Origin of the sequence: Acinetobacter modestus (assembly GCF_014636095.1) — a bacterium.
Taxonomy (GTDB): Bacteria; Pseudomonadota; Gammaproteobacteria; order Pseudomonadales; family Moraxellaceae; genus Acinetobacter; species Acinetobacter modestus.
The window spans coordinates 1-57,671 of record NZ_BMDV01000010.1; the positions used below are offsets into that span (position 1 = coordinate 1).

Here is a 57,671-nt window from a genome sequence, read left to right on the forward strand (position 1 = left end):
TTATCAATCAATCCAAGAACCTAACTAATCTAGCCAAATCCTTGTTTCTCAACAAGTTTTTATCTGCATCACCGCCGATGGATGTGCATTCTACAGCATTTCAGTGGGGATACAACCCCCTTTTTTATTATTTCTTTTTGAACGATTGTTTTTCAGGCTAAATCTGCTTTTTTAGTGATAGATCGTATATTTTCCACACTAAATCAGCAGTTTTAGACTTTTTGGTCGCTCATCTTTTCAGCATTAAGCTGATGCTGAAAAGCCTATCGTTTGAGAAACTTGATATTTCACAGCCATTTCATCATTTAAATGCTGCAATATTTCATCGGCATGTTGAAATGGATGAAAACGGGCTTGTCTAATAATCACAGCAAAATCTCCTGCGCATAGGCGGTTAAGCTGTTTTAGTTTGACTGAGATCTGCTGTTCATTGATTTCAATATTCAACTGCTGGCATACTTGCTTAAATAACTGCAAGCGTTGTGTATAAGTTAAATAGTCAAAATGGATTTTGAAATCAAAGCGGCGCAAGGCAGCTTGATCAAGATCATCAAAACGATTGGTCGTCGTAATCATAATCCCACTAAAGCTTTCCATTTGTACAAGGAACTCATTCACCTGAGCAATTTCCCAAGACCGAACTGCATTGCGCCGATCCTGAAGCAAACTATCAACTTCATCTAGCAGTAAGACCGCTTTTTGCTCTTCAGCTTCAGTAAATGCTTTTGCTAGATTTTGCTCCATCTCGCCAATATAGGGTGACTGTAGGTCTGAACCTCGCTTAATCAGTAAAGGTTGCCCAATATAATCCGCTAACCAACGCGCAAATGCTGTTTTGCCCGTACCTGATGCACCATATAAACATAGTCGCCCAAAGCCATGTTGTTTAATCCCTGCTGCAATCTGCATCATGTTGGCTTTGGTATTGATATAGTCCAAATCATAGAATTTGGGTAAACCCGCACTATCATAGAACTTCACTCGCTGATGCCCTTGAGCCACCAATGTATTGGAAACCAGTTGCAGCATGGTATTTTGAACGTGCAGGCTTTGATTGGCACGTTTTGCTGTCTTAGCCACACGATAGGCACGGCGCAATAATGCTGGTGATAAATGAGCGGCATTTGCCAAAGCTTGCTGATGCTGATCACTGAGATGATCACCACAGTATTGCTCAATCATCTTCATTCTTTGTTGTTTAGGTGGAATCGTGACCTCAAGGATCAGATCAAAACGGCGTAAAAATGCTGCGTCAATCTGATCAGAATTGGAGACCCAAATGGCTGGGGTACGATTCTGCTCTAGTATGCGATTGACCCAAGCCTTTCGGCTTTGTGCCGTGCTTTTCATACCCGCGCCTTTTTCTGTGTCATTAAATACATCTTCAACTTCATCAAATAACAATAAAGCGGTCTGACTATCGAACACACTTTGTGCAGCACGATATGCACATAACCGCCCTGTTGCAGTAATGGCATCACCATTCTCATCTTCACAGGCTATTTCAAATAGTTGTACTTTTAATGCCTGAGCAAGTACTTTACACAACTGCGTTTTACCTGTGCCTGAGCTGCCATAGATAAAAATATTGACACCCAATTGTGCCTGTTGTTTCACCTGTTGAAGATAGGCAAGTAATACATCCAATTGTGATTGGAGATGAGGATAATCCTCCAGCGCTAATTCAGCCGCTGCGCTTTTATTAATCGTACCAACAAATAAGTCCATCACATCATTGGCTTTGACCAATAATTTATCCACCAACTGAGCAGAAACCAAATCCAATTTACTACGCAAATAACTGCTATATTCACGCTGTAAATGAATGAGTCCGCTTCGATGTAAGCATCCCTGTACTGCCAATGCCTGACGTACATCTTCATAAGGAACTGCCAAAATAATCGCTAAAGCTTTCATACTTTTTGCGGCGGTTAACGTACCCAAATGATCTGCAATATCATCGAGTAATTGTTCACTATGTACCAATACCACAAAACCGAGAATTAAACATTCAACATCATTTAAGCCCAACAGTTTTTGCAGCAGTTTCAGGTTATATGACAATTCCGCACTAAATTGAGCAGGATTTTGTACCTGTACAATTTCAGCTCTCTGATGCAATTGAACCAATTCCTGATGTGCCAGTTGTGAATTAAATTGTTCACCCAATAAAGCTTCAGAAAAGCCTAAATGTTTAGCAATCCATTGATGACTAAAACAATTATCATTGATAAATTCTTTCGCACCACCGAGCTCAACCAAAATACGTAATGCCCATAATTTTGCTAAAGGGTGTACTTCAGTTAAATATCGGTCTTCCTCTTGCTGAATATTTTGCATAAAAGGGTTATTCATAAAATCATTCATATTGTTTTGATATTATTTCTAAATGTCGTGCAGATTTAATCCTTGCCATTTTTATTTAAAGGCAATAATCATCTACAAGAACATATTAATTCTTGGGAAATAAGATTTAAATTTTTTACTTCAATTAAATTTAGATAATAGAAAATATTATCCTGTGTTTAAATAAAGCCGATAAAGTATGTTATTAGACGCATGATTTCTCTCCCGAAGATGGCATACAGCCAAACATTCTTAAAACCAACAATCCGTAATTGCTGTGTATTGGGTTAATCAAGATATTATGGTCATCCTGCAACCAGTCATTGTTTTTGGACAATCTTGTCAAAGGCAACGGTACAAGATCAATATTGAAGTGAGTGGAGTTAAATAAAAGTCATTTTAATATTTAAGCGATTGACGCTTGATTTTGGCGTTATTCTAAAATGCTTATTATAAGATCGCAAGAGGTTTTATTGGGTATTTATAAAAAAATAATGCCCATTTTAACAAATGAGCATTATATAAAGATCATTTAAAAGTTAAATTAATCGGTAAATGTCACACGAGCAATCGCTTTTTTACCCGATTGGATGATTAAAGTGACATTCTCTTTTACAGAGAAGCTCATATCAACCACATTCCAGTCAACTTTAACCGCACCACGACCCACGGCATCTTTTGCAGCAGCTGCATTCGGATTTAAGCCTGCCACTCGAAGAATGGTTGCAATAAATAACTCACCACCAAACTCACCACGAGAAATCGTCACTTCTGGTGTATCTTCAGGTACTTCGCCTTCTGTGACACGGTTACCTGCACTCTTATGTGCATTTTCAGCAGCTTCGGCATCATGAAAACGTTCAACTAGCTCAAGTGCTAAAATACGTTTGATTTCTTGCGGGTTACGACCCGCAGCCATTTCATCTAGCAAGACTTTGATTTCATCCAATGACTTAAAGCTCAATAGATCAAAGTAACGTTCAATCAAGCTATCTGGCATCGACAGGATTTTTTGATACATCGCACCTGGGGTGTCAAATACACCAATATAGTTGCCTAAAGATTTAGACATCTTATTGACACCATCTAAACCTTCAAGGATTGGTACAGTGATGCAGACTTGTGATTCTTGACCATAACGACCTTGTAAAGTACGTCCCATGAGCAAGTTAAAGGTTTGGTCTGTACCACCTAACTCAACATCCGCTTCAAGCGCAATCGAGTCATAACCTTGTACCAATGGATAGAGGAACTCATGAATCGCAATCGGTTGATGGTTATTATAGCGCTTAGTAAAGTCATCACGCTCTAACATACGTGATACGGTTTGCTGACTTGCCAATTGAATTAAATCAGCCGCAGTTTTTTGGCTAAACCATTCTGAGTTAAAACGAACTTTGGTTTTCTTTGGATCTAAAATTTTAAAAACTTGTTCTTGATAAGTCTTGGCATTGGCAAGTACTTGCTCTTGCGACAACGGCGGACGTGTTGCGCTTTTGCCTGTTGGATCACCGATCATGGCGGTATAATCACCAATCAAGAAAGTGACTTCATGTCCCAAATCTTGGAAGGTTTTTAATTTATTGATTAGAACCGTATGTCCTAAGTGTAAATCAGGAGCCGTTGGGTCAAAGCCTGCTTTTACACGGAGTGGACGATTCTCTTTCAGTTTTTTCAATAAATCTTCATCAGAGATAATCTCGTGCGTGCCTCGTTGAATGAGAGCAAGCTGTTCTTCGGCTGGCAAGAAATTTGACATCACAAAACCTAAACACATCAGTTATTCAATTTGTGCGATATACTAACATTTTTTCAGCATCTTGCAGGATAAGTTGTATATGAGCGCGATCTATATTGGTGTAATGACAGGCACGAGCATGGATGGTGTTGATATTGTTGCAAGTTCATTTGACCCTTTAACGCTGCATGCCACGCTGACTGTGCCTTTTGAGCCTGAATTACGTGATGAATTAATGGCTTTAACGCTTCCTGACGACAATGAAATTGATCGTATGGGTAAAGCCGATGTCGCTTTGGCGCAAATGATTGGACATGGCATTAATACGCTGATTGAAAAGAATAATTTAGATTGTAATCAAATCAAGGCGATTGGTTCTCATGGGCAAACTATTCGTCATCGCCCTGAGCATGGCTTTACCTTACAAATTGGTGATCCAAATATCATCACTGAAATTACTCAACTCCCTGTCGTTTCTGATTTTCGTCGTCGTGATATGGCCGCAGGAGGGCAAGGTGCTCCTTTAGTACCAGCTTTCCACCAAGCATTGTTTCAGCATGAGAGTATCCATCGTGTCATTTTGAATTTAGGCGGTATTGCCAATGTCAGTATGTTGCCTGCAAACAATGCGGACGGCGTATATGGATTTGATACAGGTCCAGCCAATATTTTGATGGATGCATGGTGTCATCGTCATACAGGTCATCCATATGACGAGAATGGTGACTGGGCTGCATACGGCAATCCAATTCGCTCATTGCTAGATCGTTTACAGACACACGAATTTTTTGCCAAAGAACCTCCGAAAAGTACGGGTCGTGAAGACTTTAATTTAGAGTGGTTGGATGAGCAGCTCAGCGATTGGCGAAGTGATTTAGAGTACGATGAACTTGAAGATACGCCAGAGAATGTTCAAGCAACCTTAATGAAACTGACAACTCGTGCAATTAAGAAAGCAATTTATCGCAGTAAAGATGCTATGCCGACAGGTGAAATTTATGTCTGTGGTGGTGGCGCATATAATTCATATTTACTTGAACAACTACGCTGGCGTTTGCGCAAGCATAATTGGTCTGTGCAAACCACAGATGCGCTGGGTCTTGCTCCAACGTGGGTTGAAGCCACAGCATTTGCATGGTTAGCGATGCGTTTTGTAGAGCAACTGAGTGGCAATTTGCCCGCTGTAACAGGTGCATCAGGTGGACGCATTCTCGGCACAATTACAATCGTATAGTACATAAAAAACCTCTCAAACTATTGAGAGGTTAATTCTCTAAATTCATCCAATTTTCTTATAACAATATCTTCTTCAAATATTCAGGCAATTCATATAATTCACTTTTTTCTGCATTATCAAATTCTTGCTGGAATTTATCTCCATTTTTTGTCGTTATACAAATTTTTTTCACCAATAATCCATTACACTCTATATCTTGTATCAAGTCCAAAGGAATTTTAACAGCATCTAAAGTAGAGACATCCTTTCTTAAATATAAGTTTTCTTTGGTAACCAATAAAGAAATATGTGAAGATTTAAAGAAAGAATCATCATAACAAAGTAACACCTGACTTTCATCAAGATTAAATTCTTCTTTTATATCCTTTATAAAGCAAGACTGAATAAATGGTTTAATGGATAACCGTTTACTCTCTTTAAAAATAGAATTTTTATGTCGATTTGCTTTTTCAAGCAATGATTTTTCAGCATCATTTGATTGTTTACTCAGAAAACCAAATAGATTATTTCCAGTATGTTTTTGTTCTTGATCTTTTTTATTCTTAAGATTTGTTTCTAAAGTAGTTAAAATACTTTTTTTAAATAAAAGTAAAATTTTTTCCACATAATTTGCTCTATCATCTAACTCTTCTGCACTTGTTTCTTTAGTTGCCTTCCGTAGACGCATAATATCTACTAAACTATCCCCCAACCCCTCGAAAACAAGCAACTGTCTACCATTGGAAACATCAATTTCATTTAAATACAAAATTGAATTTATAATTTCCATAGAATATAAATCATTATAATCTATAATAACTTTTCTCTCATCTTTCCAGATATAAATCGCATATCGAGTAAAAATTATATTATGAACAATAAATAATATATCACTAATAGAATTCTCTAATCCAAATTTTAATAATAGACTGTGAACTTTTTCATTATTAGGAACAGGATGTACAAAAAAACTGTAACTTCTTTCGTTTATGAGACTTGTAGAGTAATTCATCTCTAATTGTAATAAAAAAATCTTCCATCTTTCAGCTTGACCATCGACAACCAATTATCATAATATAGCTAAATTTAAAATTAGTATCTACTTTTATTTTTCATAACTTTATTATGCGGCACGGGGACCAATAAATATGATTATAGCTATTATCATTGCATTAATTATAACCTATTTCTTATTTTTTACTGATGAAAATGTAAATCCCCCAAATCAACCACTATAGAAGATATACAAAAAGATCCTATTAAACAAGAACCAACATTAATTGAAATTCTATATCCACTGATTGATATATTATGTCACTATTCGACAATTATAGATAAAGAATGGACATCTGAAAAGGTTAGAAATATTAAAACAATATTTGAAAAAGATTGTTCAACAGAAAACCAAATGTCTCTACTCAGAGATCGAATTAAACTAAATGCGAATGCAGGTGTTAAACCACCTGTTAATTTATCAATTTCAAAGTATTTAGCACTTAACCCTGACAATGATTCTAAAATAAGTTTGTTTCAGCTTTTAATTAATATTCTAGGCAGTCAAAGTCATGATCAGCAATTAGTTATTAAAATTAGCCTTGATTTTTCAGAAAAAATAAATATTCCTTATTACTATGCTACAGAAATATTAAAAGAATTTGGCTATTTTATGGAGGATGACCACAAAAAACATTCTAATAATACCAATTACCATGAGCCCGAAGATAACAAAGACATAACATGGGCATTTAAAGTTTTTAATTTAGAAGGAGATACATCGAATTTAACAAGAGAAATGATTAGCAAAAAATTCCAACAAAAAATTAAGGAATTTCATCCTGATAAAAATGGTTCAGTTACAGATGCTGTTCGAGAAATACTCAATCAAAAAACATCTGATTTATATGATGCTAGAGAAATTTTATTAAATTATATCTCAGAGGTTTGAGATTTCGAGATGACACTTAGAACCGCTCAAACCACAAACGAAGGGCGAATACCATTCGTATTCACCCCTCCTATATCATTTTTAAATTGAAAATGAAGAACCACAGCCACAAGTAGTCGTTGCATTCGGGTTTTGAATAATAAAACGTGAACCGTCGAGACCTTCGGTATAGTCTACAACTGAACCCACTAAATACTGATAGCTCAGCGAGTCCACCAACATTTTAACGTCACCATTGGTAAATTCAGCATCATCTTCATTAACACTTTCAGCGAAATTAAAACCATAAGAAAAGCCTGAGCATCCACCACCCGTTACATAAACACGTAACATCAAGTCGTTATTCCCTTCACTTTCGCGTAATTGGCGAACTTTGTTGGCAGCATTATCTGACAATTCAAGAGCTTGGGCATTCATGGTAGATATTCCTCAGACTTCAATACGTCTTTCATAAATAAAAGACCCGATATTCAGTATAGCATACTCAATATCGGGTCTGTATTTGAAGTTTAAAGTGCGATTAAGGATTTTTTAACAGATTATTTATAATTCTCTTCCTGTAAAGCACATTCAAAATTTTTGGCATCTTCGCGACAACGGAATTGCCATAACAACTTCATCATACGCTTATCGTAAATTCCTTTTGCTGTAAGGTTAATACGTGCCTCACGCATTAGCTTTTGATAGCCAGGTTTATCAGCAGGAGGTACTTCCATCCAGTATTTTTGTGGAATATCCGCTTTCATTTTACCCAAGATACCAAAAGCACGTGGCAATTGTGCCTTCACCCATTCTCTTGATTTTTGACCAAAACCTTCTGGGAATTTATCAGGATGAATAATTAAGTTACCAGTTACCTGTAAAATTGGATAATTGACAATCGCCCCTTTAGTACCTAAACCTTTGTAAAGTTCTAATGGTTTAAACGCGGCAGCAGGTGCACCAATGATGTCAACCTGACCATTATTAAATTTAGCACCAAAATTAGTGATATCTGAACTTACAGCTTGAGCACCCACTTGTGAAGCCATAATTTTTTGTGCTTCATCATAGTCTAAAACCGCAATTTTTTTACCTGCAGCTTTTGCAACGGTATTGATATTACGGTCATTTACTAATAAATATGCATCACCAATCGGAATCACACCAGCCACTTCATATTTGCCATTGACCATCGCTTTAGCAAAAGTTGGACTGGCTAAACCTTGCATCACTTTTACAGCAAGCTTAAGGTCGGTAATAGCACCAATTGCATCTAATGAGCCTGTAAATGGATTGAATTGGCGGCCTCGCATACCTGTAATACTGACACCATCACATTTTCCTGCTTTAAAATCTTCAGCAATTACAGCTTCATTCGTCGCTACTTTGAGTTCAATATCTGCACCCCAAGTTTTAGCTGCAAGCTGATAATCTTTCATTAATGCATATACATCGCCGCTTTTACCTACGATGTCAAATACACACATTGTTTGTTTTGCTTGAGCTGCAACAGAGACAGCTGCTATGCCTGTCGCAAGCAGTAAAGGCTTAAACCATTGCATATTATTTTTCCTTTGCATCTATATTGTTTTGTTGCGAAACATTTACGTATATGAAGGGCAACGTTCTATCCTAATAAGGTCTTCAAATGAATATATGTTTAAATACGGTCGTTTTTAATCTTCCTGATTAAAACATATTTTAAATCTTCTCGATTTCATTTGGTTTTTTTATATGGGTATGATTGCGATATTTCTATATAAAGACAATGACTTAAATGACAAGCACTTAAAAACAAAAAGCCTAGAAAAATCTAGGCTTTAAGTTACTTTTATAGCATTTGATGATTATTCACCAGGCAATGCACATTCAAAGTTAGCTTTGTCTACTGAACAACGTGCTTTCTTCAATACTGACATCATACTAGCATCATAAATACCACGTTTAGTCATTTCTAAACGACCATCACGCATTAGTTTTTGATATTTTAACTTGTCTTCAGCAGTTAAGTTCATTTTGTATTTTGCTGGAATTTCAGCTTCATAACGCTTGATCATTGCGAAAGCTTTTGGAAGTTGCTTCACAAAATAATCACGAGATTTTTGGCCAAAACCAGCTGGGAATTTTTCTGGGCGTAACACAAGATCCGCAGTAACTTGTAATACTGGGAAGTTAAACATCGCACCGTTAGCACCTAAGCCTTTGCTTAACTCTAATGGCTTATATGCATAAGCAGGAGCGCCTACCATATCTACTTGGCCATTGTTAAATTTAGCAGCAAAGTTAGAAATATCGGAAAGTACAGCTTGTGCACCTACGCGTTGTACCATAATTTTTTGCGCGTCGTCATAACCCAATACTGCGAATTTTTTACCCGCTGCTTTTTCGATTGAGTTAATGCTCTTATCACGCACGAAAATGTAAGCCGCGCCTAATGGAGCAATACCACCAACTTCGTATTTATTACCACCAAGGTTAGTTACCATTTTTGCAGCATTACGTTCATCTAGAACATAAGTAATCGCGCGTTGAGCGATCTCATTACTTGGCGCACCGCCTAAAGAGTCAATAGAACCCGCAAACTTGTTATATGGACGAGCACGCATTGCTGTCATTGCTACAGCAGCACATTTACCCGCTTTAAAGTTATTATCAGCGACTTGTTCATCTGTGATTGCAAGAAGGTTTACATCAGCGCCCCAGCCTTTTGCTGCAAGTGCCCAGTCCTGCATCATTTTGTATGATTCACCTGACTTTCCTAATAAGTCGAATACACACACATCAATTGCTGCTTGAGTAGAAGCAGATACACCTAAGATTGAAGTTGCTGCAATAGCTAACGCAATTTTTTTCATATTTTTCATCCTTCCACAAACTTTATGTTTGTCTCCTTGTTCGAAGCAAATATTAATCATGTTTTTCAAAAAAAAATAGAGCTTGTGCTCTATTTTTATGTCAATAATGTTTATTTTTTGTCCTGTTTTATCTCATTCACTTATTTTCATAAACATATTTGTTATAAGTGATGACTTTCGTTAATCAATTTATAAATTCAGGAACAAAAACTATAACTATTCGCCACTCAAAGAACATTCAAAGTTAGTGCGTTCAACCGTACAACGTGCTCGTTTTAGGACGTTCATCATGCTGGCATCGTAGACCCCTTGTCTGGTCAAATTCATTCGTCCATCACGCAACATTTTTTGATAGCGAATTTTATCTTCACTAGACAATGTAATTCTTTTTGCATTCATACCTGCTTCTAAGCGCTGTACCATTGCGAAGTTACTTGGCAATTTGTTCACAAACCATTGTCGAGATTGGGTACCAAAACCATTTGGGAATTGTCCAGGGCGAATAATTAAATCTCCCGTGATATTCACAACTGGAAAATTAAATAATGCACCATTTGCTAAACCTTTACTAATTTCTAAAGGTTTATATGCATATGCTGGCGCAGCAATTACATCAACCTGACCACTATTAAACTTCTTCACAAAATCTGAAATATCAGAGGGTACAGCAACAAGATTTATGCTTTCAACGATAGTTTTTTGCGCTTGATCATAATGTAAATACGCAAATTTTTTGCCTTTGGCCTTTTCAATCGTATCTAAATTTTTATCACGTACGAAAATATAAGCTAAGCCAACTTGAATAATACCAACAACTTCGTATTTTTCACCATTGGTTGTTGCAGTTAAACGGTGTTGATTACGCTTATCAAGCACATAAGTAATTGCTTTTTGTGCAATCGCATTGCTAGTCACCGCGCCTACAGCATCAACAGATCCTGCAAATTTATTATATTTACGAGCACGCATCGACGTCATATAAACCCCGTCACATTTACCCGCATCGAAATCTTTCTCCGCTTTTTCTTCATCTTGATAAGGGGTCAGCTCAACATCAGCTTGCCATGTTTTTGAGGCAAGCTTCCACTCTTCAACAAGTTTGTAAGACTCGCCAGCTTTTCCCAATAGATCAAATACACAAATTTCTTGTTTTGCCTGTACAGGAGTGGTCATGACAAATAGAGTCGCAGCACTCAATGCCCAAATTCCTTTTTTCATCTTGTTTTCCCTTATTTGCTGTTTTTGCATATTTTTCCACCAAATTGAGACAAATATAGTCAAATTCTGCCCAAAAACCTAGTGTATTTATCGACATACGTCGATTTTTTATGTTTTTTTTACAAACTACATCACATTTTCACAAATGTTTTGATGAATATTTTTTATGGAGTGATCATTTATCAAAAATAATCACTCTATTTAACTTATATTACAAAAGCGAATTATTCGCCTCCTAAAGAACACTCAAAACTTGTTCTTTCTACTGTACAACGAGCACGTTTTAATACACTCATCATAATTGGATCGTAGACTCCTTGTTTGGTTAAACGAATACGGCCTTCTCGTAAAATTTTCTGGTAACGCACTTCGTCTTCCTTCGGAAGATTCAACTTATATTTATTTGGAATCCCATTTTCGAGACGTTTCACTAATGCAAAACTTCTTGGTAATTGATCAACATACCACTCTCTTGATTGTGCAGCAAAATTCGCTGGGAATTTCTCTGGACGAATAATCAAATCACCCGTAATGTTGACCACAGGAAACGAAAACATTGCACCACCTTTTGAAATTCCTCGCTCAATTTCTAAGGGCTTATATGCATAAGCTGGCGAAGCAATCACATCCACCTGATAGCTATTAAATTTTTTAACAAAATCTGAGATTTCAGAAGGTACGGAAACCATTTCCAAACTATCAACAATCTCTTTTTGTGCAATATCGTATTGCAAGTAGGCAAACTTTTTACCCTTTGCCTTTTCGATAGTATTTAAATTGCGGTCGTGTACAAATACATATGCCAAACCAAATTGTAAAATACCAGCAACTTCATAATTCTGATTATCGACATTAGCCAATAAACGACGCTTATTTCTCTTGTCCAAAGCAAAACTAATCGCTTTTTGCGCGACATGATTACTGGTTACTCCACCAATCGCATCAATCGACCCTGCGAAACGATTATATTTACGAGCACGCATCGAGGTCATATAAACAGCATCACATTTGCCAGCCTCAAAATCATTTTGCGCTTTTGCTTCATCTTGATAAGAGAGCAAACGAATATCTGCTTGCCATCCTTTAGCTGCAATTGCCCATTCTTCAGTAATTTTAAATGTTTCACCTGCTTTACCAAGTAAATCAAATACACATACATTTTGTTTAGCCTGAACTTGACCAGTTGCACTCATACCCATAAGTGCTAAGCCAGCCAAAACAAACAACCCCTTTTTCATTTCGTTTCCCTGCAAAAAAATCAAATTATCAAACACACAAAAAACTAAAAAATTATTCTCCACCAAGGGTACATTCAAAATTGGTACGTTCCACAGTACAACGCGCACGCTTTAAAACGCTCATCATACTGGCGTCGTAAATCCCCTTTTTAGTTAAACCAATTCGAGCTTCACGCAAAATTTGCTGATAACGCATTTTGTCTTCATTGCTCAGATTAATTTTATATTTCGCTGGTAGTTCAGCCTCAATTCTTTGGATTAATGCAAAATTATTATTCAAACGATTCAAGAACCAAGTTCTCGAGTTTTGACCAAAGTTGCTTGAGAATTTTTCAGGACGAATAATCAAATCCATCGTCATGTTGACAGCTGGAAAAGTAATAATTGCCCCCTCATTTCCCAAACCTTTAAAGAGTTCTAATGGTTTATAGGCATAAGCTGGTGCGGCCATAATATCTGCTTGGCCATTGTTAAATTTTTTAGCGATATCAGAAATGTCAGAAAGAACCGCTTGCCCACCAAGGCTTTTAACAACGATTTTCTGGGCTTCGTCATAGGCGAGAACAGCAAATTTTTTACCTTTGATTTGCTCAATGGTATCCATTTTTTTATCTTTAACGAAAATATAAGCCAAACCAATTTGTGAAATGCCGACAACTTCGTAGACCTGATTACCTATACTACTGGTCAGACGACGTTGATTACGCTTATCTAAGGCAAAACTAATGGCTTTTTGTGCAATCGCATAACTCGGCACAGCACCAATCGCATCGACAGAACCTGCAAATTTGTTATAACTACGCGCACGCATAGACGTCATGTATACGCCATCGCATTTGCCTTGTTCAAAATCATTCTCAGCTTGTGCTTCACTTTGATAGCTAATTAAATGAATGTCAGCGCGCCATGTTTTTGCAGCCAGTGCCCACTCTTCCATGGCTTTGTAGGCTTCACCAGACTTACCCAATAAATCGAAAACACAAATTGTGGTTGAGGCATTTACCTGAGTATTTAAACCCAAAAGTAGCATCGCCCCTAATGCAAGAATTCCATTCTTCATTCATAATCCTGTTTCTATATTTCTAGTCTTGTTACTTATTTTTTCATATAAACTAAATAATAATCTGATTTGCATGACAAAAGTAGAGCTTTTGCTCTATTTTTTTATTGGTAGAATGATTTAATTCGATCAGTTTGATCTGTAATATAAAAATTTGCATTCATGGGCGATCACCTTAAAATGCAGCTATCTCTTCGCTATTTTGCATACTCATGATTCAATTTGACCAAGTTTCATTACGCCGTGGTGGGCGAGTTCTATTTCAAAAAGCATCGATGCAGCTTCACCCTGGCTGGAAAATTGGTCTTACTGGCGTGAATGGCGCAGGCAAATCAACACTATTTGCTGCTTTCTTAGGTGACTTGGTTGCAGATGAAGGGAATCTAACTCGTCCAGCAGTTTGGACTGTGGCACACATGGCTCAGGAAATTAAAGCCTTAGAAATGCCAGCAATTGATTTTGTTTTGTCTGGTGACGAAGAATATTGGGATATTCAAGAAAAATTAGCTCATCCAGATCACCTGAGTAATGATGATTTAGCCAAATTACATGGTCGATTTGATGAAATTCATGGTTATGCAGCACCGGCTAAAGCAGCGCAATTAATGGCAGGTTTAGGATTTCTTGATCATCAAATCCGTTTAAATGTCGAAAGCTTCTCTGGCGGCTGGCGGATGCGCTTAAATCTTGCGCGTACTTTAATGAGTCGTTCAGACTTACTGCTATTAGATGAACCAACGAACCATTTGGACTTAGACGCCATCTTATGGCTAGAAGATTGGCTTAAAGCCTATGAAGGAACACTGGTCCTGATTTCGCATGACCGTGATTTTCTCGATGCAATTACGGATCATATTCTTCATATTGAAAATCAAGAATTAACATTATATACAGGCAACTACTCTACCTTTGAAACGACACGTAGCGAACGCTTAGCACAACAACAACAAGCTTTTGAAAAGCAACAAGAAACGCGTGCCCATCTGCAAAAATTTATTGATCGCTTTAAAGCCAAAGCAACTAAGGCTCGCCAAGCGCAAAGCCGTATTAAACAATTGGAACGCATGCAACAACTTGCGCCTGCTCATGTCGATACGCCATTTACCTTTAGTTTCCGCGAACCCACGAAAATGAGTTCACCCTTGCTGAGTTTAGATGCAGCGACTATTGGTTATGGCGATAAAATGATTGCTGAAAAAATTCGTCTGCAAATTACTCCAAGTTCTCGTATTGGTTTACTAGGGATGAACGGCGCGGGTAAATCAACGCTGATCAAAACTTTGGTGGGTGATTTACCATTACTTGCTGGCGACCGTAAAGCCTCAGAATTACTCAATATTGGATATTTTGCTCAGCACCAGATGGATGCTTTAGATGCCAATGCCAGTCCAATGCTGCAATTGGCTCGTATAGCTGACAAAAAGATCAGTGAAGCCGCATTGCGTGCTTTTTTAGGTGGATTTGGCTTTAGTGGCGAACGTATGGATACGCCGTGTGAAAGTTTTTCAGGTGGCGAACGTGCTCGCTTAGCTTTGGCACTGATCGTATGGCAGCGCCCAAATGTTTTAATTCTAGATGAACCAACCAACCATTTAGACTTAGATATGCGTCATGCTTTAAGTATGGCTCTACAAGACTTCGATGGTGCCGTGGTCCTAGTTTCACATGAACGTCAACTGATCGCCAGTGTCTGTGATGATCTACTTTTAGTACATGCAGGAAAATGTACGGAGTTTGAGGGTGATTTACAAGACTATGCCAAGTGGTTACGTGAAGCGCGCCAACAGCTCATTAATTCACAGAATGCAGTACAGCAACAAACAGTAGCGTCTCAAAATACAGCAGCTAAAGTTGATAAAGAAGCTCAACGTAAAGAAGCCGCTCGTCGTCGTGAAATAACTCGTCCTATTCGAAAAAATATTGAGAAAGCTGAAACTCAAATTGAAAAGATTCAGCCACGCTTAGCTGAAATTGAAAATGCATTAGCAGACAGCACTCTGTACGAAGCTAATCATAAAGATGATTTGATTAAGCTAATGAATGAACAAACTGAGCTAAAATCTAAGCTGGAACAGTACGAAGAACAACTGTTAGAGTTGATGATGGAGCTTGAAGAGTTAGAAAGTTCTTTTGAAGTTTAAAAAATAAAAGCCTAATTCTCTTTTTGAGAATTAGGCTTTTTCTAATCATAGAAGAATAGATAACGACATTACGATTTGCTTAGATACTAAAAAATAATAAGAATACAGATAAAAGTGTCATGATTCTGCCAATCATTTCAGATAAGGTCTAAATTGGAATTTTCTCATAAAATTGAGCTTTAGGTTCAGGCTAGATATACTCAACCCTATCATTTTAAAGTTATTACTTTTAAATGCGCATCGAGAACTAAGTTCATTTTATATTTTTGTACCTCAATTTGGTGAGTACTCTATTTTGGATCATACAAACTGAATGAATTCTTTAGATTTTATTTTTAACTTTGAACATATTCTTCCCATTTTAATTCAAGAATATGGCTTATGGATTTATGCGATCCTATTTTTGATTATCTTTTCAGAAACCGCCTTTGTGTTTATGTTCTTTTTACCAGGCGATAGTCTTTTACTCACCGTAGGAGCTTTATGTTCAGTCATTGAGTTTATGCATCTCGGTTATATGATTAGCTTACTTTTTATAGCTGCGGCTTTAGGCTACATGGTGAATTATCACATTGGTCGTCATTTTGGTGACCGAATTTTTAATATGGAATCTCGATTTATCAAACAAGAATATCTAAAGAAAACTAATACATTTTTCTTAAAACATGGTGGGAAAACTATTCTATTGGCTCGTTTTATCCCATTTGCACGTTCTTTTGCACCTTTAGCCGCTGGCTCTAGTGCTATGAATTATACTCATTTCGTAATTTATAATATCTTAGGCGCGCTATTATGGATTAGTGTGCTTGTTACTGCTGGTTATTTATTTGGGCATGCACTCATTCAAGTCAGCGATTTAGTTGAAACCTAATCAACGGAATGTTCCACGTGGAACATTCATATAAGAAAAAGGCGATGCATCAAGCATCGCCTTTTTCTTATATACGAGAGAAATAATACAAACTAAATCTCCCATCAATTTAATTAAGCATCAATATCCGCATTCAGTGCATTTTCTTCGATGAAGGCACGACGTGGTTCTACATCATCACCCATCAAACAAGAGAACATACGATCTGCTTCAATTGCATCATCAATGGTCACTTGCAACATATTTCGGTTTTCAGGATCCATCGTCGTTTCCCAAAGCTGCTCGGCATTCATCTCACCCAAACCTTTATAGCGTTGGATCATCATGCCACGGCGCGAGTCTTGTAAAATATGTTGCCATACTTGATGGAAATTACTTACCTGAATACGACGCTCGCCTTTTTGCAGATAAGCTCCTTCTTCAAGTAACTTAAACCAGCTCTTCGAATTCTTCAATAAACGCGCATATTCAGCAGAATTTAACAGACCAGCATCGAGTAAATACGAATGCGGTAAGTTATGTACATAAACAGTGACACGTGGCCAATAATGTGCTGATTTCTCACCTTGTGCATTTTCACGTTCAAACGCTTCTAATGTAATCTCAGGGCGTAAGCTTGGTTGTAACTTTTCAATTGCAACACGTAATTGCTCAGCCCATGATTCAACATAGTCACGTTCATGATTGTGATCTGTTTTAAATGCATCAAGCTCAAGTAAACCATCCAACAAACTTGCGGGATAACGTTGAGTGAGGCGTTGTAAGCTCTTTTGCGACACTTGATAGTCAGCAATAACGCTCGCTAATGCTGCACCATTAATCGCTGGTGCTTCAGCGCTGACATGTAATGCAAGCTCATCAATCGCATTCGAAATCAAGTATGTTTCAAGTGCATCATTATCTTTGATGTATTGCTCTTGCTTACCTTTCTTCAACTTATACAATGGTGGCTGTGCAATATAAATATATCCACGCTCAACCAATTCTGGCATTTGACGGAAGAAGAAGGTCAATAACAAGGTACGAATATGTGAACCATCCACGTCCGCATCGGTCATGATAATGATTTTGTGATAACGCAATTTGTCTGGATTGTATTCTTCACGTCCAATCCCACAACCTAAAGCAGTGATGAGCGTACCAACTTCTTGACTTGAAATCATCTTGTCGAAACGCGCACGTTCAACGTTCAAGATTTTACCTTTTAACGGCAAAATCGCCTGCATTTTACGGTTACGACCTTGTTTAGCACTACCGCCCGCAGAGTCACCCTCGACTAGATACAATTCAGACAATGCTGGGTCTTTTTCCTGACAGTCTGCCAATTTACCCGGTAAACCAGCAATATCTAATGCACTCTTACGACGGGTCATTTCTCGTGCTTTACGCGCTGCATCACGTGCACGCGCCGCATCAATGATCTTACCTGCAATCGATTTCGCTGCTTGCGGATTTTCCAGTAAATAAGCAGAAAACTCTTTGTTCATGGCCTGCTCTACCGCAGGTTTTACTTCGCTCGAAACCAATTTTTCTTTGGTTTGTGAAGAGAATTTAGGATCAGGTACTTTCACTGAAATAATTGCAGTTAAACCTTCACGTGCATCATCACCAGTGACAGCAACCTTTTCTTTTTTCAATAAACTTTCATTTTCCATGTAGCTATTTAAGCCACGAGTCAATGCCGCACGGAAGCCTGCAAGGTGAGTACCACCATCTTTTTGCGGAATGTTATTGGTAAAGCAACGTACATTTTCCTGATAACTATCATTCCACTGCAACGCAACTTCAACCCCAATACCATTGTCAGCATCAACGGTAAAATGAAAAATATCATTCAAATGATGTTTGCCTTCGTTAATATATTTAACGAATTCAGATAAACCGCCTTCATAGTCATAAACATGCTCAAGATTGACACGCTCATCACGCAAAACGATTCGAACACCTGCATTCAAGAAAGATAGCTCTCTTAAACGACGTGCCAAAATATCGACACTAAAAATAGTTTGGCTAAACGTTAGCTCACTTGGCCAAAAACGAACCGTTGTACCCGATTTATCTGTTTCACCAATCACACGTAATGGATATTGTGAATCACCATGCTGATATTCTTGCTCGTGAATTTGTCCAGCACGATAAATTGTAAGTTGTAATTTTTTTGATAAAGCATTTACAACTGAAACGCCTACGCCGTGTAAACCGCCTGACACCTTATAGCTATTATCATCAAACTTACCACCCGCATGCAGAATGGTCAAAATCACTTCTGCCGCAGATATCCCCTCTTCTGGGTGAATATCTGTTGGAATACCACGACCATTATCGGATACGCTGACCGACTCATCCTCATGGATCGTGACTAAAATTTCATCACAATGCCCTGCTAAAGCTTCATCGATGGCATTATCCACCACCTCGAACACCATATGGTGTAAACCTGTACCGTCATCAGTGTCACCGATATACATACCAGGACGTTTACGAACCGCGTCTAATCCACGTAAAACTTTGATACTAGAGGAATCATAAGCTTTTTCATTTGATTGTTCTGTTTGAGAGACTGATTGAGACTCTGAACTCATGGTTACTCCCTAGTAAATATTAATCTATCCAAAAATGAGGAAATAAAATTATGGTGCAGCAAGACTGATTTGACCGTGAACAACGTGGAATAATTGAAAAGAAATCGACAAATCCTGTAAGTGTTTTAATACCGACGCATGGTCTAAGGTGGTCATAAAAACTTGACTTCCTAACTGACTCAATCGCTCAATTAACCGTTGTTGTGCGGTCTCATCTAACTCTGCTGTCAGATCATCTAATAATACCACAGTTTCCTTATTACTCGCATGTAGCATTGCAATTTGTGACAGTTTTAATGCCATGATTAACAACTTTTTTTGCCCACGAGAGAGCACATCATCCGCATTGCCAAAAGGTGTTTTTAAACGCAAATCAGCACGATGCGGACCATACTCAGTATAACGCCGATCCAGATCTTTTTGATGCTGCTGAACCAAGTCTTGCAATAGACCTTGCTCAGTATGAAAACCAGGATTGTATTCCAGTTCTATTTCAAGATTAGGTAGCAGTATTTTTAAATCTTCATGGAAAAATTGGTTCCATTGCTCAACAATACTAACCCGCTGTGAATGCAACATTTCACCATAATCACTCAGCATTTTATTCCAAGGCTCTAAATCAGCCAAAGTCAGATTACGCCGTGTTTTGAGTAAACTATTACGTTGTTTGAGTGCCCGAGAATAATACTGCCATGCAAAATAGAATTCAGGTTCCACGTGGAACATTAACCAGTCTAATAACTGTCGTCTTGGCTTTGCACCATGATCAATAATATCGGTACTTTGTGGATCGATATGCTGTAAAGGCAATAATTTTGCCAGTTGACCTTGAGTCGCAATGGTGTCGCCATTGACCTTAATCACCTGTTCGCCCGAAGCCAACTTCTGCATACCAATACGTTCAGTGGCAGATTGCGCAAAAACAATCGCATCCCCTGCTTCATATTGAATGTAATGTTTTGGAATATGGGTGCGAAATGAACGCCCTGTTGCCAGTAAATGAATAGCCTCTAGAACTGAAGTTTTTCCAGAACCATTTGCGCCGTAAAAAATATTAAACGGTTGCAACTCATGGAGTGCAACCGTCTTTAAATTACGTACACGTTCGATATTTAAACGCGTGATTTGCATGCTTTAAAACTCAAACATCAATCATCATTAAACTCGCATTGGCATCACGACATAGGTTTGATCAGGATGCGCTGGATCTTGAACAAGCACCGACTGATTGGCTTCACTCATGCTCATTTTCACGTCATCACCATCCAGCACACCAAGTACTTCAAGGATATATTGCGCATTAAATGACATTTCTAAAGGTGCATCTTGATATTGAATTGCAATATCTTCGACCGCCTCATCTTGTTCTGGGTTATTGGCACGCAACTGCAATGAATCTTGATTAAAATTCAAGAAAACACCACGAAGTTTTTCATTACTTAAAATGGCAACACGTTGTAAAGATTGCTTAAAGACATCATGAGCAATAGAGACATGCTTATCACCATTTTTAGGAATCACACGGCGATAATCAGGGAACTTTCCATCGATTAACTTAGTGGTGAAACGCACGGTAATATCGCCCTGCTCTTTATCACGGCTTGGCGTATTGATGGTGACATTCAACAATTCACGTCCAATCAACAGGGTCAACTGTTCATCTTCAATACTCAGTAAACGTTGTAACTCTCCAACTGCTTTACGAGGTACGATCGCTTGAATCGGTGCAGATGCAGTTGATGAAGCAGCAACTTCACACAAAGCTAAACGATGACCATCTGTTGTTACTGTACGCAATTGATTTTGATCAATTTCCAACAAAGTACCGGTTAAGTAAAAACGTACATCTTGAACTGCCATCGCAAAGGCTGTTTTTTCAAATAAACGTTTTAATTCACGCTGAGTAACTTGAACCTGAGTACCTTGACTATTGTCAGTCGTGAGTAATGGATAATCTTCTGCTGGAAGGGTACCCAATACGAAACGGCTATTTCCCGATTTTAAAATACAGCGCTGGTCTTCTGTAATTTGTAAGTCAATCAAGGCTGCTGTCGGAAGGGATTTACAAATTTCGACGAGTTTACGTGCAGGAACTGTTGTTTCACCTGCTTCTAAACAAGCACCTTCAGATAAAGTCGTGCTTGCGACTAATTCAACTTCTAAATCAGAACCCGTAATCGTTAAGGCCTGTTGAGTGGTTTGAATTTTGACATTTGAAAGAATATTCAAGGTATGGCGACGTTCAACCGCTCCCACCACATGTGATAAAACATTGACTAAACTTTCTTTAGCGATTTTCAAACGCACGATTTTATTCCTCTTACAACAGAAGCTGATATGAATGTTAGCAGTGTACTATGCTGCACTTAAAAGTAGTTTGCAACTCTGAAAAATAGATTAACTTTGTAACAGTCGAAGTAAGTTTTTATAATCTTCATTAAAAATTGGATCTTGTTCTCGCAAGCTGACCACTTTTTCGCAGGCATGCATCACGGTACTATGATCACGGCCACCAAATGCCATTCCAATCTCAGGAAAACTATCCCCTGTCAGCTCTCGGGCTAGCCCCATCGCTAATTGGCGTGGACGTGCATAAATACGGGTACGCTTAGGTCCAATTAATTCTTTTAATGGGATACGGAAATATTCACTGACGACACGCTGAATATTTTCCACACTAATGGTGCGTGCACGAATCGCTAAAACATCTTTTAATGACTCACGCACCACATCCAAATCAATCGCAGTGCCTTTAAAACGTGAAATAGCCACCACCTTATTGAGGGCACCTTCAAGTTCACGAACGTTTGCGACCACTTGTTGTGCAATGAATAAAGCACAATTTCGTGGCAAATCTACCCCACTATTTTCAGCTTTTTTTAGCAAAATTTCGATACGGGTTTCAATATCTGGTGGCTCAACACCAACAGATAATCCCCAAGAGAATCGGGAAACCAAACGCGGATCCAGTTCCGTGAGTTCTTTTGGATAACGATCTGAAGTTAAAATAATTTGTTTAGATTCGTCTAATAAGGCGTTGAATGTATAAAAGAATTCAACAAGACTTGCTTCTTTACCAGCAAGCAAATGAATATCATCAACCAACAATAAATCTAAAGAACGACAATTTTTCTTAAACTCTTCAACCTTACCTTTCTGCAATGAACTGACAAAGTCTTGTACAAAACTTTCCGAGGTCATATACATGACACGCGCATTGGGTTTGGCTTGTAAAAGTGCGTTCCCTACGGCTTGCATCAAGTGTGTTTTACCCAAACCTGTTGGACCATATAAAAATAGAGGATTATGCTGAGATGCGCCTAATTGGGTTAATACCTTACGGCAAGTCTCAGCAGCCATTTGGTTAGAACGGCCTTCAACAAATAAAGAGAATGTAAATAATGGGTTGAGTTGTCTTTTCTTTGGTATTTTCGTGACATTTTGACTTGGTTGCACCAAATCAGTTTCTTTCTTAGCTTTAATAGGAACAGTTGGAATGGTTGGGGTGTTACTTAAAGCAGCAGTCGTGGTTGCAGGTTGCTCATGAGAAGACAAAATAGTACCTGGACGCGAATCAACCAAGATTTCAACCTGACGTACTCGACCTTCCGATAATTGCTCAGCAAGAATTGAAATTAGCTCTAAATGGTTGTCTTGAATATAACGTGTCCAATATGGATTAGGTGCATATAAACGCATCACCCCGTCAACTTCTTCAGCAACCAAAGGACGAATCCACATCGCAAAGACGTTGTCAGAGAGCTCTTGTCGCAAGCGAGTTAAGCAGTCTGTCCAGAGCATGTGCATCCCCTAATATCCATTTTAAATTCAAAAATAAAGAAACCACCAATCCCATCTTTCGAAGGGGTCGCCATTCTAACCAAGTTATCCACATCTGTCAGGCAAATTTATGAGACTTTTGCCGAAAAAGAAAGCATTTGATTATAAATTTAAATTTAAAACCACTTGTGCATAACTTTTTGCACAAGCTGTGGATAGTTTTAGTGTTAAAGTTATCCACAAATAATAAAAGTGATAAAAACATGGTTATCCACAAATCAACAACATGTTTTTTATATAAAAATGATCACTTTCCACAGAATAAATCCACACTAATAAGAATAAATTTAAATTTTAAAATTTGAATTTATTTATAAATCGGCACTTCTATGTGGATAACTGAGCATATCGAAATTTAAATTCAAAATCTAAGAATTAAATTTAAATTATTTATGAAGTTGTAGATAAGCCTGTCTATAAGATGTGAATATAGATGAATTGATAGTAATTTTAAAGAGATAGCTTGTGTATAGTTTTCGTTTTCAATTTTAACTGAGTAATCATCTAAGTTTTAGTTGCTCAAATTAGAGAAACAAAATGTAAAGTTTTTGATTTTCCATTGACAGCGTAAACATTGCGCAATAAAATCGCGGACCTTTATAGAAAGATCATTTTGGAGTTTCGAAATGAAACGTACTTTCCAACCATCTGAATTAAAGCGTAAACGCGTTCATGGTTTCCGCGCTCGTATGGCTACTAAAGCAGGTCGTCAAGTTTTAGCTCGTCGTCGTGCAAAAGGTCGTCACAGCTTAACTGTTTAATACTGTTAAGCCGACCAGACTTGGGTGATGGCACTTTACAGTTTCGGCACTGAATCTCGTATTCGATGTGCTGCTGATTATAAAAGTGTATTTGATGGTGCGCTTTTTAAAGTGCATCAGCCCCATTTCCTTTTTTTAGCAAAATTAACCGAACAGCCGAATAGCCGTTTGGGTATTGTCGTTGCTAAAAAGAAAGTGCGTCGTGCACATGAGCGAAATCGAATAAAACGTCTTGCTCGAGAGAGTTTCCGTTTACATCAAGCGCAATTTAATGCTGATATCGATATTGTGGTGATGCCTAAAGTGGGTATAGAAGCAATCGCAAATCAAGAATTACATCAACAATTAGATTTTGCTTGGCAAAAATTACAACGTTTAGCAAAGAAGCATTCCAAAGTCGTTGTGACATCCCTCCAAAATTAGAGATCTCCAATGGTACGTTTACTGCATTGGTTGATAAGATGTTACCAAATCGCAATTAGTCCATTATTGGGTCCTCGTTGTCGTTATATTCCTACATGCTCACAATATGCAATTGAAGCATTGCAGACACATGGTGCAGTAAAGGGCGTATGGCTTTCGACTAAGCGAATTTGCCGTTGTCATCCTTGGGGTGGTTCGGGCTATGATCCAGTCCCACGCAAAGCACTTCGTTTTATTTCGTTTCATCAAATAGATTCTCAAATGCATCACGTTGCTGTACCCTTTCGTGATCGTTTATTCAAGCAAAATCTCTCTAACCATTTGGGATAATAGATATGCAACAATGGGCCAGATTTGCAATTCTTGGAGCCATGTTTGTTACCGCATATTTGCTTATTTTGGCTTGGCAAAAAGATTATGGTCATGCTGCACCAGCGCCGCAACAACAAGCGGCTGTTGTAAGTACGCATGAAGTATCTGCAGATTTGCCAAACGCTCAAAATGCAACAGCGGCTTCAGACTTGCCACAAGCAAATGTGACTGCATCACAAGCCACAGAACATAATACATCTGTGAGTCAGCAACTGATTTCAGTACAAACTGATCTTTATCATCTGTGGATCAATCCAAAAGGTGGTGATATTGTCCGTATTGAATTGTTAAGCCATGATGAAAGCAAAGACAGCGATAAACCATTTGTCATGCTGGAAAGTGATGCGAAACGTACCTACGTCGCTCAATCGGGGTTAATTGGTTTAAATGGACCAGATAGCAGCCGTGGCGGCCGTCCAATGTATGATGTTGAGAAAACAGCATATACCTTGGCAGATGCGAAAAGTGTAGCGTCGAAAGATGGTAAAACACATCAAGTGTTGACTGTGCCGTTGGTATTTAAAACACCTGAAGGTGTGGAAGTGATCAAATCTTTCACCTTCACGCAAGGCGATTACCCAATTACCGTTAAACATCAAGTCATTAACCGTAGTCAGCAAAACTGGCAAGGTCAAATGTTTGGTCAGTTAAAGCGTGATAATTCGGATGATCCAGGCAAGTCTTCACAAGGTATTTTCACCTTAGGTACTTATCTTGGTGGCGCTTGGGGTACACCAGAAGCGCATTATAACAAATTAAAATTTGCCAATTTTAATGACGAAAAATTAAATGTTGAAGCCAAAGGCGGCTGGGTTGCCATGGTTCAGCATTATTTTGTCAGTGCTTGGATTCCTGGGAATTTAAAACTGACTCAGGCTGATGGTCAGCCTTATGCTGCGAAATTAGAATCACGTCAGTCTAATGATAAAATGAATATCATGGGCTTTACTTCTCCTGTGATCAATGTCCCTGCGGGTACTTCAATGGAAGTAGACGCAAAATTGTATGCTGGTCCAAAAGTTCAATCTGAACTTAAAGATTTAGCTGCTGGTCTAAACCAAACGGTAGACTATGGTTGGTTATGGCCGATCGCTAAATTATTGTTCCTCGGTCTACAATTCTTCCATAATCTTGTTGGTAACTGGGGATGGTCAATTATTTTATTGACGATCATGGTAAAAGCGATTTTATGGCCACTTTCTTCAAAAAGTTATCGTTCGATGGCGAAAATGCGTGTAATTGCACCAGAAATGCAACGCATGAAAGAAGAATTTGGTGAAGACCGCATGCGTTTCTCACAAGAAATGATGGCCTTATACAAGCGCGAACAAGTTAATCCATTGTCTGGTTGCTTGCCATTGTTGTTGCAAATGCCGATTTTCTTAGCCTTGTATTGGGTATTGATGGAATCCGTTGAACTTCGTCATGCACCGTGGTTAGGTTGGATTCAAGATTTATCTGCGATGGATCCATGGTTTATCTTGCCGTTGATCATGGGTGTGACCATGTTCGTTCAGCAAATGTTGAATCCTCAACCAACTGATCCAATGCAAGCTAAAGTATTCCGTATCATGCCAATCATGTTTACGGTATTCATGTTGTTCTTCCCTGCTGGCCTCGTGCTTTACTGGATCGTCAACAATAGTATTACCATTTTACAACAATGGTTTATTAACAAAGGTGTCGAAAAAGACCGTCTCAACAAGGTTGAGCCGAACGCTTAAGTTCGAACTTTTACTGAATAAATCCGCTTAAGATGGTAATCTTAGGCGGATTTTTCTTTGTCTGTATTTAGGGTTCCTGTTTCATAACCCTCGTGTTTTTTAGGTGAATTTAACATGCAACATCAAACCACAATTGCTGCGATTGCTACCCCATTAGGTCGTGGTGGTGTGGGCGTGATTCGACTTTCTGGCCCTAAAGCTTATGCCATTGCTGAACAGTTGACCCAGAAAAGTCTTCCTGCTGCGCGTATGGCAGGTTTCCGTCAGTTTTGTGATGCTGATGGCTCAGTGATGGATGAAGGGATTGTATTATGTTTTCCAAACCCTCATTCGTTTACGGGTGAAGATGTGGTGGAGCTACAAGGTCATGGTGGCCCAGTCATTCAAAATGCTTTGCTGGCACGTTTGCTCGATTTGGGTGCGACTGCTGCAAAAGCGGGTGAATTTTCCATGCGTGCCTTTGAAAATGGCAAAATGGATTTAGTACAAGCGGAAGCGATTGCCGATTTGATTGATGCCACTTCACAGGCGGCAGCACGTTCTGCCGTTCGCTCTTTGCAAGGTGTATTTTCAACCAAAATTAATACAGTTTTAGAAAAACTAATTCACTTGCGTTTGCATGTTGAAGCGGCGATTGATTTCCCTGAAGAAGAAATTGATTTCCTTGCTGATGGCAAGATTCTGGCTTTGTTGGATGAGGTACAGGACTCGGTTCAAGCGGTACAGCAGTCTGCTCGTCAAGGACAGCTATTACGTGAAGGTTTACAGGTGGTGATTGCGGGTAAACCCAATGCGGGTAAATCGAGCCTGTTAAACGCACTGGCTGGGCATGAACGTGCGATTGTGACGGATATTGCAGGAACCACCCGAGATGTGCTGCATGAAAAGATTAGTTTAAATGGTTTGCCGATTACCCTAACCGATACCGCTGGCCTACGTGAAACAGGCGATATCGTCGAGCAAGAAGGGATTCGTCGTGCAATCAAGGAAATCGAACAAGCCGATTTATTGCTGTTGGTGTATGACTTGAATCAAGGTGATGAGCCATTGCAATTGGCGCATGAATATTTTTCAGAGCATCTTGAGCCAAAACGGTTGCTATTGATTGGTAATAAATGCGATTTAACGGGGCAAGATGCCACATTAAGTGATTATCAAGGCTTTCGTCATATCAGTGTCTCCGCAAAACAAGATATGGGTGTTCATGCGCTCATAGAGGCGATTACAGCGCATGCGGGCTTCCAACCTGAGGAAGACACCTTTATCGCCCGAACACGTCATTTAGATGCAATGAAGCGTACTCAGCGCTATCTTGCAGAAGCACGTGAGCAGTTAGTTGTGTTTAATGCAGGTGAACTTGTAGCTGAATCATTGCGACTGGCTCAAAATGCGTTGGGCGAAATCACGGGTGATTTCAGTGCCGATGATTTACTCGGAAAGATTTTTGGTTCGTTCTGTATTGGAAAGTAATTTTTTAAGAGTTTAAAATTTTATATAGGCATTAAGAATATCTTCTTAGTGCTTTTTTTGTGGAATTTATTGTGTATTTTATGCCAAATAAAGAATTAATTTTTTAGATTAATAAAAATTATTAATTTGTTTCATACTTTTGCTTATATAATTTTAGTTTATCTTGTGAATATAAATTAATATATTTTAAAATTAGTGATGAGAAACTGATTAAATTCTAGAATGAATATTAGGTTATATACCGTGAACTATTTTATTTTGGCTGTATTTTTTTGTATGTTTTCGACATTTATTTATGCGAAAACAGAGATTTATCAATGTAAAGAGAATGGATCTGTTATATTCCAATCTAAACCTTGCAAAGGTACAGGTCAGACTGTAGCTGATAAGGTCAAAGAACAACAACAAGCAAAAGAACGTAAACTTGCTGAAATTCAGGAAAAAGAAAAACTTTTACAAGAGAGATTAAAGCATCAGCCGAAAAAAGAAGTCGGTTTTAAAGCAACTATCATAAATTTTAAGAATAAAATGATTCGTTATTGGCATGCTTTAAAGAAGAAATTTTCAATTGATTCCTAAAATATTGAATATAAATCTTTAGATTTAAAAAAACAGCCTAAATAATAGAAATTATTTAGGCTGTTTTTTTTATGTTTAAACGCCTTGCATTTCTTGCTCTTCAGAGTCTTCTTTCAGCATATTTAAAGAAGTTGCTGCACTAGCAGGAACTCCTTCTTGACGAGTACTTTTCAGCTTGATTTGTAAGCGTAACTCATTCAATGAGTCAGCATTACGTAACGCTTCATCATAACTAATTGCGCCTTCGTTATATAAATCAAATAAGGCCTGATCAAAAGTTTGCATACCTAATTCACGAGACTTGGTCATAATTTCTTTAAGATTATGAAATTGACCTTTTAAGATATTTTCTGCAATTAATGGTGTATTCAGTAGAATCTCTACGGCTGCACGACGACCTTGACCATCTTGAGTACGGACCAAACGTTGAGAAATAATCGCTTTCATATTAGATGAAAGATCCATCAGCAATTGATTACGGCGTTCATCTGGAAAGAAGTTCATGATCCGATCTAAAGCTTGGTTGGCGTTGTTGGCATGTAAAGTTCCTAAACATAAATGCCCAGTTTCAGCAAAAGCAATCGCATGTTCCATGGTTTCAGTATCACGGATTTCGCCAATCAAAATGACATCAGGTGCCTGACGCAATGTATTTTTTAAGGCATGGTGCCAAGTATGGCAATCTACACCTACTTCTCGGTGAGTAATCATTGATTTTTTATGTTTATGGACATATTCGACTGGATCTTCGACCGTAATAATATGCCCTGCTGAGTTTTCATTACGATGGTCAATCATGGCTGCCAATGACGTAGATTTACCTGATCCCGTACTTCCAACTACCAATATTAGGCCGCGCTTTTCCATCATGACATTTTTCAAAGATTCTGGGAGTTTGAGCTTTTGGAAGGTGGGTATTTCTGACGTAATAGTTCGGATGACCATGCCGATTTGTAGTTGTTGCTTAAATACATTTACACGAAAGCGTGATACTTCTGGAATGTTAATTGCGAAATTACATTCCCATTCATTTTCAAATTCTTGGCGTTGTTTTTCGTTCATTAAGCTATATGCAAATAGCTTAGTTTTTTCTGGGGTTAAAATTTGCTGACCTAAAGGACGCATTAAACCTTGGAGTTTAATACTCGGTGGAAAATCTGCTGTAATGAATAAATCTGAGCCGCCATATTCAACCACTTTGGTCAACATATGAAACATAAACGTTTTGGCTTCTTCTAATAATTCCGCGTTATACATGGATGTACCTAAATTTTAAGACAAGACTAGATTGAGTCAGATAGTGTGAAGTTAAAACTAATCATGCAAAGGAAAACATATCCTTGTTTCTTTAAAATGAAGTTTCAAAAGTTCTGTAAGTCATTTCATGGCTTTTCATTCACGCTGAATGAGATTACAAAAGTTGCCTTGCTGATTGTGATTGGATTATTCCAAAAATAAACCAATCGATCTAGTTTGATTTCTATTTATTATATGAATATCAATACAATGTGAGAATTTTTGTCATTTTTTTACCAAAACGAGCTTTTTTATCTGTGATTTGAAACTACTTTTAAAAAAACGGATGTTCCACGTGAAACGTGACGATGATTGGTTGGCTTTTGGTTGTGACTGAGTAAGCTGTGCAATTTATGAGGATAAGCCTGATTAAAATAGCGCTAATTTTGAGTTGAGTATGAGATATGTTAAAAAAAATCGCTTTATTTTCATTGTTGAGTTGCACGTCTGCAATGATTTTTGCAAATGTAGAAACCTTAAAAAATAATTTAAATCAGCAATATCCCAATATTCATGTTAGCAATATTCAAGCAACAGAAATGACAGGACTATACAGTGCAAATTTAGATAATCAGATTATTTATTTGGATGAAAATGCCCAATATATGTTTATTGGTTCGATGGTTCGTTTAAAAGATCAAAAGAATCTGACCAAGGACTTGGTTCTAAAGCAAAATTCAATTGACTGGAAACAATTACCTTTAAAAGATGCAATAAAAACGGTAAAGGGCTATGGTAAACAGCAGCTCGCTATTTTTTCAGATCCAAATTGCCCCTATTGTAAGAAATTAGAAGCTGAACTGGATAAGCTCAATGATGTCACCATTTATACGTTTATCTATCCATTAAAAGCACAATCGATTACCGTCTCAAAATCGATTTGGTGTGATCCTAACCAAGCTTACGCGTGGAAAAACTTATTGCAGAAGAATATACAGCCTAAAGAAAAAAACTGTGCTAATCCGATTGATCGCAATCTAGAATTAGGGAAAAAATTAGGTATAGAAGGAACACCGACGCTGATATTCGGGAATGGTCTGAAAATGGTTGGCGGGCGGAGTGCTGAAGACATTCGGATGATTTGGAAAGAACTCGGTTTATAAATAAAAATGCCCAATGCATTGTAATAAAATGATTTGGGCATTTTTAATTTATTTTGTTCTAACTTTTCTTGGTGACCAAGTTGTAGATAAATAAAATAATAATGGCACCAATGACCGATGCGATAAAGCCAGCCGCTGAGTTTTCACCATATAATCCAAGTAAGCGGCCACCGTAGGTTGCTAATAATGAACCTGCAATCCCTAATAAGGTGGTAACAATAAATCCTGCTTTATCTTCACCAGGATGCAATGCACGGGCAATTAAACCTGCAAAAAAACCGACCACAATCGCTACAATGAGAGACCACATCACCTTTTCTCCTTGTTTTACCATAGTATTTGTTTGTTACTATCCTGCTAGATTTAGCCTAACTCTGTCTGTAGTGGATTACTGAGTTATGTCGTATTTTTGTGCAATCTTTATCGTGCTTTGATTAACAAGCTAGAATAAAAAAGGCGCTTTAAAGCGCCTTTCATAATTGATCAAAGACCGATTTCACCAATAAATGGTAAGTGACGATACTTTTGATCGAAATCTAAACCGTAACCGACAATAAAGCGATCTTCGACTTCAAAACCTAAGAATTTTACTTCTAAATCAATCTCACGGCGTGAAGGTTTGCTCACCAAAGTACAAAGTTCAATTGAGTTTGGATTACGTGTTTTGAGCATTTCAACGACTTTGCTCAAGGTATTCCCTGAATCAATAATATCTTCAACAACAAGAACATCTTTACCGTGAATCTCACCATCAAGATCTTTTAAAATTTTGACATCTCGGGTTGAAACTGTCCCACCACCATAACTAGAAACAGTCATAAAATCGAGTTCATGTGGTTTTTCGATTGAACGGCATAAATCTGCCATAAAAATGACTGAGCCACGCAATAAACCAATCAATACCAGTTCTTTATCACTTTGAGCATAGTGTGCATTGATTTTGTCACCAAGTTCTTTGACTTTGGCTTGAATCTCTTCACTTGAAATCATAATGCGCATTGCAATGGTCATCGGTAGATTCCTAAAATTAAAAACGGGAAAATAAAAAAGGTGTTGACCTGCAACACCTCGAAATCTTGAGCTAATACGACAATTTTAAAACAAAATCAGATTTCATGCACCTTTTGATGATGAAGAAAATGTTTCATTTTGAGCAGATGCACTGTCACGTTTCAATAGCACTGCAGATCCAATAGCCAACAATAAAAATCCAAACTTTTGTTTGTTTAAAATTTTAGTTTTGACTATAGGCCTTTTGTCCATAGATATAGGTTGCCTCGACATTTCGATCATCCCCCATGGTAAATAATGCAAATAGACTATCTTCAAGTGATTTGGCACGAGACTGACGTAATTGTTGCAATGCTGTTGGCTGGAGATTTAACACCACAAAATCAGCTTCTTTACCCACATTGAAGTTACCTAGCTTGTCATCGAGATCCAAGGCTTTTGCACCACCTAAGGTCGCATGATACAGCGATTCGTAAGCTGATAATTTGTCACCCTGAAGCTGTTGAACTTTGTAAGCCTCATTGACCGTTTGTAATAAACTGAAAGAGGTTCCTGCCCCAACGTCAGTTCCCAATCCAACTTTAACTTGCTGCTGCCATGTTTTGTTCAGCGGAAATAAACCACTACCCAAGAATAAATTTGAGGTTGGACAAAACGCAATTGCGGAGTCAGTCTCATGCATAAATTGCCATTCAGCATCTTCTAAATGAACGCAGTGAGCAAATACAGAACGCTGACCCGTTAAGCCATAATGATGATAGACATCTAAATAACCCTTTTGTGCTGGGAATAAATCTTTAACCCATGCAATTTCATCTTTATTTTCGCTTAGATGAGTATGTACATAAACATCAGGATGTTCAGCTTTGAGTTGTCCTGCTCTTTCAAGTTGTTTAGGTGTAGAGGTTGGAGCAAAGCGTGGTGTAATGGCATATAACGCACGACCTTGATCATGCCACTTTTCAATCAGTGCCTTAGAGTCGTCATAGCTGCTGTCTACGCTATCACATAGGGCTTCAGGAGCATGACGATCCATCATGACTTTACCTGCAATTAGACGCATCTGATGCTGTTCTGCGGCTTCAAATAAAGCATCTACTGATTCAGGATGAACCGTACAAAATACTAGTGCAGTGGTTGTGCCATTTTTAAGCAGTTCATTCACAAAAAACTTGGCAATCTCGCTCGCATAAGCTTTGTCTTTAAACTGGATTTCAGTTGGGAACGTATAAGTGTTTAACCAGCTCAAAAGTTGTTCGCCGTAAGCACCGACCATTTCTGTTTGTGGAAAGTGAATATGCGTATCGATCATACCTGGGATGATCAATTGTTCTGGATAATGCTGAATATCAACGTTTGCAGGAAGATGGTCTTGAGCATCTTCCCATGTCCCAAACCAGCGAATTTTGCCTTGTTCCGTGATGAGGACACCATCTTCGAGATAACGGACTTGATCTGCAATTTGATTTGCTTGAGCAACAGTTTTTTTAATATCTAAGAAGCGACCACGAATAACAGTGATGGGAGTAGCCAAAGTCATAACAACCTACAATTTTACTTTTTTCGATTGATTGTACTCGATTTTGCTAGTTTTACTGGATTATTCGTCTAATTTAAGTATAGAAAGCCGAGCGAGGTACAAGTAATTGATTGAATCAATTCACTTTACTTTCCGGTGTAAATACGTAAATTGTCAGCAATAATTATACTTTTTGGAAAAAATAAAGATGTATTATTGGAATACCAAAGCTTTAGCACATGAGTTGGCTGAGGACACTCTAAGTAAACAACATTATAAAAACTATTATCTCGCAGCGGCATTGGTGGTGAGTGCTGTGTACTATTACGGTATGTATTCGCCTTATTCTGATATTCGAGTTATTGGGATTGAAGCTGCGTTGACCCTATTGATTATGCTGATAGGAATTCAACGGACTTATCAAGCCAATGGTGCTGATCAAGGTGTCCATTTCTTAAATCGAATTACGGCGTTGTCCTTTCCTATTTTGATGCAAAATACTGTGTTTGGAATTGTTTTTGGGTTAGTTTTATTGGGAATTTATCAATATTTTGGTTTAGCGCAAACCGCATTTGAAATGTGGTACGAATGGTGTGTTTCGGCTTTTACCATTTTTCTGCAAATTTTATTTTTTACTCGTTTGATGTCTTATATGAAATGGGTGGCAGCACATAGTATTTAAGTCTGTCTTTTATGATGATATAGCGTATGAGTGATTAGGATGAATATTGAATTACGCTTTGCTTTTGATGGATCAAAAGTAAAAAAATCCTTTCTTTAGCTGATGGTACCTGCCTAATACCACAGCTAAACCAGCGGCAGCCATGCCGCTGGGCACGATAGGATATTATGAGATTTACCTTCAAAAAATAAAAACAGTAGATGATTTCTCTACATATAAATATTGTCCTTTCTTTATTCCACAAAATAATGCGCGGCAAAATGGGCATCATTACCAATAATGTCGTAGCAGTCCTCACGAATCGACATGCCTGCACACTGATGTCCAACCATCCATAAACCGAGCGTTGGTAGCTGTCCTGAAAATAATGGAGTCTCTACCCATTTTTGTACCACATACCCATATTTGTCATAGTCATCAAAATAGAAACTACCAGAAGCAGCTCCTTGATCTTGACCATCTTGCAATACTCGGATATTCGCCCCTTCTCTCGCTAATATAGGTTTTTTGACCCATTTGCCAGAGAGTTTTTGCTGTGGATCAAAATGATGAGTCTCGACCAAAAGAGGATGATTTGGATAGCGTTTCCAAAGCTCCACTAAAATTGCTTTATTAGAGAGCAGCATTTTCCAACATGGTTCGATCCAATTCGATTGCGGACTCAGATATTGAGAGAATGATTCTTCCCAAATCCATTCCCAAGGATATAACTTGAATAGGTTTTGAATTGGTCGATTATTCAGATCAACAAAACTTTGTCCATTCCAGCCAATATTTTCCATTGAAAGTTCAGAAACTTGTAGATGCGCTTGAAAAGCGGTATCCATTAAATATTCTAGATTACCCCAGTCCTCTCGCCCTGCTTCTTGACAGGCTGCAAAATGCACATGACTGCCTCGCGGTAGAATCGTTTTCCAACGTTTAATTAAATCCTCATGAATACTATTAAATTGATCGCGATTAGGAATCCCTGATACCTGTTCGATCCATAACCATTGTGCTACAGACGCTTCTAACAGTCCTGTGGGAGTATCAGCATTGTATTCCAGCATTTTGATATTGCGCCCATCATAGGCAAAGTCAAAGCGTCCATATAGCATCGGCGCATTTTGTCGCCAAGACTGCTCGATTTGTGCAATTGCAGCAACTGGAATCTGGAAATAATCAGGATAATTACCGCGTTGAATCAAATCACTTGTCACAGCTAAACACATTTGGTGGAGCTCATTGGCTGCATCTTCAAGCTGTTCAATTTGCTTCAGTGTAAATTCGTAGGCAATTCCTTCTGACCAATAAATTGAGCCATCGAGTGAAGGTAAATTAAAATAATCGAAACCAATTTTTTGGTGTTCGAGTTGCCAGTCTGTGCGGGGTGATAATATTTTTCTTTTCATCTTGAGTTTCAGTCTTTTAATTAGCCGCCAAATGATGAGCCACCACGACCGAAACCGCCACGAATAGGTGATGATACAGAATAGCGTTTTGCAGTGGTTGAAATTGAAGGTTGTCCCACACTGAGATTGGTATGTGGTCTCAAAGTATTGTCTTTAAAAGAGACTTCACGATTATGTTGATAATATTGTGGTCCTAAATAACGCCCAGAACCAAAACCACCATAATAGCGAACTCCAGCAGTAGAACTTCCACTCCCTGAGCTATTTTCTTCTTCACAAGTTTCAGTATTCCAGTCTGTTGCACAATCATATTGATTGTTATAAACATCTTGTACTAGAGGTCCATCATTATGGCTACAGGCAGTCAGTAATAATGGTACAACAACAAGATTAATTTTTTTAGAACGCATGAGACCCCACTCATTTTAATTTGCTTGATCGACATAAATATGTGAGCAAGTCTTGTTTATTATGTTTCTGATTAAGAAAGATAAAAGCGATAAGCCGACATATCATATTGATCTGTTTTTTTAATGTATAGTCTATTCTTATATTTTAAATAATAGGGCATCCAAATTTTTATTAGATGCCCTATATGATGTATTAAGGTTGCGGTTGTTTTTTGTTGTGACGTAATGATAAATAAGCAGTAATACTTAATACCAATACGATAAAGCCTAATGAGATCCATATTGGCATATGGAATACATCAAGCAATAACATCTTCGCACCAATAAACAATAAGATAATGCCTAAACCATAAGGTAAATAATGTAATTTAGATGCAGCGCCAGCAAGTAAGAAGAACATTGCACGTAAACCCAAAATCGCCATTAAGTTTGCTGTTAATACAATAAACGGGTCACTGGTTACCGCGAAAATCGCAGGAATAGAGTCGACCGCGAAAATAACATCAGATGCTTCAACTAAGATTAAAACTAAAAATAAAGGTGTTGCCCACAACACGCCATTTTGACGGACGAAAAATTTATTACCTTCAAGTTGAGGGGTAATACGCATGTGTTTGCGTAACCATTTCAGTAATTTAATATCTTCAATATTGGTTTCTTCATCTTGACCTTTCAAGAATTTAAAACCTGTATACACAAGGAATGCACCGAAAATATAAAGTACCCAAGAAAACTCTTGTACGAACCAAGCCCCAATAAAGATAAAGATGGTTCTTAAAACAATCGCACCTAATACACCATAAAGTAAGATTTTACGTTGCAATGCAGGTGGAATTGCAAATGCTGCGAAGATCATCAACCAAACGAAGACGTTATCGATTGCCAGTGATTTTTCCAGTAGATAACCTGCGAAGTATTCCATGGTTTTTTGATTCGCAAGGGTGAGTCCTACTGTTTGCTGTAGATAGAGCCACAAGCCCCCACCAAATAGCGTTGCTACAGTGACCCAAGCAATACTCCAGTAAGCGGCTTGCTTGATTGGAACATCTTGATTTTGTTTTTGTTTAAAGCCTAAAAAATCGACCAAAAGCATGACTGTGACAAGGCCGAAGAATACGACATACAGCCATAGATTACCGATAGTTTCCATCACAACTCCCTATCTAGCAACTGGGCATAAAAAAACCTTGACCAGTTGCCAGATGAATAAATACATCTGTTTCAACATGATCAAGGTCTTGCCTACATCACATATCGATTGTGATGCTCAGAGTCCGACTTTTTGCAAAGTGTAATGACGAAGCTCTGACACCTAAGTATTTAAACTACACTACCTAGGTTTGGAGGAGGCTACTCCCCTTGTCAAACTAATTCTGTATGGATGGTGACATCCAAAGTAGGTATAGCATTACATAATTTACGTATTAGCGCAAATTTTGTGTGAATAAATTTTCAACAATATTTTATGATGCAGACAGAATAGAGCTTTCATTCCCATGAGTTGGGCTAAAATTTACAGGCTTTTGATGCCTTGAGAAGAAGATATGAGTGTTGAACATCATCAAATTAAAAGATTAAAGTTATTTGCACCCCGAGATCCAGAAGAACAGTATCGTGTAGCTACGCCTTTAGAACTTTTATTTGATCTCATCTTCGTGGTTGCGATCGCAACGGCAGGTCAGCAACTCCATCATGCGATGATCGAAGGTCATCTTTGGCATGCTTTGCCTACCTACTTTATGGTGTTTTTTGCATTATGGTGGGCATGGATGAATTTCACTTGGTTTGCCTCCGCTTATGATAATGATGACACGTTGTATCGTTGTTTAACCTTTGTGCAAATTTTGGGTTCATTGGTGATGGCGGCGGGGATTCCCGCAGTATTTCAGCAGCATGATTTCGATGTGATTATTATTGGCTACATCATCATGCGCTTGGCATTAGTGACGCAGTGGATACGTGTCGCAAAACATGATCCTGAACGAAGAGTAACAGCATATCGTTATGCAATCGGAATTGTCTTGGTTCAACTTGCATGGTTAATTGGTAATTTTAGTTCGATTCAACTGACTCCACTGATGTTCTTATGCTTAGTCTGCTTAGAACTGGCTGTTCCTTTTTATGCTGAAAGACATACTGCTACGCCATGGCATCCCCATCATATTGTGGAGCGTTATGCATTATTGACCATCATTGTACTGGGTGAGTCGATTATTGGTAGCTTCGCAGCTATACAAGATGCTTTTTCTAATCATGTCTTAAATCTAGAAGAAATTTTCCTAATAGTCGGTGGACTTTTGATGATGTTTGCGATGTGGTGGGTCTATTTTGATCGAAGTCATCACCATCATCAACGTCGAGGTGTGCAACCTTTTTTATGGGGATATGGGCATTTCTTTATTTTTATTAGTATTGCAGCTCTCGGTGCAGCCTTAGCAGCCGCTGTTGATGTGTCGACACAACATGCGCACATTTCTAGCCAAATGATGGGTTTAGTGATAGCGACTTGTTTGGCTGTTTATAGCACCTATCTCTGGTTATTTTATGAAGCTTTTTATTTACGCGGCTGGCGTCGTTGGGTTTATCCAATGACCATTTTAATTTTATTCTGTATCCCTTTACTATTTACTCAGATTGGATACAGCGTCTTTGCGATGGCTGTAATTTATGTCTTCAGACTCATTTTTTCAAAGACGTATTTAATGAATTGTGTTGATGAGCCTATTCATTCAAGCCATTCTCCTCATTAAGTTTTATAAGTTGATCGTTCCTCCAAACAAGCTATGGTAGCACTGCTGTAGCTTGTCCTGAGTGAAAGACATTTAAAATTTCTGCACGTAAAAACTGATGTCTTGCATTGTGTTTGACATGCTCATGCCAATACATACCCATATTGATTTTGGGTAATTCAATCGGAAGTGCATGAATCTGTAAATCTTTTGAATAGTGTAGATGTTTCAGAATACTTTGAGGGATAGTCAGTATTGCATTTGGGTGCTGCGCTAAGACCTGTAAAGCTGTTGAATAGTGCTGACAGCGTAGAAAAATTTGCCGAGACAATTGTTGTCGATTTAGATAAATATCCTCTAATAATAACCCCGTACGCCGTGATGACACACCAATATGCGGTGATGATAAATAGAGCGATAAATCCATTTTAGTTTGCTGTGTACAGACCACAAAATAATCTTCAATCAGGTTTTCAAACTGTAAATGAGCTTGAAACGGTTGTACTAAGTCAATCACAAAATCGATTTGTTGTGCTGACAAATCAGCCAACATATTTTTACGATCAAGTTTAGAACTAAAAAACTGGATATTGAGATTTTGCTTGGCAAAGTGATTGACCAATTGAGGAAAAATAATGGGTTCGATTTCATCATGAATCGCGATTTTTATACTTTGTAGCATGCTCGGCATAAAATCTTGCTGAGGCATAGCGATTTTTTGAATACTCAATAAAGCCATTTGAATCGGCTGATAAATCTGCTCAGCATAAGGCGTTGGCAGCATTTTTTGCCCGCTTCGAACAAATAAGTCATCCCCAAGTTGCGTGCGCAAACGCTGCAAGGCGTGGCTGACCGCAGATTGGCTGATACACAACAATTGCGCGGCTTTGGAAATGCTCTTTTGTTCAAAAATCGCAATAAACAGCGGATATAAATTAATATCAATACGATGAAAGTGAGCCACTTCCAATGGGCTAGTATTATGAATATGATTCATAGTTTTGAATAAAATAAAATCATTTCATTCATAATAAATTTTCGCTTATGGTGATGTAAAGCAGCGAATCAATATTCGCCACATTTTACATTGAGGGAAATGATGATGTTTGCATTATCTGAACGCGCACAGGATTTTATTGCACGAACGCAAGCCTTTATTCAACAAGAAATAGAACCGATTGAAAAAGCCTTCTGGGATGACGTCCATCATCTCAATGTGGATGGTGACTGGACCAAGTGGCAGTGGCCAGAACAATTACAACAATTGAAAGATAAGGCTAAAGCGGCTGGCTTATGGAATATGTTTTTGCCCGATGCGGAATTGGGTGCTGGTTTATCGGTTCAGGAATATGCGCATATTGCCGAACTGACTGGACGTAGCTTACTTGCACCAACCGTATTTAACTGTAATGCACCTGATAGCGGCAACATGGAAGTGTTATGGCGCTATGGTAGCGAGGCACAAAAACAGCAATGGTTGCAACCTTTGCTTGCAGGAGAAATCCGTTCAGTGTTCTGTATGACTGAACCCGCCGTGGCTTCCAGTGATGCTACTAATATGCAGGCCACGGCGGTGATTGAGGGGGATGAAATTGTACTGAATGGCCGCAAATGGTGGTCATCGGGCTTGGGCGATCCCAATGCCAAAGTGATTATTTTCATGGCTTATACCCCAGACCCGAATAAAGACCGTCATCATCAACATTCGATGGTACTTGTGCCGATTGACACGCAAGGCGTGAGTATTGAGCGAATGTTGCCTGTGTTTGGTGATTACGATGCACCGCATGGACATGGGCAAGTCAATTTTGACAATGTGCGTGTGCCAGTCAGCTGCTTTATTGGGGGGGCAGGACAAGGTTTTGAAATTGCACAAGGTCGTTTAGGGCCTGGGCGGATTCACCATTGTATGCGTTGTATTGGTGCAGCTGAAAAAGCGTTGGAACTGATGATTGATCGAGGCATGTCACGTAAAGCCTTTGGCAAAGAAATTCTCAAACTCGGCGGTAATTTAGAGCGTATTGCAGATGCGCGGGTGCAGATCGATCAGGCTCGCTTATTGACCCTGTACGCCGCTTATAAGATGGATACGCTGGGCAATATGGCGGCATTAACAGAAATCTCTGCGATTAAAGTGGTGGCGCCGACTGTATTACAAAACGTGGTGGATATGGCGATTCAAATCCACGGTGGCGAAGGCGTTTCACGTGATACCCCGTTGACTGCATTTTTTAATCAAGCACGTAGTTTACGTTTGGCTGATGGACCAGATGAAGTCCATAAAGGCATGATTGCCAAATTAGAACTCAAAAAACGTGGCTATGCTCGTTGATAAGGATAAAAGTAAATGGCAGTAATTGATGTTGGCGGTCAGATTCGCCATGGTGAAGAACTGGATATTGCAGCGGTTGAAAACTGGCTAAAAAACCAAGGTGTGGATCTGCAAGGACAGGCACAAGTGACCCAATACTCAGGGGGCGCATCGAATTGGACCTATCGGCTGCAGTATGACAATGCAGACCTGATCTTGCGTCGTCCGCCGAAAGGTACCAAAGCCAAATCAGCGCATGATATGGCGCGTGAATACAATGTGCAGAAGCATCTGGCACCGTTTTACCCTGTGCTACCTGAAATGATTGCACTGTGTCAGGATGACAGCATCATCGGTTGCGATTTTTATGTGATGAGGCGGATTGAAGGCATTATTCCACGTGCTAATTTACCCAAAGAATTACAGTTGGATGAGTCACAGGTGCAGCAACTTTGCCTGAATGTCTTAGATAAATTGATTGAGCTGCATCAAGTACCTTATCAAGGCACAGAGCTAGAAAAACTGGGTAAAGGTGAAGGCTACTGTCGCCGTCAAGTTGAAGGTTGGGATGCACGTTATAGCAAAGCGCTGACACCGAATGTGCCCGATTTTACCTTTGTGCGTGAGTGGTTGCTGGAACATATCCCAACTGATGCTAAAACCTGTGTGATTCATAATGATTGGCGTTTTGACAATGTCATTCTTGATCCAAACCAGCCGACCAAAGTGATTGGTGTGCTTGATTGGGAAATGGCAACATTGGGTGATCCTTTGATGGATTTAGGCAGCGCACTCGCCTACTGGATTCAAGAGGACGATGATGCCTTGATGAAATCGAGCCGTCGCCAGCCGACCAATTTAAAAGGCATGCTGACACGGCAACAGGTGGTGGATTACTATCTGGAAAAGACTGGTTTACAGCCTGCCAATTGGGCTTTTTATGAAGTGTTCGGTTTGTTCCGTTTGGCCGTGATTGCGCAACAGATTTATTATCGTTATTACCATCAGCAAACCGATAATCCAGCCTTTAAAGATTTCTGGATCATGATTCATGCCTTACATATTCGGGCTTTAAAACTGATCGCGCAAAACAATCCGCAGGCACGACCATTGATTGCTGAATATGGTGCAAAACTACAGGATATTTTAAAACGATGACCACAATTTATTTGGTACGACATGGGCAGGCGTCTTTTGGTGCAGCAAGTTATGACCAGCTTTCAGCCAAAGGTGAACAGCAGGCACAGGTTGTCGGTGATTTTTTTAAACAGACTCTGAAACAAACACCGCTGATTGTGGCAGGTTCGATGCAACGTCATCAGCAAACAGCGCAACTGGCTTTATCACAAAGCTTTCATGATGCAGCGATTCAAACTGAATCTGCATGGAATGAGTTTGATCATCAACAGGTGTTTGCCCAATACGAACCACGTTTTAATCAACCTGGATTGCTGAAACAGGATGTTGAATTGATGGCCAATCCTCGGGCTTATCTGGCCAAAATTTTCGATGGAGCCATCGACCGCTGGATTGGCGAGCAGTATGACCATGAATATCATGAAACCTGGTTGGGTTTTCAGTCTCGGGTAGAAAATGCCTTACAGCTGTTATGTCAGCACATTGATGCAACCCAGCAGCGTCAAGCCGTGGTATTCAGTTCTGGCGGTGTCATTTCTGTGGCGGTTGGCAAGGTATTAGGTTTGGATGCCAAACAGATTTTTGCACTGAACTGGTCAATTGCCAATGCCAGTATTACTACCTTGCGTTGGACCGATGGTCGTTTGCAATTACTCAGTTTTAATGAGCATCATTATTTAAAAGCGCGTGATGCTGAACTTTTAACATGGATTTAAAAAATAGGTGGCAGGCATGGCAAAAACGATTTTAATTACAGGTGCAAGTTCGGGCTTAGGCGCAGGTATGGCGCGTGAATTCGCAGCCAAGGGCTACAATTTGGCACTTTGCGCACGACGTTTAGAGCGTCTGGAAGCGTTACAACAGCAGTTGCAAAGCCAGTTCTCAATTCAGGTCAAGATTAAGATCCTTGATGTGACCCATTACGATGATGTGTTTACTGTGTTTAAAGCCTTTCAGCAAGAATTTGGAACGATTGACCGAATTATTGTCAATGCTGGTGTTGGCGATGGTCGCCGTATTGGTAAAGGGCATTTTGAGGTGAACCGCGCCACGGCGGAAACCAATTTTATTTCGGCACTGGCACAGTGTGAAGCCGCGGTTGAAATCTTTAGAGCACAAAATAAAGGCCATTTGGTGGTGATTTCTTCGATGAGTGCGATGCGTGGTTTACCGAAGCATTTATCGACCTATGCCGCTAGTAAAGCTGCGGTGGCGCATTTGGCCGAAGGGATTCGTGCTGAGTTGTTGAATACCCCAATTAAAGTCTCAACGATTTTCCCAGGTTATATTCGCACTGAATTAAATGAGGGTGCGAAGAAATTACCGTTTGAAGTGGATGAAAAAACGGGTAGCAAGGCTTTGGTCAAAGCGATTGAGAAAGAACCTGTGAAGGCTTATGTACCGCAGTGGCCGTGGTTGCCAATGGGGATTGCAATGAAGATTTTGCCGTTAAAATTGGTGAATAAACTGAGTTGATTTAAATGGTTATAGTGGAGTCTTACTAGGGTGTCATTTTAATTTTAGACTAAGCCACTACGTCTTGCACTTCAGTTGAAATATATTTCAACTTTGTTCAGGCTCGACCTACTTTTCTTTCGGGAAAAGTAGGCAAAGCCATTGTCATCCACAAAACCTGGTCACTTCTTTCATTTAATTAATGCTTCGCAGAAACAGCATTTTGCTGATATTTACTATTGTGACGGCGGCATGGATGCCGCCTGTTTGGCAGGGGTCACATGGATGTACCCTCTGCCTAACAAAGGATTTTTGCTTACTTTTCATCCCTGAAAAGTGAGATATGCCTATACAAAGGGTATAGGTTTTTTTCTAATAAATGAGGCCGTGCAATACCTGTATTTACTAAGACAAAGCCATAATCAACTTCTGGTGTAAACCACCAAAGCCGCCATTCGACATGATCACCACAGCATCGCCCTCACCTGCTTCATTGACCACACGGGCAATGATGTCATCCAATGAACGGCTGACTTCAGCCTTGTTTGATGATGCAGAGATTACTGGTTGTAGATCCCAATCCAAGCCTTCTGGTTGATACCAAATCACTTCATCGGCCAAACGCGCAGAATGTGCCAAACCATCTTTATGGCTGCCCATACGCATAGTGTTAGAACGTGGTTCAATGATCGCCCACAGCTTACGTTCGCCTAAACGTTTACGTGCGCCGTCTAGTGTCGTTTCAATCGCAGTTGGGTGATGGGCAAAGTCATCATAGACTTCGATGCCACGCACCGTGCCTAATAGCTCCATACGGCGTTTAACGCCACCGAAGTTGGATAAGGCTTCACAGGCTTGTTCAAGGCTGACACCAACGTGTTGTGCAGCAGCAATGGTCGCTAAGGCATTGGCAACACTGTGCTGCCCTGTCATATTCCATTTCACTTCACCAATCACTTTGCCGTGTTCCAGTACTTTAAAGTAACTGCCATCGGCACTGATCAACTCAGCAGATAACGCAGCTTGCTCATTTGGTTCTAGACTAGTACGCACCACAGGGGTCCAGCAGCCCTGCTCTAATACTTCATCAATATTAGTTTCAGTGATTGGCGCAATAATACGACCTTTGCTTGGAATAGTACGCACTAAATGATGGAACTGTTTTTGAATCGCAGCCAGATCATCAAAAATATCGGCGTGATCAAATTCGAGGTTATTGAGAATCGCGGTTTTAGGGTGATAGTGAACGAACTTAGAACGTTTATCAAAGAAGGCAGAATCATATTCATCTGCTTCAACACAGAAATATTGACCGCCCCCCAAACGTGCACTTTCACTGAAACCCAGTGGTACGCCGCCAATCAAGAAACCCGGATTTAAGCCTGCTTGATCAAGAACCCAAGCCAACATGGTGGTGGTGGTGGTTTTACCGTGTGTGCCCGCGACACCAAGTACATGTTTGCCTTGCAGTACATGATCGGCCAAGAATTGTGGCCCAGAAATATAAGGCAGGCCTTCATTCAGCATGTATTCAATCGCATCAATACCACGTTTCATAGCATTGCCGACGATGACAAGATCGGGATGTGGTTGCAAATGGCTACGGTCATAGCCCTGCATCAATTCAATACCTGCATTTTCAAGTTGAGTTGACATTGGTGGATAAACATTGGCATCTGAGCCTGTGACTTTATGTCCTAAATCTCGTGCTAATAGAGCCAAAGACCCCATAAATGTGCCACAAATACCCAAAATATGCAGATGCATAATGCGCCTTCTCCACTGCTTTGCATACAGCACGGAACTCGTGTGTATGATTGTCGTTATCAATAAAAATCAATCGCAACGATAGCAAGGCTGACATTGAAAAGATAGTCAAAATTCGTTGTAGTTATTAACTTAAAATGAAGTGATTTTAACGTTATGCTGCTGTAGTCAAATGCAAATGATTCAGCCCTTATTTTTATAAAAGGACATACGATTGAGCCCTACACTTTTAGCATTATGTTTGTTGATCATTTCTAACTGTTTTATGACTATGGCATGGTATGGGCATCTGAAGATTTTACATGATGCGCCGCTTTGGCAAGCAATCCTGTTTAGCTGGTGTATAGCCCTGCTAGAATATAGTTTCATGATTCCTGCGACTAAGTTATTAAATCAACAGGGTTGGAGTTTGGGGGAAATGAAGATCACCCAAGAGGTGGTTACACTCATGGTATTTGTTCCCTTTATGGTTTTTCTGTTTAAACAACCATTCAAGTTGGATTATGTCTGGGCTATGCTTTGTTTGATGGGATGTGTTTATTTTGTTTTTCGTAATCAAACCTAATTTTTCAAGAAAGTCGTTAATGTGTTCTGTGGTTGGGGATGTTTGAAAAAACCGCTATAATATTTGCCAATTTATTCCTTCGTGCTTGGCGTAAGTCGAGATACTTCTCTATTTTTATCATGTTTTGGAAAAGCCAATGAATGCGGTCGCAACAGATAGCCAACCTTTAGTCGGAATTATCATGGGTTCTCAATCAGATTGGGCAACCCTTGAACATACCGCTAATATGCTCAAACAATTGGGTGTTCCTTTTGAAGCTGAGGTGGTTTCTGCGCACCGTACGCCAGATCGTTTATTTGAATATGCTGAAACAGCACGCGATCGTGGTATTCAGGTAATTATTGCGGGTGCTGGTGGCGCTGCACATTTGCCTGGGATGTGTGCTGCTAAAACTGATTTGCCTGTGCTTGGCGTGCCTGTTAAATCTTCAATTTTAAATGGCGTGGATTCATTGCTTTCGATTGTACAAATGCCAGCGGGTATTGCGGTAGGTACTTTGGCTATTGGTCAGGCTGGTGCAACTAATGCGGCAATTCTTGCAGCACAAATTCTAGGTTTAACCCGCCCAGATATTGCTAAAAATGTGGCTGATTTCCGCACAGCTCAAACGGAAAAAGTATCGAACAATAACATTCCTGGTCAAGTATAACGGGGCCAATCATGAATAAAACCATCGGTATTTTTGGTGGTGGACAGCTTGGGCGCATGATGGCGCAAGCAGCTTTACCACTCAATATTCAATGTAGCTTTTTCGAAGCCGAAACAGACTGCCCAGCAGCTATTTTAGGTCCTGTATTTTCAAGTAAAAATCCAGAAGCACTACAAGATTTCATCGCAAGTGCCGATGTATTCAGCCTTGAATTTGAAAATACGCCTGTTGCTGATGTAGATGTTTTGACCCAAACTAAGACACTGCACCCTCCTCGCCTTGCTTTGGCGATAGCACAAAATCGCTTGGCAGAAAAAAGTTTGTTTGACGAACTCGGTATTCCAGTTGCACCGTATCGTGCTGTGGATAGCTTAGAGAGCTTAAAGCAAGCCGTGGCTGAACTTGGATTACCTATCGTTTTAAAAACCGTAACAGGCGGCTACGATGGTAAAGGTCAGTTTGTATTACGTTCTGAAGATCAAATTGATACAGCTTGGACTGAATTAGGCCCTGCCAAAAGCTTGATTGCAGAAAGTTTTGTGAAGTTTAGCCGTGAAGTATCCATTATTGCGGTACGTGGTCAAGATGGTGATGTCAAAACATGGGCACTCGCCGAAAACCATCATCACAATGGTATTCTCTCTCACTCAATTGTTCCTGCACCAAATAGCACAGATTTACAACCAGTTGCACAAGACTATATTACTCGGTTGTTGAATCATCTTAATTATGTGGGTGTGCTTACGCTTGAATTATTCGTGACTGAACAAGGGCTTTATGCCAATGAAATGGCATGTCGTGTTCATAATTCAGGACATTGGTCGATTGAAGGTGCGATTTGCTCGCAGTTTGAAAATCATATTCGTGCAGTAGCAGGCTTGCCGCTTGGAGCAACCGATGTTGTGCGTCCAACAGTGATGATCAATATCATTGGTCAACATCCTAAATCAGAAGATGTTTTAGCACTCAAAGGTGCGCATTTACATCTTTATAATAAGTCTGAGCGTGCTGGTCGTAAGCTTGGTCATATTACTTTGATGCCGAACAATAGTGACGAATTGACCGTGTTATGCCGCCAATTAGCTCAGATTTTACCTGTGCCATTGGCATTAACAGCGGATATGAGCCTCTAAACTTATCCACAATAGATAAAAAAGCGGTCTTCGGGTCGCTTTTTTATCGTCTATTATTTTAAATTTAAAGTTTTAAATTCAAAAAATGCGCGATACCATTTTTGGTGCGCTGTGGATAACTTTAAGCTGGGCTTTTGAATTTAAAATAGTGTGAAAAATTTGAATTTAACCTATGGTGGGTTATTGAGTGTTGTAGTTTAAATTCAAAAATATGCAGTTTTTAAATTTAAAACTAAAGGTATTGCTGTGTTTTGACTTTAAATTTTGAGATTGTGGGTATCTATTTTTGATCTTAATTTTATGAAATGTAAGGAATAATGTGTGGGTTTAAGCTGTTTTATTAAATTGGAATGAATTTAAATGAGGTATCTATTTTTGAATTCAAAAAACATAGTCGATGTGAAGTTATTTTTAAATTCAAAATACAGATAATGATTGATGCTTGTTTTGAATTTAAATGGGTGGTGTTGATAACTTTTAAATTTAAAACGACGGTAGAATTATGAATTTAAAAATTAGGTTTTAAATTTAAAAGACAATAAATGAATTCAAAGTTACGTTTCCAAACGATACATATTCAAACAGCATGTTAAGGTGATATGGAAATTTGAATTCAAATATTTTGGTTAACTCATGAAACATTATTTTTCTTTTTTTCTAGGCACTGCCTTTTTTACGTTTTTTAGTCAGGCACATGCTGAGCTTGTGATTAATGGTGCAACATTTTCCTCATCCTCAACTGCTATTCAAAACACGAGTACATATACTTCAACTTCAGATTTTCAAGGCTGCTTAGCAAATTTACGCTCACAAGCAATTGCTTCTGGTGTTTCAGCATCAAGCTATGATCGTTACACGCAGAATTTAAAACCAGATTATTCGGTCATAGACAAATTGAATTATCAACCTGAATTTTCTACTGCAATTTGGGACTATTTATCAGGTTTGGTTGATGATGAGCGTGTCCAAGCAGGTAAACAGAAACTTGCTCAACATCGTGCTGTTTTAAATCGAGTTGAACAGGCTTATGGTGTACCGGCAGAAACTGTAGTGGCGGTGTGGGGTGTGGAAAGTAACTATGGCGATATTTCAGGTAAATATCCTTTATTACAAGCATTAGGCACTTTAAGTTGTGAGGGACGCCGTCAAAGTTATTTCCGAGGTGAATTTTTTGCAGCAATGCGAATCTTACAGCGTGGTGATTTAAACCAAGACCAACTCTATGGCTCATGGGCAGGTGCGTTTGGACATACTCAATTTATGCCATCGACCTACGAGCGCTTAGCAGTAGATTTTGATGGTGATGGTCGACGTGATTTGGTTTCAAGCACAACAGATGCATTAGCTTCGACGGCTAACTTTTTAAAGCAAGCAGGGTGGCAAACAGGTATGCCGTGGGGTTTTGAAATCAAAATTCCTCAAGGAATGTCAATTGCAGGAGAAAGTCGTCGCAATAAAAAATCTTTGAATAGTTGGATTGCACAAGGTGTGACACGTGCAGATGGCACAGCTTTAATTCAGGGTAATTTATCGGGAAGTACGCCTGCTGGATTGATTTCACCTGCGGGCGCAAATGGTCCAATATTTCTGGTCTTTAAAAACTTTGATGCAATTTATAGCTATAACGCTGCTGAAAGTTATGGTTTAGCGATCGCTCATTTATCTGATCGTTTACGTGGTGGTACAGCATTTTTAACGTCTTGGCCAACCGATGATGCAGGGACTTCTCGAGCAGAGCGTCGCGAAATTCAGCAGTTTTTGGTCAAGCGAGGTTATGATATTGGTGTGGTGGATGGATTGATTGGAGACAAAAGTCGTCAAGCCATTCGCCAAGAGCAAACACGCTTAGGCTTGAATCCTACAGGTCGTGCTGGTCAACAAATTTTACGTGCATTTAGGCAAGAGCAAGCAAAACAAATGATGCAATAAGTATATTTAAATAAAATAAGGTCTGCTTAAACGTAGACCTTATTTTATTTAGGGTGCAGCATCTAATTTTATGGCTTCTAAAATATCAAAAATTACCGCAGTGACATCTTGGCTTAAATCACGATCATTAAAAATCTCGTAAGCAGTAATGGTCACATCTGTATCGCTAGGTAGTTGTTTTTGTTCTTCTTCAATCAGGTGTTCAATTGGTAAGAGCGTTTGTTTAACTTCTAGATGTAGAACTTCATTATAAGTAAGATTCTCATCTTCAAACTCTAATTCATGTTCATTGAAATAGGGGATCAAAATAGAATGAAGATACGGACTAAGATCCTGAATATCTAAGATTTCAATATCACGAGTCTGTTCAATCGTACTGATGTGGTCATTCACTTCAATGAGGATATGATAATAACTCATGCTGATCTCCATTAAGACTAAGATGATGTTTTGACACCACAATAACATGAATAAATCAAAAGAATCGACTCATTGTTACGATCTTTTTAAAAACATCAGCTTATAGATTTCTCATATCCTTATAACAGAGACTTAACGAGAAAAGCCGAGTAGTTCTAGATCGACATCTGCGAGTTGAAAGTTCTTCGCATCTTGTTCCTTGATTCTTGGATACATCAGTGATTTTGGATCTTTGGTATGCTTTAAACCTAGTGCATGTCCAAACTCATGTGCCAGAGTGAGGCGTAAATCATCAAGTGATGAAAATTCATAAATAAAAATCTGTTTTCCATCAAATTGACCTTTATGTATGACTTGTGGTTTAAAGTTTTGATTAAATGCTGCAACAGATTCATTTAACTGTTGATGTAGCTGTTTGGATTTTTCCACTTCATTATTCAGTTGTTGAACCAACAAATTATGCTGTTCAATCTGATTCTGTAAGTCAGCAGATTGTTGTTTTAACAGTTGTTGCTGCTGTTGAAGAGTCATCATTAGACTTTTTTGCAAGCGTGAGGTTTCTAATTTTTGCAACGTTTTCTGGTATTTCGCAGTATTACTTTGGTACTCAATTTTTTGCAATTCGAGTTGCGTTGCTGACTGCGCTAAATTTTCTCTTATATTTTGAAGTTGTTGATTTTGATTTAACCAGATTTGTTGTTTCTGCTCCAATATGTATAGATTCTCTGAGCGTTTCATACTACGAACTTGACGTTGATCAAACACTAAATGAATGACTAACTCCGCTTTAGGGTCGTAAACAAAATACTTTTGACCTGTATCTTTTTCCCAGATCGCAGCAGCTTGCTTCGATAGTTCGATCATTTGTTGCGAACTTATATTTAAGCGAGGATCTAAGCTTGCGATGCGATAGTGCAGGGGATTATTGTTGCTATATGCAATCGGATTTTTGCTTGAGTTTGCTGAAATTTGAGCGAAAGCAGTTGCTGAAGCTATCATGAAAAAGCATGTAGCTAAAACAAGGAAGAACGGGTGCATAACAAAAGATAAAGATTGAAAAAGGTCGCATTTTAATCAAATTTAATTTGTAGTCAAATTACCAAAATGCTGTTTTATGCTAGTTTTAATTTCAGGTTTGGATGAAAAAAGTGTCAAAATAGACGAGAATAAACGAACTTTAATATGCTATTTTTTCTATAAAATATTACACAATAGGTCGAATTACAGTGGTTTAAATTTAATCATTTCTTTCAATGTCTAAATTAAATAAGATGAAATAGAACATAATAAAATACATTTTATTTCACATAAATAAATTTCATTTAATGCAAATAAATATACCAAATGATCAATTTTTGTCAGAAACTGACATCGTCAAATCATTTGCTGAGGAAGATGGTGTCATTGTTCGAACAAGATCTCGGTCTGCTTCAGTTAGTGAAAGTTTTTCAAGATTTTGTTGCTGAATAATTGGATACATCAGCGATGTTGGATCATTGGTATGCTCTAGCCCAAGTGCATGGCCAAACTCATGTGCGAGCGTCAAACGTAGATCATTTTTAGATGAAAACTCGTAAATATAAATCTGTTTACCATTGAAATGCCCTTTGTGAAACAAACGTGGCTGAAATGTTTGATTAAATTGATGAGCTGATGCCACAAGCTGCTTATTATTTTGATTGAGTTTTTGAATATCTCGATTAAGTTGCTGAGTTTTTTGATTATGAACTTGAATCTCTTGTTGTAGCATAGCGGATTGTTGCTGTAATGCTTTTTGGCGTTGGCTTAATTGCTCCGCTAATTCTTTCGATGATGAACGCATTTGATTAAAACGTTGTACGTCAACATTGTACTGTTGAAATTGTGCTGTAAGCTGAGATTGTTTACTGGCAATTAAACTGGTTGTTTTTTGCACTTCATCTTTGAACTGCTGTAATTGTTGATTTTGTTGTTCCCATTGACCTTGTTGTTGTTTGAGTTGATCTAAGTTTTGAACACGTTCAGCACTACGTTGTTGACGTTCATCAAAAACCAGATTGATCGTAAATTCTGCTTGGGGATCGTAAATAAAGTGCTGTTGACCTGTTTCTTTTTCCCAAATTTTAGCTGCTTGTTGGGTCAACTCAAGTACCTGTTGAGTATCTAAATTAAATCGTGGATCAATGTCAGCAATACGATAATGTAGTGGAGCTTTTATCAACGCATGTGAGTGGATATTGTTATTGACTGAGCTGCTTTGTGCGTAAGAGAGATTAGAAATTCCCATGCATAAACACGCAGCAAAAAAAGTGAAATGATGATGGCGCATGAGCAATCTCTCCTAAATAAAGCTTATTTTTAAGCAATCTCTAGGTTTCGTCAAAACGCTATACATTTAATAAATATAGATAAAAAGTGTGATTTTTTTCTAATAAATAAAAAATTAAATCGAATAATTTACACAATGGAAAAGAAAAATATTTGTTTGTTTTTTAATCTTAAGTCGAAAAATATCAAAGTATTAAATATAAACTGATGGAAATTTCTTAAAAAGATAGCAAAAAACCATCCTATTGTTAACTTTTGTAAATATTTTTGAAAATGGGGAATTTTTTTACTTTTAAGTTAAAAATTGGTCATTTATTACATTTAAGGCCCATCGTCATTTTCTACAATTTAATACTCATTCAGCCATAAAAGGCTATCTTGTTAATAATAAATCACGGTCAGCCTGAGTGAGACGGAAATGGTCCATCTCTTGATCTTTCATAATAGGGTGCATTAAAGCTTGAGGGCTGTTTGCATGTTGTAAACCAAGGGCGTGTCCTAGTTCATGTGCTAGTGTTAATCGTAAATCGTTATCTGATTCAAACTCATAGATTAAAATTTGTTTTCCATTAAATAAGCCTTTATGAAATAAATGTGGTTGAAAGCGTTGTTTGTATTGTTTAACTGAAGCATCTAGTTGTTGATCCAGTGAATTAAGTTCATCTATTTTTTGATTTAATTGAGTAATTCTTTGATTGTATTGATTAACTTCTTGTTGCACTAACTCAATATTACTTTGTAGCTCTTGTTGTCTCTGCTGAAAATATGTCGAATTCCTAGATGAAGATTGGTTGTGTTGAGCAGAAAGCTGCTCTTGATTATATTGCTGAATTTGTTGATTGAGTTGTTGTTGTTTTAAATCTAAAAGTTGCTTACTCCGCATGATTTCTTGTTCAATTTGATCTAATTGTTGTTTTTTATCTTTCCATACCTGTTGATTCGCTTCGAGTTGAGTTATATGTTCTCGGCGTTGCTCACTTTCTTGTTGGCGTTCATCGTAAATGAGATGAATTGCAAGCTGGGCATTTGGATCATAAACAAAATAATCTTGACCTGTACCATCTTTCCAAATTTGAGTTGCTTGTTGGCTGATTTCTTGTACTTGTTCAATACTGAGTTTAAAGCGAGGATCTACCTCAGCGATTCGATAACGTAGGCGTGTATCTAGTGGATTAGCGATGCGATCTGTCAGCGAGTTAAATTTAAGTTGAGGGTGTTGGCGGGTTTGATAACTTAACCCTAATAAGAAAATAATTAACCCTGAAAAAATTAAAAAGCGCATGATTGTATTTTCTATTCTTCTGAAAATGAGATGAATCAGTTTAAGCGAGGCTTTTGATCTAAATGAATTGAACTATAACAAGAATAAGAGATATCTGGAAAATATATCAACATGTATCACATTCTGCTTTAATGCATATTCTGAAGGAATAAATAAAATAAAGATTAAGGGACAATATGCTGAAATATTTACTTAAAGCGCCTGATTCAACATGGGCTGCCACTTCTCCAGCTCAGGCAAAAGTTGAAAATTTAAAAATCAAATATTTGGGGACGGCGGGATTCATTCTTTCTGATCAGCATCGTACAGTTGTGCTTGATCCTTTTATCAGTCGTCCAAACTTAACTCAAACGTTTACTCAGCCTTTATTGAGTGATTCTGAATTAGTCAGACAACATATACCAAATGCAGATGATGTATTGATTGGGCATGCTCATTATGATCACATTTTAGATGCACCTGAGGTTTGTAAGCAAACCGGAGCACGTTTAATTGGTTCTCAAGCAACCTTAATGTATGGACGATCAGCAGGCTTGTCTGAATCGCAAATGCTTGAAACAAAGGGACGAGAAATAATCGATTGTGGTCAATGGCAAGTTGTTGGTTTGCCATCGATTCATGGCAAAGCATTGTTTGGTCGGGTGCCATTACCAGGGGATATGACTACACCGCCACCTTATCCACCGAAATTTCATCACCTACGGCATGGTCAAGTGTTTAATTGGTGGATTAATACGGGGCATCTTCGCGTTGTACACATTGATTCAGCTGATTTTATTGAACAAGAATTACAAGGGAGGCAAGCAGATATCGTGTGCCTGTGTGCGATTGGACGGAAATATCGCCCGAATTATGTCAAAGATGTGGTGCGACTACTGAAACCTAAATACATTATTCCATGTCATTGGGATAGCATGGTGACACCGATTGATGCATCACCACAGTTATTACCTGGGGTGAATATTCCTGAGTTTATTGAAGAAATAAAAGCCTGTGGCGTTATACCTTTGTTTATGCCAATTTTGGGCGAACTTTATTTTGAACAAAATGACTTATCTTAAAATATAAAAAAACCGCGCTTTCGCGCGGTCTTTTATTGCAAATCATAATCGAGGGATTTGGGGTTGTGTCTTTTCTACTAAAACCCAAGATTGGTTTATCTGTACAACAGATTGAGGATGTTGCAATGTTGGTAGCTGAAAAGCATCTTTAAGGCTCTTCATTTTCCATTGGGGCCATGCGTTTATTTCTTGTTTTTTAGTATCTAAGTAATCTAACAATGAAGACATATCTATTTTTCCTTTTGTTTTGCCTTACTTACAAGCTCTGTTAAATCAATACCGATTGAAATTTCTCTATCAAGATAAGAAATTGCGAGGAGCGGCATTCTAACAGAAGCATCTTTTCTGTTCCAATGGATTATTCTTCCATTTTCTCCATCTTTCCTAGTTATAGCATATCCACTGCCTAAGTTTGTTGAGAAAAGATTAAAAAAACTGCGAGGGCCTACGCCAACGAATGCTTCAAAGATTACTTTGTTCTGATCACTAGATGTGTCTTTCAGGGCAATAGAATCAGAATGGAATTCTATTGCTTTGCTTTTTGGATAAGGTTCAATATAAATCACTTTTTTGACGCCTGAAGCAATGATATGTTTAGCACAATTATGGCAAGGGAATGTTGTACAGAACAAAGTTGTGTGTAAAGTCGGAATATTATTTCTTGCACATGCCAATAGTGCTTCCATTTCTGCATGAACAACACGACCATATTCTGTGATATCTTTTATTTTACTTTTTGAAAGATATTTTTTTAACTCAAATATATCATCGTTATTTAACTTTTTAGCTAAAGAAGAAGGTAGGTTTTCCATTATATTACTAATTATTTCATTTTTTTCTTTCACATTTGAGTCAATTCCTCTTTTGTAATCTCGACCATCTTTTTCATCGTCAACTTTTTTATTTTTATCGTTGTATATAGGCCAGTATAATCCTCCACCAGCTTTAGGAATGTCATTCGCTCCTGTAGATAGAATATTAGAATTTTGAGTAATAACAGCTCCAACTTGTCTTGATAAATCAGCTGATCTTAATGATGCCGAAAATGCCATATACATAGCATACTCATCGAAAGTAGGTGTTATATATGGACTACCAAATATTAAGTCTAAAATTCTCCATATATCATTATTTAATTTATCCATATCACCATCAATATTGATAAAAAAATCTGATAGATGAAAAGTATCAGTAGTATGTTGCCCATGTTTTAGAGCTTCACAAGCATCTCTATCTACTAACTCCTCAGCATTTTCTTTGGAAATATGTTTTGTTTCCCTAAGAAACTCTAACCTTCTCTCCTCACTTGAGAATACACTTATTGAAAAAAAACCATGTGAATAGGTTTTTCTTAAGATCTGAACTTCTGCTGGGTGTTTCAGAGAGTTAATGATATAAGCAGTTCTAGGGATTGGCTCATTACTATTGCGTATTTGTGAAATTTTTGCTGATGCAGCTAAACCCAGAATACCTTCAAATTCTGATCTTAAATCATTTCCTTTATCCATATAAAAACTAGTTCTTCTATATTCATCATTATTAAAATCCTCTGGTTCAAAAAATTCCCCAATAATGCTCGAAATTTTAATATGTTTGGATGTGTATTTAAATGCTTTAAGTCTTTGGTCAATAATATGATAAATATTATTTAAATCGATTCCTATTGCTCCTACAAAAGCAATAAAAATTTCTGAGTCATTATGACTTTTTAGTATTTCTTGATAATTCATTTTTTACTTATTTAAAAATTTTATATTATTCTAAATAATTCGGTTTAAATATCAATAAAAAAACCGCGCTTTCGCGCGGTCTTTTTTTAAAGAGACAAATTATTTTTTGTCATCTTTTACTTCTGTGAACTCAGCATCTACAACGCCATCGTCCGCTTTTTGTTGTTGACCCGCAGCATCACCTTGGAATGCATTTGGATCAAAACCTTCTGCGCCGCCAGTACCTTGTGCTTGTTCATAAGCACGTTGAGTGATTGGCATCAAGATGTTTTGTAAAGCTTCAGTTTTCGCTTTGATATCTTCAACATCATTTTCTTTCGTTGCTGCTTCAAGCTCAGAAACCGCAGTAGCGATCGCAGTTTTCTCATCTTCAGTCACTTTGTCACCTAGATCTTTAACTGCTTTATTAGAGCTAGAGACTAAAGCATCCGCTTCGTTACGCGCTTTCGCTAACTCTTCAAATTTACGGTCTTCTTCAGCATTCGCTTCAGCATCTTTGATCATTGCTTCGATTTCAGCATCAGACAAACCTGAGTTTGCTTTAATCTGGATTGATTGCTCTTTACCAGTGCTCTTATCTTTAGCCGATACTTTCAAGATACCGTCAGCGTTGATGTCGAACGATACTTCAATTTGCGGTACGCCACGTGGAGCAGGTGGGATATCGCCTAATTGGAAGTTACCCAACAATTTGTTTTGTTGAGCCATTTTACGTTCACCTTGGTAAACCGAAATGTCTACTGCAGGTTGATTGTCAGCAGCTGTAGAGAATACTTGTGATTTCTTCGCAGGAATCGTCGTGTTTTTCTCAATAATCGCTGTTAATACGCCACCCATGGTTTCGATACCAAGTGTTAACGGTGTTACGTCTAATAAAAGTACGTCAGTTTTGTCACCAGACAATACCGCACCTTGAATCGCTGCACCAATCGCAACTGCTTCGTCAGGGTTCACGTCTTTACGTGGCTCTTTACCAAAGAATTCTTGTACTTTTTGTTGTACAAGTGGCATACGAGACTGACCACCAACTAAAATTACGTCAGAGATGTCAGAAGTCGAAAGACCAGCATCTTTAAGCGCAATACGGCAAGGCTCAATCGTACGAGCAACTAAATCAGCAACCAAACCTTCAAGTTTTGCACGTGTTACGTTGATCACTAAGTGTTTAGGACCAGTCGCATCGGCAGTGATATATGGAAGGTTGATTTCAGTTGCATTTGATGAAGAAAGTTCGATTTTTGCTTTTTCAGCAGCTTCTTTCAAACGTTGTAACGCAAGTGGATCATTTTTCAAGTTCACACTTTGTTCTTTCTTGAACTCTTCGACCAAGAATTCAATTAATGCGTTATCAAAGTCTTCACCACCAAGGAACGTATCACCATTGGTTGATAACACTTCGATTTGTTGGTCGCCATCAAGG

At 38.5% G+C, this 57,671-nt stretch carries 50 protein-coding genes (1 of these 50 running past the window's edge); 22 read left to right on the top strand and 28 right to left on the bottom strand.

Going from position 1 to position 57,671, the window contains the following annotated elements:
* Positions 1 to 243: 243 nt before the first annotated feature.
* Together IEV17_RS15825 and tyrS are read right to left on the bottom strand one after the other, a co-directional pair.
* Positions 244 to 2,367, bottom strand: coding sequence for an AAA family ATPase (locus IEV17_RS15825; RefSeq protein ID WP_004660587.1), 2,124 nt, complete (start codon positions 2,365 to 2,367; stop codon positions 244 to 246).
* A 523-nt stretch (positions 2,368 to 2,890) separates the two neighbouring features.
* Complete coding sequence (gene tyrS / locus IEV17_RS15830; RefSeq protein ID WP_155757110.1) at positions 2,891 to 4,123, bottom strand: tyrosine--tRNA ligase; 1,233 nt, start codon at positions 4,121 to 4,123, stop codon at positions 2,891 to 2,893.
* A gap of 61 nt (positions 4,124 to 4,184) precedes the next feature.
* On the opposite strand from tyrS, the gene IEV17_RS15835 reads away from it, so the two are divergent.
* Positions 4,185 to 5,318 (top strand): anhydro-N-acetylmuramic acid kinase, encoded by a 1,134-nt coding sequence (locus IEV17_RS15835; protein WP_004660583.1) that lies wholly within the window; start codon positions 4,185 to 4,187, stop codon positions 5,316 to 5,318.
* 58 nt (positions 5,319 to 5,376) lie between these two features.
* Here IEV17_RS15835 and IEV17_RS15840 read toward each other — a convergent pair whose 3' ends face one another.
* Positions 5,377 to 6,366: a hypothetical protein gene (locus tag IEV17_RS15840; protein ID WP_004660580.1), complete on the bottom strand. Its 990-nt coding sequence runs from the start codon at positions 6,364 to 6,366 to the stop codon at positions 5,377 to 5,379.
* A 342-nt stretch (positions 6,367 to 6,708) separates the two neighbouring features.
* On the opposite strand from IEV17_RS15840, the gene IEV17_RS15845 reads away from it, so the two are divergent.
* On the top strand, positions 6,709 to 7,245 hold the full coding sequence (locus tag IEV17_RS15845; RefSeq protein WP_004660578.1) for a hypothetical protein: 537 nt from the start codon (positions 6,709 to 6,711) through the stop codon (positions 7,243 to 7,245).
* An 81-nt stretch (positions 7,246 to 7,326) separates the two neighbouring features.
* Here the strand turns inward: IEV17_RS15845 and erpA are convergent, their stop codons facing one another.
* The 6 genes from erpA to IEV17_RS15875 all read right to left on the bottom strand — a co-directional run bounded on the left by erpA (position 7,327) and on the right by IEV17_RS15875 (position 13,598).
* Positions 7,327 to 7,662, bottom strand: coding sequence for an iron-sulfur cluster insertion protein ErpA (gene erpA, locus IEV17_RS15850; RefSeq protein ID WP_004660576.1), 336 nt, complete (start codon positions 7,660 to 7,662; stop codon positions 7,327 to 7,329).
* Between the two features lie 122 nt (positions 7,663 to 7,784).
* Entirely contained in the window at positions 7,785 to 8,789 is a 1,005-nt protein-coding gene (locus IEV17_RS15855) for a putative solute-binding protein (RefSeq protein ID WP_004660574.1), read from the bottom strand.
* 285 nt (positions 8,790 to 9,074) lie between these two features.
* Positions 9,075 to 10,082: a putative solute-binding protein gene (locus tag IEV17_RS15860; protein ID WP_004660573.1), complete on the bottom strand. Its 1,008-nt coding sequence runs from the start codon at positions 10,080 to 10,082 to the stop codon at positions 9,075 to 9,077.
* Positions 10,083 to 10,298: 216 nt separating this feature from the next.
* Complete coding sequence (locus IEV17_RS15865; RefSeq protein WP_004660571.1) at positions 10,299 to 11,300, bottom strand: putative solute-binding protein; 1,002 nt, start codon at positions 11,298 to 11,300, stop codon at positions 10,299 to 10,301.
* A 224-nt stretch (positions 11,301 to 11,524) separates the two neighbouring features.
* On the bottom strand, positions 11,525 to 12,538 hold the full coding sequence (locus IEV17_RS15870) for a putative solute-binding protein (protein ID WP_004660569.1): 1,014 nt from the start codon (positions 12,536 to 12,538) through the stop codon (positions 11,525 to 11,527).
* A gap of 52 nt (positions 12,539 to 12,590) precedes the next feature.
* The gene (locus tag IEV17_RS15875) at positions 12,591 to 13,598 is read right to left on the bottom strand and encodes a putative solute-binding protein (RefSeq protein ID WP_004660567.1); all 1,008 of its coding nucleotides are present in this window, start codon (positions 13,596 to 13,598) and stop codon (positions 12,591 to 12,593) included.
* A gap of 212 nt (positions 13,599 to 13,810) precedes the next feature.
* Here IEV17_RS15875 and IEV17_RS15880 point away from each other — a divergent pair, with 212 nt between their 5' ends.
* The gene (locus tag IEV17_RS15880; RefSeq protein ID WP_004660565.1) at positions 13,811 to 15,739 is read left to right on the top strand and encodes an ATP-binding cassette domain-containing protein; all 1,929 of its coding nucleotides are present in this window, start codon (positions 13,811 to 13,813) and stop codon (positions 15,737 to 15,739) included.
* 313 nt (positions 15,740 to 16,052) lie between these two features.
* Positions 16,053 to 16,610: a VTT domain-containing protein gene (locus IEV17_RS15885; RefSeq protein WP_004660563.1), complete on the top strand. Its 558-nt coding sequence runs from the start codon at positions 16,053 to 16,055 to the stop codon at positions 16,608 to 16,610.
* 113 nt (positions 16,611 to 16,723) lie between these two features.
* Here the strand turns inward: IEV17_RS15885 and gyrB are convergent, their stop codons facing one another.
* From gyrB to dnaA, 4 genes are all read right to left on the bottom strand, one after another.
* Positions 16,724 to 19,192 carry a DNA topoisomerase (ATP-hydrolyzing) subunit B gene (gyrB, locus tag IEV17_RS15890; RefSeq protein ID WP_004660561.1) on the bottom strand — a complete coding sequence of 823 codons (2,469 nt, stop codon included), beginning with the start codon at positions 19,190 to 19,192 and terminating at the stop codon, positions 16,724 to 16,726.
* A gap of 48 nt (positions 19,193 to 19,240) precedes the next feature.
* On the bottom strand, positions 19,241 to 20,323 hold the full coding sequence (gene recF, locus IEV17_RS15895) for a DNA replication/repair protein RecF (protein ID WP_004660558.1): 1,083 nt from the start codon (positions 20,321 to 20,323) through the stop codon (positions 19,241 to 19,243).
* 27 nt (positions 20,324 to 20,350) lie between these two features.
* Complete coding sequence (gene dnaN / locus IEV17_RS15900; protein ID WP_004660556.1) at positions 20,351 to 21,499, bottom strand: DNA polymerase III subunit beta; 1,149 nt, start codon at positions 21,497 to 21,499, stop codon at positions 20,351 to 20,353.
* 90 nt (positions 21,500 to 21,589) lie between these two features.
* Complete coding sequence (gene dnaA / locus IEV17_RS15905) at positions 21,590 to 22,993, bottom strand: chromosomal replication initiator protein DnaA (RefSeq protein ID WP_004660554.1); 1,404 nt, start codon at positions 22,991 to 22,993, stop codon at positions 21,590 to 21,592.
* A 665-nt stretch (positions 22,994 to 23,658) separates the two neighbouring features.
* On the opposite strand from dnaA, the gene rpmH reads away from it, so the two are divergent.
* The 6 genes from rpmH to IEV17_RS15935 all read left to right on the top strand — a co-directional run bounded on the left by rpmH (position 23,659) and on the right by IEV17_RS15935 (position 28,361).
* Positions 23,659 to 23,793: a 50S ribosomal protein L34 gene (rpmH, locus tag IEV17_RS15910; RefSeq protein WP_000831329.1), complete on the top strand. Its 135-nt coding sequence runs from the start codon at positions 23,659 to 23,661 to the stop codon at positions 23,791 to 23,793.
* 27 nt (positions 23,794 to 23,820) lie between these two features.
* Positions 23,821 to 24,216, top strand: a complete 396-nt coding sequence (gene rnpA / locus IEV17_RS15915; protein ID WP_004660552.1) for a ribonuclease P protein component — start codon at positions 23,821 to 23,823, stop codon at positions 24,214 to 24,216.
* Positions 24,217 to 24,225: 9 nt separating this feature from the next.
* Positions 24,226 to 24,546 (top strand): membrane protein insertion efficiency factor YidD, encoded by a 321-nt coding sequence (gene yidD, locus IEV17_RS15920; RefSeq protein WP_004660550.1) that lies wholly within the window; start codon positions 24,226 to 24,228, stop codon positions 24,544 to 24,546.
* Positions 24,547 to 24,551: 5 nt separating this feature from the next.
* On the top strand, positions 24,552 to 26,312 hold the full coding sequence (yidC, locus tag IEV17_RS15925; protein ID WP_004660548.1) for a membrane protein insertase YidC: 1,761 nt from the start codon (positions 24,552 to 24,554) through the stop codon (positions 26,310 to 26,312).
* Positions 26,313 to 26,426: 114 nt separating this feature from the next.
* Entirely contained in the window at positions 26,427 to 27,782 is a 1,356-nt protein-coding gene (gene mnmE, locus IEV17_RS15930) for a tRNA uridine-5-carboxymethylaminomethyl(34) synthesis GTPase MnmE (protein WP_004660545.1), read from the top strand.
* Positions 27,783 to 28,025: 243 nt separating this feature from the next.
* Positions 28,026 to 28,361, top strand: coding sequence for a hypothetical protein (locus tag IEV17_RS15935; protein WP_004660542.1), 336 nt, complete (start codon positions 28,026 to 28,028; stop codon positions 28,359 to 28,361).
* A 75-nt stretch (positions 28,362 to 28,436) separates the two neighbouring features.
* On the opposite strand, the gene IEV17_RS15940 is transcribed toward IEV17_RS15935, so the two are convergent.
* A complete protein-coding gene (locus IEV17_RS15940; RefSeq protein WP_004660540.1) occupies positions 28,437 to 29,618 on the bottom strand; it encodes a PilT/PilU family type 4a pilus ATPase in 1,182 nt (393 codons plus the stop codon).
* A 443-nt stretch (positions 29,619 to 30,061) separates the two neighbouring features.
* On the opposite strand from IEV17_RS15940, the gene IEV17_RS15945 reads away from it, so the two are divergent.
* Positions 30,062 to 30,760 (top strand): DsbC family protein, encoded by a 699-nt coding sequence (locus IEV17_RS15945; RefSeq protein WP_004660538.1) that lies wholly within the window; start codon positions 30,062 to 30,064, stop codon positions 30,758 to 30,760.
* A gap of 58 nt (positions 30,761 to 30,818) precedes the next feature.
* On the opposite strand, the gene IEV17_RS15950 is transcribed toward IEV17_RS15945, so the two are convergent.
* The 3 genes from IEV17_RS15950 to guaD form a co-directional block, all read right to left on the bottom strand.
* Entirely contained in the window at positions 30,819 to 31,070 is a 252-nt protein-coding gene (locus tag IEV17_RS15950; protein WP_004660536.1) for a GlsB/YeaQ/YmgE family stress response membrane protein, read from the bottom strand.
* 173 nt (positions 31,071 to 31,243) lie between these two features.
* Entirely contained in the window at positions 31,244 to 31,771 is a 528-nt protein-coding gene (gene hpt / locus IEV17_RS15955) for a hypoxanthine phosphoribosyltransferase (RefSeq protein WP_004660534.1), read from the bottom strand.
* A gap of 223 nt (positions 31,772 to 31,994) precedes the next feature.
* Positions 31,995 to 33,311, bottom strand: coding sequence for a guanine deaminase (guaD, locus tag IEV17_RS15960; protein WP_004660530.1), 1,317 nt, complete (start codon positions 33,309 to 33,311; stop codon positions 31,995 to 31,997).
* 187 nt (positions 33,312 to 33,498) lie between these two features.
* Between guaD and IEV17_RS15965 the strand changes: the two genes are divergently transcribed.
* Positions 33,499 to 33,972, top strand: coding sequence for a hypothetical protein (locus tag IEV17_RS15965; RefSeq protein ID WP_004660529.1), 474 nt, complete (start codon positions 33,499 to 33,501; stop codon positions 33,970 to 33,972).
* Positions 33,973 to 34,205: 233 nt separating this feature from the next.
* Here IEV17_RS15965 and IEV17_RS15970 read toward each other — a convergent pair whose 3' ends face one another.
* The 3 genes from IEV17_RS15970 to IEV17_RS15980 all read right to left on the bottom strand — a co-directional run bounded on the left by IEV17_RS15970 (position 34,206) and on the right by IEV17_RS15980 (position 36,926).
* Positions 34,206 to 35,366: a glutathionylspermidine synthase family protein gene (locus IEV17_RS15970; protein WP_004660527.1), complete on the bottom strand. Its 1,161-nt coding sequence runs from the start codon at positions 35,364 to 35,366 to the stop codon at positions 34,206 to 34,208.
* Between the two features lie 20 nt (positions 35,367 to 35,386).
* A complete protein-coding gene (locus IEV17_RS15975) occupies positions 35,387 to 35,776 on the bottom strand; it encodes a hypothetical protein (protein ID WP_004660525.1) in 390 nt (129 codons plus the stop codon).
* Between the two features lie 193 nt (positions 35,777 to 35,969).
* A complete protein-coding gene (locus IEV17_RS15980; protein WP_004660524.1) occupies positions 35,970 to 36,926 on the bottom strand; it encodes a TerC family protein in 957 nt (318 codons plus the stop codon).
* 394 nt (positions 36,927 to 37,320) lie between these two features.
* On the opposite strand from IEV17_RS15980, the gene IEV17_RS15985 reads away from it, so the two are divergent.
* Positions 37,321 to 38,526: a low temperature requirement protein A gene (locus IEV17_RS15985; RefSeq protein ID WP_004660523.1), complete on the top strand. Its 1,206-nt coding sequence runs from the start codon at positions 37,321 to 37,323 to the stop codon at positions 38,524 to 38,526.
* A 31-nt stretch (positions 38,527 to 38,557) separates the two neighbouring features.
* Here IEV17_RS15985 and IEV17_RS15990 read toward each other — a convergent pair whose 3' ends face one another.
* On the bottom strand, positions 38,558 to 39,502 hold the full coding sequence (locus tag IEV17_RS15990) for a LysR family transcriptional regulator (RefSeq protein ID WP_004660522.1): 945 nt from the start codon (positions 39,500 to 39,502) through the stop codon (positions 38,558 to 38,560).
* 105 nt (positions 39,503 to 39,607) lie between these two features.
* Between IEV17_RS15990 and IEV17_RS15995 the strand changes: the two genes are divergently transcribed.
* Genes IEV17_RS15995 through IEV17_RS16010 form a run of 4 tightly spaced genes read left to right on the top strand, consistent with a single transcriptional unit; the run spans position 39,608 to position 43,429 of the window.
* Complete coding sequence (locus tag IEV17_RS15995) at positions 39,608 to 40,837, top strand: acyl-CoA dehydrogenase family protein (RefSeq protein ID WP_004660521.1); 1,230 nt, start codon at positions 39,608 to 39,610, stop codon at positions 40,835 to 40,837.
* A gap of 15 nt (positions 40,838 to 40,852) precedes the next feature.
* A complete protein-coding gene (locus IEV17_RS16000; RefSeq protein WP_004660520.1) occupies positions 40,853 to 41,974 on the top strand; it encodes a phosphotransferase family protein in 1,122 nt (373 codons plus the stop codon).
* Positions 41,971 to 42,669 (top strand): histidine phosphatase family protein, encoded by a 699-nt coding sequence (locus IEV17_RS16005; RefSeq protein WP_004660519.1) that lies wholly within the window; start codon positions 41,971 to 41,973, stop codon positions 42,667 to 42,669. The genes IEV17_RS16000 and IEV17_RS16005 overlap by 4 nt, the downstream gene beginning before the upstream one ends.
* Before the next feature lie 16 nt (positions 42,670 to 42,685).
* Positions 42,686 to 43,429, top strand: coding sequence for an SDR family oxidoreductase (locus IEV17_RS16010; RefSeq protein WP_004660518.1), 744 nt, complete (start codon positions 42,686 to 42,688; stop codon positions 43,427 to 43,429).
* 384 nt (positions 43,430 to 43,813) lie between these two features.
* Here IEV17_RS16010 and mpl read toward each other — a convergent pair whose 3' ends face one another.
* Positions 43,814 to 45,175: a UDP-N-acetylmuramate:L-alanyl-gamma-D-glutamyl-meso-diaminopimelate ligase gene (gene mpl / locus IEV17_RS16015; protein ID WP_004660516.1), complete on the bottom strand. Its 1,362-nt coding sequence runs from the start codon at positions 45,173 to 45,175 to the stop codon at positions 43,814 to 43,816.
* A 265-nt stretch (positions 45,176 to 45,440) separates the two neighbouring features.
* Between mpl and IEV17_RS16020 the strand changes: the two genes are divergently transcribed.
* The 4 genes from IEV17_RS16020 (at position 45,441) to IEV17_RS16035 (ending at position 49,451) form a co-directional block, all read left to right on the top strand.
* The gene (locus IEV17_RS16020) at positions 45,441 to 45,740 is read left to right on the top strand and encodes a DMT family protein (protein WP_046738361.1); all 300 of its coding nucleotides are present in this window, start codon (positions 45,441 to 45,443) and stop codon (positions 45,738 to 45,740) included.
* 136 nt (positions 45,741 to 45,876) lie between these two features.
* Positions 45,877 to 46,389, top strand: a complete 513-nt coding sequence (purE, locus tag IEV17_RS16025; RefSeq protein WP_004660511.1) for a 5-(carboxyamino)imidazole ribonucleotide mutase — start codon at positions 45,877 to 45,879, stop codon at positions 46,387 to 46,389.
* Positions 46,390 to 46,400: 11 nt separating this feature from the next.
* The gene (locus IEV17_RS16030; RefSeq protein WP_004660509.1) at positions 46,401 to 47,522 is read left to right on the top strand and encodes a 5-(carboxyamino)imidazole ribonucleotide synthase; all 1,122 of its coding nucleotides are present in this window, start codon (positions 46,401 to 46,403) and stop codon (positions 47,520 to 47,522) included.
* Positions 47,523 to 48,155: 633 nt separating this feature from the next.
* The gene (locus IEV17_RS16035; protein ID WP_004660507.1) at positions 48,156 to 49,451 is read left to right on the top strand and encodes a lytic murein transglycosylase; all 1,296 of its coding nucleotides are present in this window, start codon (positions 48,156 to 48,158) and stop codon (positions 49,449 to 49,451) included.
* Positions 49,452 to 49,499: 48 nt separating this feature from the next.
* Here the strand turns inward: IEV17_RS16035 and IEV17_RS16040 are convergent, their stop codons facing one another.
* The 4 genes from IEV17_RS16040 to IEV17_RS16055 all read right to left on the bottom strand — a co-directional run bounded on the left by IEV17_RS16040 (position 49,500) and on the right by IEV17_RS16055 (position 53,460).
* Positions 49,500 to 49,883 carry a hypothetical protein gene (locus tag IEV17_RS16040; RefSeq protein WP_152630147.1) on the bottom strand — a complete coding sequence of 128 codons (384 nt, stop codon included), beginning with the start codon at positions 49,881 to 49,883 and terminating at the stop codon, positions 49,500 to 49,502.
* Positions 49,884 to 50,003: 120 nt separating this feature from the next.
* On the bottom strand, positions 50,004 to 50,909 hold the full coding sequence (locus IEV17_RS16045) for a matrixin family metalloprotease (protein WP_034600977.1): 906 nt from the start codon (positions 50,907 to 50,909) through the stop codon (positions 50,004 to 50,006).
* 310 nt (positions 50,910 to 51,219) lie between these two features.
* Entirely contained in the window at positions 51,220 to 52,179 is a 960-nt protein-coding gene (locus IEV17_RS16050) for a matrixin family metalloprotease (RefSeq protein ID WP_004660502.1), read from the bottom strand.
* A gap of 372 nt (positions 52,180 to 52,551) precedes the next feature.
* Entirely contained in the window at positions 52,552 to 53,460 is a 909-nt protein-coding gene (locus IEV17_RS16055; RefSeq protein WP_004660500.1) for a matrixin family metalloprotease, read from the bottom strand.
* 176 nt (positions 53,461 to 53,636) lie between these two features.
* Between IEV17_RS16055 and IEV17_RS16060 the strand changes: the two genes are divergently transcribed.
* Positions 53,637 to 54,521: an MBL fold metallo-hydrolase gene (locus IEV17_RS16060; protein ID WP_004660497.1), complete on the top strand. Its 885-nt coding sequence runs from the start codon at positions 53,637 to 53,639 to the stop codon at positions 54,519 to 54,521.
* A 230-nt stretch (positions 54,522 to 54,751) separates the two neighbouring features.
* On the opposite strand, the gene IEV17_RS16070 is transcribed toward IEV17_RS16060, so the two are convergent.
* Positions 54,752 to 56,251 (bottom strand): anti-phage dCTP deaminase, encoded by a 1,500-nt coding sequence (locus IEV17_RS16070; protein WP_004660495.1) that lies wholly within the window; start codon positions 56,249 to 56,251, stop codon positions 54,752 to 54,754.
* Between the two features lie 99 nt (positions 56,252 to 56,350).
* A protein-coding gene (dnaK, locus tag IEV17_RS16075) for a molecular chaperone DnaK (RefSeq protein ID WP_004660492.1) crosses the window boundary here: on the bottom strand, positions 56,351 to 57,671 show its 3' portion. Its footprint extends 623 nt past the window's final position; the window shows 1,321 of its 1,944 coding nt (coding positions 624–1,944); the start codon falls outside the window, past its right edge; it ends in the stop codon at positions 56,351 to 56,353.

What these genes read in the sequence shown, in the direction of transcription:
- IEV17_RS15825 (WP_004660587.1), bottom strand. Translation starts at nt 2,367, where the DNA reads ATGAATGATTTTATGAATAACCCTTTTATGCAAAATATTCAGCAAGAG.
- tyrS (WP_155757110.1), bottom strand. Translation starts at nt 4,123, where the DNA reads ATGTGTTTAGGTTTTGTGATGTCAAATTTCTTGCCAGCCGAAGAACAG.
- IEV17_RS15835 (WP_004660583.1), top strand. Translation starts at nt 4,185, where the DNA reads ATGAGCGCGATCTATATTGGTGTAATGACAGGCACGAGCATGGATGGT.
- IEV17_RS15845 (WP_004660578.1), top strand. Translation starts at nt 6,709, where the DNA reads ATGTCTCTACTCAGAGATCGAATTAAACTAAATGCGAATGCAGGTGTT.
- erpA (WP_004660576.1), bottom strand. Translation starts at nt 7,662, where the DNA reads ATGAATGCCCAAGCTCTTGAATTGTCAGATAATGCTGCCAACAAAGTT.
- IEV17_RS15855 (WP_004660574.1), bottom strand. Translation starts at nt 8,789, where the DNA reads ATGCAATGGTTTAAGCCTTTACTGCTTGCGACAGGCATAGCAGCTGTC.
- IEV17_RS15860 (WP_004660573.1), bottom strand. Translation starts at nt 10,082, where the DNA reads ATGAAAAAAATTGCGTTAGCTATTGCAGCAACTTCAATCTTAGGTGTA.
- IEV17_RS15865 (WP_004660571.1), bottom strand. Translation starts at nt 11,300, where the DNA reads ATGAAAAAAGGAATTTGGGCATTGAGTGCTGCGACTCTATTTGTCATG.
- IEV17_RS15870 (WP_004660569.1), bottom strand. Translation starts at nt 12,538, where the DNA reads ATGAAAAAGGGGTTGTTTGTTTTGGCTGGCTTAGCACTTATGGGTATG.
- IEV17_RS15875 (WP_004660567.1), bottom strand. Translation starts at nt 13,598, where the DNA reads ATGAAGAATGGAATTCTTGCATTAGGGGCGATGCTACTTTTGGGTTTA.
- IEV17_RS15880 (WP_004660565.1), top strand. Translation starts at nt 13,811, where the DNA reads ATGATTCAATTTGACCAAGTTTCATTACGCCGTGGTGGGCGAGTTCTA.
- IEV17_RS15885 (WP_004660563.1), top strand. Translation starts at nt 16,053, where the DNA reads ATGAATTCTTTAGATTTTATTTTTAACTTTGAACATATTCTTCCCATT.
- gyrB (WP_004660561.1), bottom strand. Translation starts at nt 19,192, where the DNA reads ATGAGTTCAGAGTCTCAATCAGTCTCTCAAACAGAACAATCAAATGAA.
- recF (WP_004660558.1), bottom strand. Translation starts at nt 20,323, where the DNA reads ATGCAAATCACGCGTTTAAATATCGAACGTGTACGTAATTTAAAGACG.
- dnaA (WP_004660554.1), bottom strand. Translation starts at nt 22,993, where the DNA reads ATGCTCTGGACAGACTGCTTAACTCGCTTGCGACAAGAGCTCTCTGAC.
- rpmH (WP_000831329.1), top strand. Translation starts at nt 23,659, where the DNA reads ATGAAACGTACTTTCCAACCATCTGAATTAAAGCGTAAACGCGTTCAT.
- rnpA (WP_004660552.1), top strand. Translation starts at nt 23,821, where the DNA reads ATGGCACTTTACAGTTTCGGCACTGAATCTCGTATTCGATGTGCTGCT.
- yidD (WP_004660550.1), top strand. Translation starts at nt 24,226, where the DNA reads ATGGTACGTTTACTGCATTGGTTGATAAGATGTTACCAAATCGCAATT.
- yidC (WP_004660548.1), top strand. Translation starts at nt 24,552, where the DNA reads ATGCAACAATGGGCCAGATTTGCAATTCTTGGAGCCATGTTTGTTACC.
- mnmE (WP_004660545.1), top strand. Translation starts at nt 26,427, where the DNA reads ATGCAACATCAAACCACAATTGCTGCGATTGCTACCCCATTAGGTCGT.
- IEV17_RS15940 (WP_004660540.1), bottom strand. Translation starts at nt 29,618, where the DNA reads ATGTATAACGCGGAATTATTAGAAGAAGCCAAAACGTTTATGTTTCAT.
- IEV17_RS15945 (WP_004660538.1), top strand. Translation starts at nt 30,062, where the DNA reads ATGTTAAAAAAAATCGCTTTATTTTCATTGTTGAGTTGCACGTCTGCA.
- IEV17_RS15950 (WP_004660536.1), bottom strand. Translation starts at nt 31,070, where the DNA reads ATGTGGTCTCTCATTGTAGCGATTGTGGTCGGTTTTTTTGCAGGTTTA.
- hpt (WP_004660534.1), bottom strand. Translation starts at nt 31,771, where the DNA reads ATGACCATTGCAATGCGCATTATGATTTCAAGTGAAGAGATTCAAGCC.
- guaD (WP_004660530.1), bottom strand. Translation starts at nt 33,311, where the DNA reads ATGACTTTGGCTACTCCCATCACTGTTATTCGTGGTCGCTTCTTAGAT.
- IEV17_RS15965 (WP_004660529.1), top strand. Translation starts at nt 33,499, where the DNA reads ATGTATTATTGGAATACCAAAGCTTTAGCACATGAGTTGGCTGAGGAC.
- IEV17_RS15970 (WP_004660527.1), bottom strand. Translation starts at nt 35,366, where the DNA reads ATGAAAAGAAAAATATTATCACCCCGCACAGACTGGCAACTCGAACAC.
- IEV17_RS15975 (WP_004660525.1), bottom strand. Translation starts at nt 35,776, where the DNA reads ATGCGTTCTAAAAAAATTAATCTTGTTGTTGTACCATTATTACTGACT.
- IEV17_RS15980 (WP_004660524.1), bottom strand. Translation starts at nt 36,926, where the DNA reads ATGGAAACTATCGGTAATCTATGGCTGTATGTCGTATTCTTCGGCCTT.
- IEV17_RS15985 (WP_004660523.1), top strand. Translation starts at nt 37,321, where the DNA reads ATGAGTGTTGAACATCATCAAATTAAAAGATTAAAGTTATTTGCACCC.
- IEV17_RS15990 (WP_004660522.1), bottom strand. Translation starts at nt 39,502, where the DNA reads ATGAATCATATTCATAATACTAGCCCATTGGAAGTGGCTCACTTTCAT.
- IEV17_RS15995 (WP_004660521.1), top strand. Translation starts at nt 39,608, where the DNA reads ATGTTTGCATTATCTGAACGCGCACAGGATTTTATTGCACGAACGCAA.
- IEV17_RS16000 (WP_004660520.1), top strand. Translation starts at nt 40,853, where the DNA reads ATGGCAGTAATTGATGTTGGCGGTCAGATTCGCCATGGTGAAGAACTG.
- IEV17_RS16005 (WP_004660519.1), top strand. Translation starts at nt 41,971, where the DNA reads ATGACCACAATTTATTTGGTACGACATGGGCAGGCGTCTTTTGGTGCA.
- IEV17_RS16010 (WP_004660518.1), top strand. Translation starts at nt 42,686, where the DNA reads ATGGCAAAAACGATTTTAATTACAGGTGCAAGTTCGGGCTTAGGCGCA.
- mpl (WP_004660516.1), bottom strand. Translation starts at nt 45,175, where the DNA reads ATGCATCTGCATATTTTGGGTATTTGTGGCACATTTATGGGGTCTTTG.
- IEV17_RS16020 (WP_046738361.1), top strand. Translation starts at nt 45,441, where the DNA reads ATGACTATGGCATGGTATGGGCATCTGAAGATTTTACATGATGCGCCG.
- purE (WP_004660511.1), top strand. Translation starts at nt 45,877, where the DNA reads ATGAATGCGGTCGCAACAGATAGCCAACCTTTAGTCGGAATTATCATG.
- IEV17_RS16030 (WP_004660509.1), top strand. Translation starts at nt 46,401, where the DNA reads ATGAATAAAACCATCGGTATTTTTGGTGGTGGACAGCTTGGGCGCATG.
- IEV17_RS16035 (WP_004660507.1), top strand. Translation starts at nt 48,156, where the DNA reads ATGAAACATTATTTTTCTTTTTTTCTAGGCACTGCCTTTTTTACGTTT.
- IEV17_RS16040 (WP_152630147.1), bottom strand. Translation starts at nt 49,883, where the DNA reads ATGGAGATCAGCATGAGTTATTATCATATCCTCATTGAAGTGAATGAC.
- IEV17_RS16045 (WP_034600977.1), bottom strand. Translation starts at nt 50,909, where the DNA reads ATGCACCCGTTCTTCCTTGTTTTAGCTACATGCTTTTTCATGATAGCT.
- IEV17_RS16050 (WP_004660502.1), bottom strand. Translation starts at nt 52,179, where the DNA reads ATGCGCCATCATCATTTCACTTTTTTTGCTGCGTGTTTATGCATGGGA.
- IEV17_RS16055 (WP_004660500.1), bottom strand. Translation starts at nt 53,460, where the DNA reads ATGCGCTTTTTAATTTTTTCAGGGTTAATTATTTTCTTATTAGGGTTA.
- IEV17_RS16060 (WP_004660497.1), top strand. Translation starts at nt 53,637, where the DNA reads ATGCTGAAATATTTACTTAAAGCGCCTGATTCAACATGGGCTGCCACT.
- IEV17_RS16070 (WP_004660495.1), bottom strand. Translation starts at nt 56,251, where the DNA reads ATGAATTATCAAGAAATACTAAAAAGTCATAATGACTCAGAAATTTTT.